Annotated in this window: 50 protein-coding genes and 1 pseudogene (2 of these 51 only partly in view); 42 read left to right on the forward strand and 9 right to left on the reverse strand. The window is 39.3% G+C overall.

Going from position 1 to position 57,671, the window contains the following annotated elements:
- The 17 genes from EGN73_RS04005 to EGN73_RS04085 form a co-directional block, all read left to right on the forward strand.
- On the forward strand, positions 1-1,425 hold the 3' portion of the coding sequence (locus EGN73_RS04005) for a TonB-dependent receptor (protein WP_219287189.1). It extends 930 nt beyond the left edge of the window; 1,425 of the gene's 2,355 nt are visible here — the last part of the coding sequence; its start codon lies beyond the left edge, outside the window; it ends in the stop codon at positions 1,423-1,425.
- A gap of 156 nt (positions 1,426-1,581) precedes the next feature.
- Complete coding sequence (locus EGN73_RS04010; protein ID WP_219287190.1) at positions 1,582-3,960, forward strand: TonB-dependent receptor; 2,379 nt, start codon at positions 1,582-1,584, stop codon at positions 3,958-3,960.
- Between the two features lie 31 nt (positions 3,961-3,991).
- Positions 3,992-5,200 (forward strand): PepSY-associated TM helix domain-containing protein, encoded by a 1,209-nt coding sequence (locus tag EGN73_RS04015; RefSeq protein ID WP_219287191.1) that lies wholly within the window; start codon positions 3,992-3,994, stop codon positions 5,198-5,200.
- Between the two features lie 121 nt (positions 5,201-5,321).
- The gene (locus EGN73_RS04020; protein WP_246611465.1) at positions 5,322-7,685 is read left to right on the forward strand and encodes a TonB-dependent receptor; all 2,364 of its coding nucleotides are present in this window, start codon (positions 5,322-5,324) and stop codon (positions 7,683-7,685) included.
- A gap of 245 nt (positions 7,686-7,930) precedes the next feature.
- A complete protein-coding gene (locus EGN73_RS04025; RefSeq protein ID WP_219287192.1) occupies positions 7,931-8,257 on the forward strand; it encodes a DUF6686 family protein in 327 nt (108 codons plus the stop codon).
- 44 nt (positions 8,258-8,301) lie between these two features.
- The gene (locus EGN73_RS04030) at positions 8,302-8,997 is read left to right on the forward strand and encodes a DUF4198 domain-containing protein (protein WP_219287193.1); all 696 of its coding nucleotides are present in this window, start codon (positions 8,302-8,304) and stop codon (positions 8,995-8,997) included.
- An 88-nt stretch (positions 8,998-9,085) separates the two neighbouring features.
- Positions 9,086-9,415, forward strand: a complete 330-nt coding sequence (locus EGN73_RS04035) for a hypothetical protein (RefSeq protein WP_219287194.1) — start codon at positions 9,086-9,088, stop codon at positions 9,413-9,415.
- A 5-nt stretch (positions 9,416-9,420) separates the two neighbouring features.
- The gene (locus tag EGN73_RS04040) at positions 9,421-9,717 is read left to right on the forward strand and encodes a hypothetical protein (protein ID WP_219287195.1); all 297 of its coding nucleotides are present in this window, start codon (positions 9,421-9,423) and stop codon (positions 9,715-9,717) included.
- Entirely contained in the window at positions 9,714-11,339 is a 1,626-nt protein-coding gene (locus EGN73_RS04045; protein WP_219287196.1) for a PepSY-associated TM helix domain-containing protein, read from the forward strand. Before EGN73_RS04040 ends, EGN73_RS04045 begins: the two co-directional genes overlap by 4 nt.
- Before the next feature lie 64 nt (positions 11,340-11,403).
- Positions 11,404-11,820, forward strand: a complete 417-nt coding sequence (locus tag EGN73_RS04050) for a VOC family protein (RefSeq protein WP_219287197.1) — start codon at positions 11,404-11,406, stop codon at positions 11,818-11,820.
- 445 nt (positions 11,821-12,265) lie between these two features.
- The gene (locus tag EGN73_RS04055; RefSeq protein WP_219287198.1) at positions 12,266-12,892 is read left to right on the forward strand and encodes a Crp/Fnr family transcriptional regulator; all 627 of its coding nucleotides are present in this window, start codon (positions 12,266-12,268) and stop codon (positions 12,890-12,892) included.
- Positions 12,893-12,944: 52 nt separating this feature from the next.
- Complete coding sequence (locus EGN73_RS04060; protein ID WP_219287199.1) at positions 12,945-13,667, forward strand: ferredoxin reductase domain-containing protein; 723 nt, start codon at positions 12,945-12,947, stop codon at positions 13,665-13,667.
- 364 nt (positions 13,668-14,031) lie between these two features.
- Positions 14,032-14,760, forward strand: a complete 729-nt coding sequence (locus EGN73_RS04065) for a hypothetical protein (protein WP_219287200.1) — start codon at positions 14,032-14,034, stop codon at positions 14,758-14,760.
- A 453-nt stretch (positions 14,761-15,213) separates the two neighbouring features.
- The gene (locus tag EGN73_RS04070) at positions 15,214-16,035 is read left to right on the forward strand and encodes an oxidoreductase (RefSeq protein WP_219287201.1); all 822 of its coding nucleotides are present in this window, start codon (positions 15,214-15,216) and stop codon (positions 16,033-16,035) included.
- Positions 16,036-16,141: 106 nt separating this feature from the next.
- The gene (locus EGN73_RS04075; protein ID WP_219287202.1) at positions 16,142-16,711 is read left to right on the forward strand and encodes a Crp/Fnr family transcriptional regulator; all 570 of its coding nucleotides are present in this window, start codon (positions 16,142-16,144) and stop codon (positions 16,709-16,711) included.
- A 518-nt stretch (positions 16,712-17,229) separates the two neighbouring features.
- Positions 17,230-17,853 carry a chloramphenicol acetyltransferase gene (locus EGN73_RS04080; RefSeq protein WP_219287203.1) on the forward strand — a complete coding sequence of 208 codons (624 nt, stop codon included), beginning with the start codon at positions 17,230-17,232 and terminating at the stop codon, positions 17,851-17,853.
- A gap of 366 nt (positions 17,854-18,219) precedes the next feature.
- Positions 18,220-18,789: a pentapeptide repeat-containing protein gene (locus tag EGN73_RS04085; RefSeq protein WP_219287204.1), complete on the forward strand. Its 570-nt coding sequence runs from the start codon at positions 18,220-18,222 to the stop codon at positions 18,787-18,789.
- Between the two features lie 332 nt (positions 18,790-19,121).
- Here EGN73_RS04085 and ribB read toward each other — a convergent pair.
- Positions 19,122-19,715: pseudogene (gene ribB, locus EGN73_RS04090) on the reverse strand (3,4-dihydroxy-2-butanone-4-phosphate synthase); the annotation flags it as partial.
- 488 nt (positions 19,716-20,203) lie between these two features.
- Between ribB and EGN73_RS04095 the strand changes: the two are divergent.
- Genes EGN73_RS04095 through EGN73_RS04130 form a run of 8 tightly spaced genes read left to right on the forward strand, consistent with a single transcriptional unit; the run spans position 20,204 to position 29,136 of the window.
- Positions 20,204-21,628: an L-fucose/L-arabinose isomerase family protein gene (locus EGN73_RS04095; RefSeq protein WP_219287206.1), complete on the forward strand. Its 1,425-nt coding sequence runs from the start codon at positions 20,204-20,206 to the stop codon at positions 21,626-21,628.
- Between the two features lie 31 nt (positions 21,629-21,659).
- Complete coding sequence (locus tag EGN73_RS04100; protein WP_219287207.1) at positions 21,660-22,508, forward strand: transketolase; 849 nt, start codon at positions 21,660-21,662, stop codon at positions 22,506-22,508.
- The gene (locus EGN73_RS04105) at positions 22,498-23,469 is read left to right on the forward strand and encodes a transketolase family protein (RefSeq protein WP_246611466.1); all 972 of its coding nucleotides are present in this window, start codon (positions 22,498-22,500) and stop codon (positions 23,467-23,469) included. The genes EGN73_RS04100 and EGN73_RS04105 overlap by 11 nt, the downstream gene beginning before the upstream one ends.
- A 35-nt stretch (positions 23,470-23,504) precedes the next feature.
- Entirely contained in the window at positions 23,505-24,452 is a 948-nt protein-coding gene (locus EGN73_RS04110; RefSeq protein ID WP_219287622.1) for a D-ribose ABC transporter substrate-binding protein, read from the forward strand.
- A 6-nt stretch (positions 24,453-24,458) separates the two neighbouring features.
- On the forward strand, positions 24,459-25,094 hold the full coding sequence (locus EGN73_RS04115; RefSeq protein ID WP_219287208.1) for a DUF2291 domain-containing protein: 636 nt from the start codon (positions 24,459-24,461) through the stop codon (positions 25,092-25,094).
- 6 nt (positions 25,095-25,100) lie between these two features.
- Positions 25,101-26,618: a sugar ABC transporter ATP-binding protein gene (locus EGN73_RS04120; protein WP_219287209.1), complete on the forward strand. Its 1,518-nt coding sequence runs from the start codon at positions 25,101-25,103 to the stop codon at positions 26,616-26,618.
- A 38-nt stretch (positions 26,619-26,656) separates the two neighbouring features.
- Positions 26,657-27,640 carry an ABC transporter permease gene (locus tag EGN73_RS04125; protein ID WP_219287210.1) on the forward strand — a complete coding sequence of 328 codons (984 nt, stop codon included), beginning with the start codon at positions 26,657-26,659 and terminating at the stop codon, positions 27,638-27,640.
- Complete coding sequence (locus tag EGN73_RS04130) at positions 27,640-29,136, forward strand: FGGY family carbohydrate kinase (protein WP_219287211.1); 1,497 nt, start codon at positions 27,640-27,642, stop codon at positions 29,134-29,136. Before EGN73_RS04125 ends, EGN73_RS04130 begins: the two co-directional genes overlap by 1 nt.
- A 325-nt stretch (positions 29,137-29,461) precedes the next feature.
- On the opposite strand, the gene EGN73_RS04135 is transcribed toward EGN73_RS04130, so the two are convergent.
- The 8 genes from EGN73_RS04135 to EGN73_RS04170 all read right to left on the reverse strand — a co-directional run bounded on the left by EGN73_RS04135 (position 29,462) and on the right by EGN73_RS04170 (position 41,947).
- Complete coding sequence (locus EGN73_RS04135; RefSeq protein WP_219287212.1) at positions 29,462-30,661, reverse strand: esterase; 1,200 nt, start codon at positions 30,659-30,661, stop codon at positions 29,462-29,464.
- A gap of 68 nt (positions 30,662-30,729) precedes the next feature.
- Positions 30,730-32,166, reverse strand: a complete 1,437-nt coding sequence (locus EGN73_RS04140; protein ID WP_219287213.1) for a nucleoside hydrolase-like domain-containing protein — start codon at positions 32,164-32,166, stop codon at positions 30,730-30,732.
- Positions 32,167-32,185: 19 nt separating this feature from the next.
- Complete coding sequence (locus tag EGN73_RS04145) at positions 32,186-33,055, reverse strand: alpha/beta hydrolase (protein WP_219287214.1); 870 nt, start codon at positions 33,053-33,055, stop codon at positions 32,186-32,188.
- Positions 33,056-33,173: 118 nt separating this feature from the next.
- Positions 33,174-34,907, reverse strand: a complete 1,734-nt coding sequence (locus EGN73_RS04150; protein ID WP_219287215.1) for a RagB/SusD family nutrient uptake outer membrane protein — start codon at positions 34,905-34,907, stop codon at positions 33,174-33,176.
- Between the two features lie 11 nt (positions 34,908-34,918).
- A complete protein-coding gene (locus tag EGN73_RS04155) occupies positions 34,919-38,104 on the reverse strand; it encodes a SusC/RagA family TonB-linked outer membrane protein (RefSeq protein ID WP_219287216.1) in 3,186 nt (1,061 codons plus the stop codon).
- Positions 38,105-38,482: 378 nt separating this feature from the next.
- Positions 38,483-39,949, reverse strand: a complete 1,467-nt coding sequence (locus tag EGN73_RS04160; protein ID WP_219287217.1) for a hypothetical protein — start codon at positions 39,947-39,949, stop codon at positions 38,483-38,485.
- Positions 39,950-40,154: 205 nt separating this feature from the next.
- Positions 40,155-40,925 (reverse strand): DeoR/GlpR family DNA-binding transcription regulator, encoded by a 771-nt coding sequence (locus EGN73_RS04165; protein ID WP_219287218.1) that lies wholly within the window; start codon positions 40,923-40,925, stop codon positions 40,155-40,157.
- 776 nt (positions 40,926-41,701) lie between these two features.
- Entirely contained in the window at positions 41,702-41,947 is a 246-nt protein-coding gene (locus EGN73_RS04170; RefSeq protein ID WP_219287219.1) for a hypothetical protein, read from the reverse strand.
- Positions 41,948-42,368: 421 nt separating this feature from the next.
- On the opposite strand from EGN73_RS04170, the gene EGN73_RS04175 reads away from it, so the two are divergent.
- From EGN73_RS04175 to EGN73_RS04255, 17 genes are all read left to right on the forward strand, one after another.
- Positions 42,369-43,850: a serine hydrolase domain-containing protein gene (locus tag EGN73_RS04175; protein WP_219287220.1), complete on the forward strand. Its 1,482-nt coding sequence runs from the start codon at positions 42,369-42,371 to the stop codon at positions 43,848-43,850.
- 104 nt (positions 43,851-43,954) lie between these two features.
- Positions 43,955-44,644 (forward strand): DinB family protein, encoded by a 690-nt coding sequence (locus EGN73_RS04180; protein WP_246611468.1) that lies wholly within the window; start codon positions 43,955-43,957, stop codon positions 44,642-44,644.
- Positions 44,645-44,664: 20 nt separating this feature from the next.
- On the forward strand, positions 44,665-45,351 hold the full coding sequence (locus tag EGN73_RS04185) for a formylglycine-generating enzyme family protein (RefSeq protein ID WP_219287221.1): 687 nt from the start codon (positions 44,665-44,667) through the stop codon (positions 45,349-45,351).
- A gap of 847 nt (positions 45,352-46,198) precedes the next feature.
- Complete coding sequence (locus tag EGN73_RS04190; RefSeq protein ID WP_219287222.1) at positions 46,199-46,684, forward strand: pyridoxamine 5'-phosphate oxidase family protein; 486 nt, start codon at positions 46,199-46,201, stop codon at positions 46,682-46,684.
- Positions 46,685-47,133: 449 nt separating this feature from the next.
- Complete coding sequence (locus EGN73_RS04195; RefSeq protein WP_219287223.1) at positions 47,134-47,520, forward strand: VOC family protein; 387 nt, start codon at positions 47,134-47,136, stop codon at positions 47,518-47,520.
- Positions 47,521-47,947: 427 nt separating this feature from the next.
- Positions 47,948-48,925: an NAD(P)-dependent alcohol dehydrogenase gene (locus EGN73_RS04200; RefSeq protein ID WP_219287224.1), complete on the forward strand. Its 978-nt coding sequence runs from the start codon at positions 47,948-47,950 to the stop codon at positions 48,923-48,925.
- Between the two features lie 723 nt (positions 48,926-49,648).
- Positions 49,649-50,143, forward strand: a complete 495-nt coding sequence (locus EGN73_RS04205; protein WP_219287225.1) for an RNA polymerase sigma factor — start codon at positions 49,649-49,651, stop codon at positions 50,141-50,143.
- Positions 50,130-50,318: a hypothetical protein gene (locus EGN73_RS04210; protein ID WP_219287226.1), complete on the forward strand. Its 189-nt coding sequence runs from the start codon at positions 50,130-50,132 to the stop codon at positions 50,316-50,318. Before EGN73_RS04205 ends, EGN73_RS04210 begins: the two co-directional genes overlap by 14 nt.
- On the forward strand, positions 50,315-51,139 hold the full coding sequence (gene lgt, locus EGN73_RS04215) for a prolipoprotein diacylglyceryl transferase (protein ID WP_219287227.1): 825 nt from the start codon (positions 50,315-50,317) through the stop codon (positions 51,137-51,139). The genes EGN73_RS04210 and lgt overlap by 4 nt, the downstream gene beginning before the upstream one ends.
- A gap of 129 nt (positions 51,140-51,268) precedes the next feature.
- Positions 51,269-51,526 carry a hypothetical protein gene (locus EGN73_RS04220; protein ID WP_219287228.1) on the forward strand — a complete coding sequence of 86 codons (258 nt, stop codon included), beginning with the start codon at positions 51,269-51,271 and terminating at the stop codon, positions 51,524-51,526.
- 517 nt (positions 51,527-52,043) lie between these two features.
- A complete protein-coding gene (locus EGN73_RS04225) occupies positions 52,044-53,147 on the forward strand; it encodes a serine hydrolase domain-containing protein (RefSeq protein ID WP_219287229.1) in 1,104 nt (367 codons plus the stop codon).
- A gap of 127 nt (positions 53,148-53,274) precedes the next feature.
- Entirely contained in the window at positions 53,275-53,976 is a 702-nt protein-coding gene (locus EGN73_RS04230) for a DUF4386 domain-containing protein (protein ID WP_219287230.1), read from the forward strand.
- 70 nt (positions 53,977-54,046) lie between these two features.
- Positions 54,047-54,460, forward strand: a complete 414-nt coding sequence (locus tag EGN73_RS04235) for a VOC family protein (protein WP_219287231.1) — start codon at positions 54,047-54,049, stop codon at positions 54,458-54,460.
- 80 nt (positions 54,461-54,540) lie between these two features.
- Positions 54,541-55,155, forward strand: coding sequence for a Crp/Fnr family transcriptional regulator (locus EGN73_RS04240; RefSeq protein WP_246611469.1), 615 nt, complete (start codon positions 54,541-54,543; stop codon positions 55,153-55,155).
- A 56-nt stretch (positions 55,156-55,211) separates the two neighbouring features.
- Complete coding sequence (locus tag EGN73_RS04245; protein WP_219287232.1) at positions 55,212-55,550, forward strand: hypothetical protein; 339 nt, start codon at positions 55,212-55,214, stop codon at positions 55,548-55,550.
- A gap of 5 nt (positions 55,551-55,555) precedes the next feature.
- Positions 55,556-56,134 carry an NAD(P)H-dependent oxidoreductase gene (locus EGN73_RS04250; RefSeq protein ID WP_219287233.1) on the forward strand — a complete coding sequence of 193 codons (579 nt, stop codon included), beginning with the start codon at positions 55,556-55,558 and terminating at the stop codon, positions 56,132-56,134.
- 273 nt (positions 56,135-56,407) lie between these two features.
- On the forward strand, positions 56,408-57,671 hold the 5' portion of the coding sequence (locus EGN73_RS04255; RefSeq protein ID WP_219287234.1) for a hypothetical protein. 140 nt of this gene lie beyond the right edge of the window; only the first 1,264 of its 1,404 coding nucleotides appear in the window; its start codon is at positions 56,408-56,410; its stop codon lies beyond the right edge, outside the window.

Raw genomic sequence — 57,671 nt, forward strand, 5'->3', positions numbered from 1 at the left:
GGAAAAAGACTTGCCGTAGCACCAAGTCTCTCATATCAGGTCAACGACCGGCTTTCTATTCTCTTTGATTTGGAGTATATGAGAAGCCTGTCCACCCGTCTTCCAATGACCCTTTTGGGAGCTGGTGCTGACTTCGGCAGTTTCAGGGATATTCCTATGGAATTTGAAAAGTCCTTTTTTCTAAATGACCTGCAAAGTGACTCGGAAGCGGTAAAATACTTTACGAGAATTCAGTATGATCTCGGGAGCAACTGGACTTCCACCACAGATATTTCCCATATCAACGAATATAATGAAAATGGTTACCAACCCTATCACCAATGGATAAACAAAACAACTGTGCTCCCTTATGTAGTGAACTTCGGGCCTAGAGAAAGAACCTCAGCCAATATTCAACAAAATTTTAATGGTTCCTTTCAAACTGGGTCTGTTCACCACAACCTGCTTTTGGGAATTAGCTATGAATACCTTCATGAATCCAGCATCAGCAGAAGGAGTTTTGAGTTTGACACACTATTCTTACCGCAATCTTACCGGTATATAGGGAAAACAACTGTTGATCAATTGCTGGCCGACCCTACCACGGTAGCGGTAGGCGAAATAGGGCAAAATTCCTTTGGTGCTTATGTTTCAGATGTCATCCAATGGACTGACCGCCTTTCAACTATGCTAAGTGTTCGATGGGATCGCTTCGAAAGGACACAGGGAAGCCCCTTTACCCAAACGGCCTTCTCTCCCAAACTTGGAATAATCTACCAGCCTTTAAAAGATCGCGTTTCCCTGTTTGCCAACTATATGAATGGCTTCCAAAATCAAGCTCCCAGAGATCAACCCGATGGTAATGTGTTCACTCCCGACCCTGTATTTGCCAATCAAATGGAAGGAGGGGTCAAGACAGAACTGTTGAACAACAAGCTGAACGCCACCCTCAGCTATTACCACATAAGCATAGACAATGCCATCCGGATGGGGGATGACCAATTTACTTTCCAAGACGGACAGCAGGTCAGCAAGGGTGTTGAACTGGAATTGATTGCCAACCCCATTTCTGGCTTGAACATCGTAACGGGATACGGCTTCAACGAAAACAAAATTGTCCGGGCGGAAAGCTTTGAAGGCAACCTGGTACAAGGGGCACCCCAGCACATGGTCAACTATTGGATAAGCTATCGGCTGCCTATAGCCAATATCAAAGGGCTTGGGCTGGGATTCGGAGGGAATTATGTGGGTGAAAGCTACTACAATGCCAGCAATACCATGGTAATTCCTTCCTACCACCTGCTCAACGCCACGGCATTTTACGATACAGGCCAATGGAGAGCAGGACTCAAGTTCAACAACATCACGGATGAGCGGTATTGGGACATCTCCGGAAACCAGCAGTTTACGAGGAATTTTGTGGCCAACTTTTCATTCAGGTTTTAACACCGGCCTTCTTATTCACAATACCTGAAATTCAATACACATGCAATCGAACATGTCACAGAAGTTACACATGGAGATGATTGTCCACATGCAAGATTCCGCCCCGGCCTTCGGTACAGGACAAATTATGACCTTTGAAAAACAAATTATAAACAGATGAAAATACTGAAGCATACTATTCTAACTTACATACTGGTATTCCTTATCTCCCCAAGTTTTGCACAGTCCAATGGAAAAATTTCGGGAAACATTAAATACAATGACGGTTCACCGGTTCCTTTTGCCAACATATTCTTGGAAGGAACAAACATGGGCACTGTCAGTAAGGAAGACGGGAGTTATGAGATTTCCGGCATACCTTCCGGTCAGTACCAGCTCACGGTCTCCTCTTTAGACATAGTAGGGCAAACTGTCAGCATAGCAATTGCCGGAGGACAAAATATGCAGGTGGATTTCACGGTTGAGGAGAATACGGCAAGTCTAGATGAGGTGGTAGTTTCCGGCCAAAAACGTAAAGTAGCCTCTATCACTAAAAGTGCCACGGAGCTGATCGATCTGCCGCTATCAGTACAGTTAGTCGACCAGGAACTACTCCAACAGCAGCAAATCATAGACGTCAGGGATGCTGTCAAAAACGTCAGTGGTGTAAATGCCACCGGTACCTATGGAGGAGGATATGCCACATATAATGCCAGGGGGTTCAACATGTCCAATGTAAGCAGTTACCGCAGAAACGGCATGTTCATTATCAATATGGGACACCACTTCAATGACAACATGGAAAGGGTAGAAATCCTCAAAGGCCCTGCATCCATACAATATGGTGATATAGCCCCCGGAGCGGTCATGAATTTTGTCACCAAAAAACCTCTGGAACACGACTACAAGAGACTTGAAATGAAAGTAGGTCAATATGGCCTCTTTCGCCCCACATTAGATGTCAGTGGTTCCCTAAATGAGGACAACAGCCTCCTTTACCGCCTCAACACCACGTTTGAATCTTCCCAAAGTTTTATCGACCATGTCCAACACAAAAGCATGATGATAGCCCCCTCCATCACCTGGAAGGTTTCCCCTTCGCTTGTTTGGAATGTTGAGATGACGGTAAAAGATGATGATAGGGTTTTTAACCCCGGGCTGGTTTCTCCAGACGGTTCATTGGAACGGCTTTCCGAATTGCCGATCAGCCGGTTTCTGGGCGAGCCTTCCAACAACTACCGCTTCCAGGACCTGGGATTGTATTCGGAACTCCATTTCAACATCAGTCCCAACTGGCAATTACGCAATACCTCCTACTATACCAACACTTCCAGAGACAATCAGAACCTCTATTTTCCCAACAGGCAAACCGATGAACAAGGCAACCTAAGAAGGATGACCTGGATCGGTCAATCCTATTGGAGGGGTTGGGGCAACACCCTGGATCTGGTCGGTCAGCTGACTACCGGAAGTATTAGGCATAATATCGTCATAGGTGGGGATTATATGATCAACAATAGCTATGGTACCCCTCCTATCAATGTCGAAGCTGACCCAATCAATATATTCAACCCTGTGTATGGTACTGTAACGCTTCCAAAAGCAATGGGATATGATGGTATGAAAGAGAATGGCAGTTTTATCCAGCGAGGGGGATTATATATACAAGATCAACTCTTTCTGTGGGATGAACGCGTGATAGCCCTTTTAGGACTGCGGTTTAACCATACCCAGCAAGGAGGGATTTATACCACAGACAACCCCAGCCCCGAAGGTTATCAGGATGATACCAAAACCCCTCTATCCCCACGGATTGGGATTTTGGTAAAGCCTTCCCAAAACCTTTCCCTATATGCTTCATACACCAATTCCTTTGAGCAGAATGGGTGGGATCGGGTTCACCAAATTGTACTACCGGAGACTGATGCCGACCAGGTGGAATTTGGTATAAAATCCAATTTGCTTGACGAACGGATCGGGGTAGGTCTTGCTTTCTTCCAGATTGACAAAAAGAATGTGGTAGGTAGGGTTTTCAATCTCACTTCCGAGCCCACTTTCCCTTACTTGATTTACCACCCTGTACATCAGTCTGCCATTTATCAAGATGCCCATCACCGAAGCAAGGGAATAGAACTGGACATCAATGGCAAAATCACCCCCCAACTCAACGTCAACCTGACAGCTTCCTACATCGATGCAGTAATCGTTGAAGACCCCGCTTTTGAAAGTGGAAACCAACTTTTGGGGAATGCCAGGGAGAACTTCAGCCTATGGGCAAACTATAAAATGGACCGTACAAAACTGAAAGGATTGGAATTCGGCTACGGTTTTTTCTATAACGGCAAATTCTATACAGCCAATGACAACCTTCCCCATCAAGAAACAAAGGCATACTGGTCTATGGATGCTTCATTGGGATATAATTACAAAAACTTCTTTACAAGGCTCAATGTCACCAACCTCACTGATAACATAGGCTATTTGGGCAGTAACGGTCTTTACGAACCTCTATGGACCAGAAGGGCTGTCCTGAGTGTAGGTGTCCTACTGAAATAAAAAGTAAAATATACTTTATAAATCTTATTCCATGAACCTGCTTAAACCTCTTATCAAAAAACTCCACCTCTGGCTCGGATTGGCATCCGGGCTGGTGGTGGTTATTCTCGGCATTACAGGCTGCATCTATGTGTTTGAGGAAGAGTTGAAGCAACTGGTTTACCAACAGCGCTATACTGCCGGCCACTCCGGGCAAGCCCCCCTGCCACTTGAAGACTTGCTTCCCATTGCACAGGAGGCACTTGGAAAAGATAAGCTTATTTCATCGGTTAAGATCCCGGCCAAACCTGGCAAAAGCTATCACTTTTCTACCTACAAAACTAATCCAACAGGTTGGAATTACTTCAACACCTCTGAATATTACCTTACTGCTTATGTAAACCCCTACAGTGGGGAAATACTGATGGTAGAAAATACTCGTCTTGAATTCTTCCGAATAGTACTTTGGATCCATTACAACTTGCTATTAGGCAATATCGGAAAGCAAATAGTAGGTTGGAGTACAGTGGTTTTCATCTTGTTGCTCATCTCTGGATTGGTATTGTGGTGGCCGAAAAATAAAGCTGCAGCCAAGCAACGGTACTGGTTTCGCTGGAAATCCAGTACAAAATTCAAGCGGAAAAACTACGACCTCCACAACATACTTGGCTTCTATATCCTGTCCTTAGGTTTGATCATCGCTCTGACAGGATTGGTATGGGCCTTTACTTGGTTTAGTACAGGCGTGGACTGGCTGGCCAATGGAGGGAAAAATTCTCCAAAGAGGGTTTCAGAATATGCTGATTTTGCTGAGAGCCAATATGAGGCTGGGATTCATGACCTTATCCTGTCTGACCTGAAACAAAAAAATCCAGAAGCCGATCGGTACGAAATCCGAAAACTGGAAGGTGCTTTTCCATTTCAGGGATTGACACTTTATAAAAACAGCTTCCAGAGACACCGATTTGACATATACCAATATCATCCCGAAACGGCTAAGGTTTTAGAACAATTGACTTACACGGATAAAACCAAAGGAGAAAAATACAGAAGCATGAATTACCCTATTCATGTAGGTAGTATCCTCGGCTTACCTGGGAAAATCCTCGCCTTTTTTGCCAGCCTGATAGCCTCAAGCCTTCCTGTCACTGGATTCATGATCTGGTATAACCGTGTTTACGGAAAAATGAAGAGCAAAAACCACCGAATGCAGTGGCAAGACAATCCTAATACAAAACCTTCAAAAGAACATGTCAATTAGAAATAACTGAAAATAATCTTGCTGTTTTTAAAAACACTTTCAACTACTGGCTTTATGGTAGAGAAATGTGAATTAAACCCCTTTACACCTATCAATCATACTTTAAAACCATTTACAAAATATGAAAACAAAGAAATCACTCAACATCAAGCATAGCTTCCTTGGCAGCCTAATCTGCTTGATGATTATTTCAAGCTTGCTACAAACTGTCCAGGCCCAGCAAAATCCAGCTACTATCCAGGGAAAGGTAATTACTGAGACAGGCCTGCCCCTCCCTTTTACCAATGTCTATCTCAAAGACAAAAACAAAGGTGCACTTACCGATGAAGAAGGTCTTTTTACTATTGATCAGGTATCAGCAGGAAAATACATTTTGGTTATCTCCCATTTGGGTTATGCAACAAAAGAAATCCAACTCAAACTGGAAAATGGACAGACACTGAAGGTCCCAGCTGTAAGTCTTCTGGAAAACGGCAGTGACCTGTTGGAATTTACCTTGACTGACTCCAAGATAAATCCATTGGCCAACAAAAAGACAGACTATGTTGCCCGTATGCCATTGGAGAATTTGGAAAACCCGCAAGTTTACAATGTGGTGAGCAAAGAACTGATAAAGGAGCAGGTAATCACAGACATCGGGGAGACTGTCAGAAATGCACCTGGCGTAGTTCCCATCACCTATGCATCCGGTGGATTTGGGACAACATTCAGGGGATTCAGTACAGGTATCAATGCCAGAAATGGCATGGAATCGGCCACGGGCCGATCCAGTCTTGACATTGCAAATGTTGAGCGGATTGAAATATTGAAAGGCCCATCAGCAACATTATTTGGTGCTAATGTATCTTCTTTTGGAGGGGTAGTCAACTTGGTAACAAAAGCCCCTATGGAAGAAAGGCAAACCGAAATTGCTTATACAACTGGAAGCTTTAACCTGCACCGCATTGCTGCAGATGTAAATACACCACTTAATGAAGCTAATACGGTGTTACTGCGGGTTAATACTGCCCTGAACCGTGAAAAAAGTTTTATGGATTATGGTTTCAACAATACCTTCATCATTGCTCCGAGTTTGTTGTACAAGGCTTCCGAGCGACTAACTATAAGCTTGGATATGGAGTACTTCAATGCAAACAGTAACAGACCCCAATATTCCAGGTATGCATCAGGTTCTGGAATCACCAGCCCCAGACAACTTCAAATTGATTATAGAACAGCTCTATACCATGAGGACGCAGACTCACAGACTGCCGCAACAAAGTTATTCGCCCAAGCCAAATACCAACTGGGTAAAAACTGGACTTCCACTACCTTATTTTCCTTCCTCAATGAGGATGTCAACCATAGTTACCAAGCCCAGCCCACTTGGATCTCGCCTACTGAAGTCGCCAGATCGGTTGGCATGTGGGGACCTATCTATGCAAACTACACCAACTTCCAGCAAAACTTCAATGGTGAATTCCAAACTGGAAGTGTTGGCCACAAAGTTCTTATAGGTGCTAATCTGAGGGCATTCGATTCCAGAAGTGAATACTCCACAACAGATGGTTTTATTGATACTGTCAATGTAACCAATGATTTCAGACCTCTTAGAAGATTTGAAATGGATTCACGACTGATACCGAGATTTTTCCCGGGTTGGCATAGCCACAATGATCTTACATACAGTGCATACATCGCAGATGTCATTCAATTAACTGACCGCCTTTCGACAATGTTAAGTTTGAGGTTGGATCATTTCAAAAGACCGGATGACGGCGATGTTGCCGGCTTTGAGCAGACAGCCTTGGCACCTAAAGTAGGGCTTGTTTACCAAGTGCTAAAAGACAGGGTTTCTGTGTTCGGCAACTACATGAGCGGATTCCAAAATCAGGCACCTAGGATGCAGCCAAACGGCCAACAATTATCCATAGACCCGGTTTTTGCCACCCAATCCGAAGGAGGTATCAAAGCAGAAGTATTTGAAAAAAGACTAAGTACAACCATCAGCTATTACCATATCGCCATAGACAATGCAGTCCGGGTAAATGCTGACGGTTTTGCAGTACAAGATGGCCAACAGGTAAGTAAAGGGCTGGATATAGAAGTCATTGCCAACCCAATTTCAGGTTTGAACCTAATCGCTGGCTATGCCTACAATGACAACAGGATAATCAGGGCAAGTGATGAATCCATTGAAGGCAATAAGGCCAATGATGCACCTGAACATGTAGCAAATTTCTGGGCTTCCTACAGCTTCCAGCATAGATTGAAAGGCTTTGGTGTAGGTATTGGAGGTAATCATGTTGGGAGTACATACATGTTTACAGACAATGTGTTTTCCATTCCATCCTATACCCTATTGAATGCAACTGCATTTTATGACCAGGGAAATTGGAGAATTGGGCTAAAGTTAAACAACATCACCAATGAGCAATATTGGTCATTTTTGGGCGTAGCTCAGGCACCTACTAACTATATGGCGAACCTGACCCTCAGGTTTTGAGGCAGCTGCATTAATAACATTTAGCCTTCAGGTACATTGCCCCTCCTGCTTAGCATAAGCAATCAATATTGCAGGATTTGGCCCGAAATAAAGTGCATCTATTAACTATCAAACTTCATAGAAAAATGTTATTTAAAATTATTCTAAATAACTCCAATACCACAGAGAGAATCTTTATATTTGCTTTTATTAATACTTAATCTAATTAAAATTAACATACCTCAACAGTTCTAAATCAAAGCGGGATGAGCAATTGCAATACAGAAGTAATATTGATGAAAGATGGGTTTATCCTTACCCATTGTGAGGATTGTGACACATTCTGCCTGATGTACCAGCAATTTATGATCCGGCTAAATTCTTACGATTTCAGTTCATTTATCCGGTATGTTGATCATTTGGAATTTGACTCCCACAGTTTCCCTTTTTATGACGGAATCGACAGGATGGTATTGGAAACCTACCATGCAGAAATCCAATTCACCCTGAAGGAGGAAGAGTTTTACATGTTCAAGGCATACCTAAACGAAGTCAAAATTCATTTTCAGATTGCAGAACTCATGAAGCAATAGGCTTCAATTAAATTAAACCTTAAAACTATTAGAAAATCAAAATCATGGAAACAAAGAAAATCTTCTTAATGATAGCAATGCTTTTCACTATCACATCTGCTTGGTCCCATGCCTTATGGATTGTAACCTCTCCGAAGGGGGAAAAAGGTAAAAAGCATGAAATCAAAATCCATTATGGGGAATATGCAGAAGGCCATATTGAAGCATTGGACGATTGGTATTCCGACACTAGGGAATTTGAATTGTGGCTGGTGTCTCCCTCTGGAGAAAAACAAAAACTTGGAACCACTCCTCACTCCAAATATTTCGATGCTTCATTTACACCAGAGCAGGATGGAGAATATTTCCTCTACATCAGCCATGCAGCCAAAGACTTGGGAGGGAAAACCATTTACCAGTTCAACACATCAGCTTCTGTAAAAGTGGGGCATTCCAACGGTAAAAGCCTGGCTGAATCCATCCCGAGCGACTTGAAAATCATACCACAAAACGAAAATTCCTACTTGGTACTCTACAAAAACCAAGTTTCTCCCGGCACTTCTGTCGAACTTGCAGGGCCTACAGGCTGGTCAAAGGTATTCACCACCGACGACCTGGGAATGGTCACCATCGAAACTCCTTGGGAAGGGTCATATCTTCTGGAAGCAATTACGAGCGTCAAGGAATCCGGTCAGCACCATGGAAACCCATATGAGGCCATATGGAGATGCGCAACGTATAGGTTCGACATAATTTTTTAACTGCACAAAACAATTTTTCAACATTCCGCCAGTCTGCACAGCTGGCGGGATGTTCATTACCATACTACCAAAAACAAAAGACCTAAACATGTATACAATTGTAATCGGGTTCACGACTGTTGGTTTTATCTTAAACTACCTCAGCTCGAGGCGGGTAATCCTTTCTTCACATACCGTGTTAAGAACCTGGGCTTATGCCAATGCTTCTACAAGCAAGGTCTTGGGTTTGGCATCCTTAACTTTGGGGCTGATCCTCCACATCATGCAATTGGGCTTTGGTTCCGGAATTTTTTCCTTCTTGGTCATTCTGATGACGGCAGGAAGCCTTGTTGTCCTCCTCTATCCACTTAATATATTCAATTTCAGAGTTCTATTGCTGCTTTTCGCAATAAGTCTGATTCTCGAACTGTTCATCTAAGTCCTATGCCAGCCAACAAAAAACACCTTTCTACCTGGAGCCAAAGACTGACTAAGATTTCAGCCGGATTTATCGGGGGCTATATGGTCTCAGTTTCATTTTTCATTGCCCTTGCATTTTGGACTGACCATATCAACATGGTGATGACCTTAAGGTATGCCGGATTTATTCTCTGGGCTTTCTTGATGGTTTTTGCATTCCTGGCCAAAAACGGTTGGAAAGTATGGGGAATCTACCTGCTGGTAACATCAGTTTTTGCAATTGCCATTTATTTTGGACAAATCTATAGACCTCTACCATGAATATCAGAAATTACAACATCCTCTTCCATACCCATACCATCAGTGGAATCATCATCAGTGCAGCCCTTTATGTCATTTTTTTCGCTGGATCCTATTCATTTTTCAGGGATGATATAGAGGCATGGGAGAGAAATGAAGCGGTCACTGAGCAGGTTTTTTTAGAAACAGATTTTAACCGGTTGATAGACACATTGGCCTCCCGTCATGAATTGGGCAACAGGGATATCACCATCCGCCAATATAAGCTCAGCCAAAGGGCCAACGTAAGCATTTCGGCCACCAAAGACACTACACAAAGTGCTGCTGGCACACCTGGTAGTTTCTTTTACACCAACCTCAAAGACTTTAGCTCAACAGATTATAGAAGCTCATATACCTTGGGTGAGTTTCTGTACAGGCTCCATTTTTTCGCACAATTGAACCTGTATGGGAGGTCAGGCTATATGCTTGCGGGTTTTGTCACTTTCTTTTTTCTTTTTGCACTGATCACAGGGGTCTGGATCCATTGGGACAAGATCATTTCTAACTTTTACCTTTTCCGTCCACAGGCAAAGCTTAAAAACCTTTGGACTGATGCGCATACCGCATTGGGAATTTTGGGTCTTCCCTACCAGTTTATTTTTGCCGTAACCGGCGTCTTTCTCATTATAGGAACTACTGTGATGGCACCTCCGGTGCTGTCTCTGATTTATAAAGGCGACCAGGAAAAACTCTACGAAGACATGGGGTTTAACCCACCTGTGTATGAATTAAATTACCAAAAGCTCGAAAAAATCCCTGATATAAATCTGATGCTCAAAAAAGCGGGGGATAAATGGGGAGATTTTGAATTAAAATCAATCTCATTGTATTCTTATGGAGATCAAAATATGCATATCTCCATTCAGGGTGCACCTTATCCTAAGTCCAGATTTTCAGGCAAAGGAGAGGCAATCTTCAATGCCCATGACGAAGAACCCGTTTACCATCAAGACCTAAATAGCAACCCGAACTATCTTCATGCATCGGCTGATGTATTGAGAAAACTTCATTTTGGCGATTTTGGGGGTTTGGGGCTTAGGATTGTCTATTTTATTCTAGGATTGGTATCCTGTTTTGTAATCCTATCAGGTGTCATGGTATGGCTGGTAGCACGGGACAAAAAAAGCACTCCGGACATCAAGCGGAAATTCAATGCCTGGCTGGTTTGGATCTACCTGGCCCTTTGCCTGGGCATGTATCCTACTACAGCTATTGCATTCTTTGCTGTCAAAGTATTTTTGACAGAACTTAACCCTGATCCCATGAGATTTATATTTCAGGTGTTCTTCTACAGTTGGCTGGGTATCACAGTGCTGCTGACCGCACTCAGGAACAACCGTTCCATAACGAAATATAGTCTTTTGTCTGGTGCGGTCATCGGACTCACTATCCCTATTGCCAACGGTATGGTCACAGGAAACTGGTTCTGGAGCACTTTCAACAGTGATCAGGTCCAACTTTTTACCGTGGATATGCTTTGGTTGACCACTTCTCTGATTTCCTTGTGGACTTTTTACAAAATGAACCGGACGGAGAGCCCGGAACCAGCATCAGAATCTATTGCAAAGCCTATCAAAAAACATTCCCTTCAAAACACCTAAAAATGTAAAAGACTAGTTGAAAAAGGAATCACAACAAGAAGAAAACCCAAAACAATTATATACCATGAAAACGTTAATTGCATATTTTACAATCAAAGGAAGAGCTGAGGAAGCTTTGAAATTCTACCAACACTGTTTTGGCGGTGAGATTCTATTTATCCAAAGGTTTTCAGAAACTTCCTACGAGGTTTCCGAGTCCTACAAAACCAAGATTTCCCATGCTGAATTCAAAGCGGAAAACATCCATTTTTATATTTCAGATGGATTCGAAAAAGAAGCAGTCAATTTCGGAAATGGGATAGGAATGACCATTAATTTTGATATTGAAGAAGAACATCAAGCCGTTTTTGAAAAGTTAAAAGTAGAAGGAGAAGTCACTTTTGAGCTATTTCAGACTACGATTGATTCCAGTTTAGTCTGTGTCATCGATAAGTTTGGAATTCACTGGTACCTAAACTACAAGAAAAACCAAACATCTTAAATGCTTATTTAAACTGCTGACTCCTTAGGATAGAAGCGATTCAGTAATCCGAATAAATGATATTTTTATAATTCACCGAATCCGGTTTAACAGGATAAGGGGACGATCCTTACTTGGACACCCAAGGATCTCCTGAAAAACTCAAGTGACCAGATGAGTTAAATCCAGATCTGATTCAAGTTTGGTCAGTCTTTTTATTTGTTTGTGTAAAAATACTCTGTAAAGGGTATTTTCGGTTGTGAGGATTTGGTAGGTTTACATTTACTAACTCTTGACTAAGTCCGCCAAAACCTAAGTTAGTGAAATAAAAATGAAGAGAACGCAAAAAGCTATGGAAGGAAAGGGTTTTCACTTTATCACATTCAATTGGTAAAGTAGACTCAGAAAAAAACCCAGGTGGAAAGGCAATATCTGATTAACCAATTTAGAGGATAAACTAACAAAAATGACCGATGAAAGCTTTAATGATCCTAATCGAGGAATGAATATTCTCATTTCAATTGTTTCTCAAATCATTAAATTAAACAAAGATGAAGAAACATTGATTAGAGCTTTATTCAAAGTAAAAAAATTCAATCAAGGAGATTATTTTCTTGAAGAGGGAAAAGTCTGCAAAGAGATTGGCTTTATAACAAAAGGGCTTGTAGCATATTTTATAGACTCGGTGGAACTACATGTTTATGATTTTTGCCAGGAAAATGAATTCGTCAGTAATTACGAAAGCTTTTTAAACCAATCTGAATCTTCGAAATCAATTTCGTGCTTAGAGGACACTGAAATGTTATGTATAACTTTTAATGACTTACAGGTTTTATACAAAAAGATTTCTGAAGGACAAAAGCTAGGCCGTATAATTAGCGAAAACCTGTTTTTAGATGCTATTGAAAAACTAACTTCTTTTTATACTGAAAGTCCTGAAGCCAAATATGAGCGGTTTTTAAAAAAATATCCTGATTTGATCCAGAGAATACCTCAATATTATGTTGCTTCATTTGTAAATGTCAAACCTCAATCTTTAAGTAGGATCAGAAAACGCATGTTAAATAAATCAAAAGTTAACCCAGGTGAATGACTTCAATGTGTTCGTAAGATAATTTTGTCAAAATCAAAATAAGATAAAATTTATGAACATTGAAGAACGGATTTTCACGAAATTATTTTTGAATGAAGCTTTTGTAATTGACAAAAAAAAGCTGACAGAAGAGGTTTTTCATTTCAAATTGAAAGGAGACATACGTTTTTCAAACTACAAACCCGGTCAACATCTCCGGCTATTATTGTACCCGAAACAAGCAGGAAAGCTTCGTGACCGGGTCAGAACCTATTCAGTCTGGAACTACAACAAAAGCAAAGAAGGATCAGTAGTAGACCTTGCTATTTGCACCAGTTCAGAAGGACCTGGAAGCCGATGGGCTTTAGAATCGGAAATTGGAACTCCTCTTTTCATTTCTGACCCACTTGGTAAATTCACATTGGAGGAGTCCAAAAAGAGTATTTTATTCATTGGAGATGTTTCGGCGCTTGCCCATTTTTATTCTTTCAGAAAATACCGCAAAGAAAACCAAAGCATCAAGGGAATATTTTATGGGACGGATGAGACAGGCTTATTTCAGGATTTTGATGGATCACGGCCATTTTCATTTCATCCTATCAATAAGGGAAATGATCTTCAATTTTTAAATTATTGTCGCGAACTAAAATTTGACCATGACACCATGATTTATATTGGTGGTGAAGGTAATATGACTGTAAAACTGCACAACTTATTTTTAAGGGATTTGGGAGTTTCAAGAAGGCAGCTTAAGGCAAAACCATTCTGGATGTCAGGCAAAACAGGTTTGGAATAAAGAATAATTCGATATTTCAATTAAGGTGATCAGTTGGACAAAAATGATTTTTGGATAGGAAAGAGAAATTTGACTTTGAGAGAAATACACATAGGCCAAGTAAAGAAAATTGGGACGGCAATAGGTTAAGACATTGCATTAATGGATTTAGATGCGAAGTAGACCTATCTATGAAAAGTGGGAAAAATGAACTACAATGATGAAGCAATAGACTATTTATATGGGAGGTACTCAAATACACCGCCCGAAGGTCACACCCTTAATTCTGTCATTGAGGATATTTTGGAACTACCTCCAAGATCTTTTAAAGATTGCATAGCTGAAAACATTAAATCATTTCGACAACATAAACAAAAAAAAAAAAATGATGAGTACAAAATTTTCTAAGTATACTATAACATTAGCATTGCTTTTTGTAGGTTTTAATGCAAATGCTCAAAATAAAAATCAATGGAAATTTAATGGATCATTTGGCTTTGGATATTCCACAATTACAAATATGCCTGAGGATATTTACAATCAAGGTCGCGAAAATATTCAGTTGGGGCTTTTGATTGAAAGGAGGATTAACGACAAGTTTTCAATAGTATCACTGGCTGAATTGGATATTCTTAATTATAACTTTGATGGTTATATAAGAACCGACCCATCGGAGTCAAGAATAATTCTTGCGCAAGCACCTCCCGGCATTAAATACACTGGTCTAAGTCAAACTGCCATAGGATGGAGTGTACTGGGAAGATACCATTTTAAAACACGAACTTTTCAAGACACTGAATGTGTAGAAGGTGGTTGCAGAAAAGAAGGTGCTCTATTTTTACAAGGAGGCCTTAGATTTTCGAGTCCACTAAATAGTAGTTACTACTTTAGAGAAAATACTGAACAATCTAATATACGTCTCAATAGTTATGTAAACAGAGCCTTGTTTCAAGCAGAACTTTCTATAGGTGTAAAAGGTAGGCTAAATAACTTTTTTAGCATACTCAATTCTTCTTCAGTGGGGGTGATATACCAATTCACTCCGATATTCAAAACCGGAAAAAATACAATCGCCCTAAACCCTATTCATCTTTCTTGGAGGTTTTTGTTATAAACTTGCCCCATTACATGACAAATTTGATGATTTGTTGAAGGGCAATTTCCGGAAAATAAACCCTAAGAAATTCAGCTTCTGAATCCAATTGTTTAATTTGATATGTATATCCGAAATCATTCAGGCATCCAATTTAAAGTGGGTCTTAAATCACCCTGATCCCGAGTCCTCTAGATCCGATCCACCAAGGCGGACAAGTTACTTGTAGGTATTGATCAAATGCAAACATTAAATTTTATTATTTGATATTACTGGCAAAGTAGGATAAAATCACATTAATATATTTAAGTTTTTGAAACATAAAAACAATAAAGTCAAACGCACAGGAAAATTTTAAAAGACAAGAGAACCAGGCCTGCCCGCCACCCAAAACTCACTTTTTGCCAAATGACAAATGATTCCATTTTTTATTGAGCCAGCTTTGTACCATTAATAACTTAAAAAAATAAAAAAATGGTAAAGACAGTTTTAGTAACAGGTGCATCGGCAGGAATCGGAAAAGCAACAGCAATATATTTGGCACAAAACGGCTACAATGTATACGGAGCTGCACGCCGAACAGAGAAAATGCAAGACTTAAAAAAACACGGCATAAAACCAATTTCTTTGGATGTTACCAAAGAAGAAAGCCTTGTTGCTTGTATTAAACAAATTTTGGAAGAAACAGGTAGCATTGACGTTTTAATCAACAATGCAGGATCAGGCTATTATGGTGCCTTGGAAGATATGCCAATGTCTGATGCAAAATATCAGTTGGAAGTAAATGTTTTTGGAGTGGCACGTTTAATACAATTGGTATTGCCCGCTATGCGAAAAAACAATTACGGTAAAATTGTAAACATTTCATCGGTTGGTGGTAAAGTAACCTTGCCCATGGGCGCATGGTATCACGCAAGTAAATTTGCTATTGAAGGATTGAGTGATGCGCTTCGAAAAGAAGTAAAGTCGTTCGGAATTGACGTAATAGTCATTGAGCCTGGAGGCACTAAATCCGAAATGACAGGACTTGGAACTGAATATATGTCAAGAGTTTCGGGCAATACCGGATACAGCACTTTGGCAAAAGGCGTAATCAATATGTATGCAGCATTAGAAAAAAATGCAGCCGATCCGATTGTCATTGCAAAGCTTATCAAACAAGGCATTGAATCAAATAGTCCGAAAACCAGGTATGTTGGTGCTTCGGGAGCAAAAATGATGTTATTTTTAAGAAAAATGCTGTCCGATAAAATGTTTGACAAACTGATCATGAGCCAAATGAAATCGGGCATATAACCTGCTCCAGACCTAGAAACGATAATCTGTGGTGCGACCTGCCTGCAGCAGTCAGGAATTCCTTGTGACCGTTGAGAATCAAACACCATACACTTGAAATAAAACTATGGAAGCACTAATCAATTATTTATTACAATTCGGAAATTTGAACAAACAGCAAATTGATTTCATTACAAGCAAGTCAAGGGAATTAGCACTTCGAAAAGAAGACTATTTTTCAGAGGCCGGCAAAATTGCAAAACAGGTTGGTTTCATTTTGGACGGTATACTCCGGGTTTGCTATTATAGCAATAAAGGTGAAGATATTACCAAATATTTTATAGACGAAAACAATTTTGTTGTGGACCTGGACAGTTTTGAAAACAAAATTCCTTCTTCAAGATATGTCCAAGCCGTTACGGACTGCAAATTAATTGTGTTTCCCGAATATAATTGGGAAGAAATCTCCTATACCATAGTTGGATGGGAAAGTATTGTAAATAAGATCATCAAAAAATCATTGATTCAAAAGTTAGACAGAAGAAGCCCTTTGGTTTCGGAAGATGCCACAACCCGATACTTGGGGTTTATAGAAAAATACCCACAACTTATCAATCGCATTCCACTTTCTTATTTAGCTTCCTACCTCGGCGTGACACAATCTTCCTTGAGCAGAATTAGAAAAAATATCCGCTGATATTCCTGAAATTATTTTTCCCGCAGAAACAGGCTGAAATAGGTCAGCTGATAACCATATCTCCTAACATTCAGTCCACCGGATAAAATCCTTGTTTCTACCAGTTCTATCCGCAATCCTTAGAGGATAAATGTATCAATGGGAGTAGCCGCCAAGAATAGTGATCTTTGTGGCAACTTGCCCCTTTGAGTTGGTTTTACTCCTATCCGCAGGATCATTTCCAACTTATACTTTTCTTTTTTTAAAATTCCCTTCAAGTACCAAAAGATCCGGAATCCGGAGTTTGATTTTTATTGGTGAAATTTCCCTGGACAGTGTAATTTAGGTGGTGAGGATTTGACAGGTTTGAAGGATAAAAATAATCGATAACAATTAGAAAGGTCATGATGAAAATGCTTCTTAATAAGTTTACAGAAAGTCTATCATGTCACACGGATAGCAAATAACAAAAACATAAACCAAAACTCAAAAATTTTTGAAAAAAAAAGTATTGACAGCATTTTGAATTATTTATGGATATGAAAACATTGATTGACATAGAAAAGTGGAGCAGAAAAGAACATTATTTATTCTTTTCCCAGTTTGAGGAACCTTTTTTTGGCGTTACGGTAAATATAGATTGCACATCAGCCTATAAGACCGCAAAAGAAAGTGGCAATTCATTTTTTTTGTATTATTTATTCAGAGCTTTGAAAACAGCCAATGAAATAGAAAATTTCCGGTACAGGATCATCGATAAGCAGGTATATATCTTTGACAGCATAAACGCTTCTCCTACTATCAATCGGCCAAACGGTACTTTTGGTTTTGCATATTTGGAGTATTCCCAGGGCGAGAGCGATTTTTATGCAAAGGCTATAAAGGAGATAAAACGTGTACAGCAATCGAATGATTTAATGCCTGCGGTTTCCGGAGAAAACGTCATTCATTTTTCGGCTATACCCTGGATAGACTTTACCGCCCTTTCCCATGCCCGAAGTTTTTCTTACCCAGACAGTTCACCAAAAATATCTTTTGGAAAAGTAACCGAGCAAAGAGGCGTAAAAACAATGCCTGTTTCAATTCACGGACATCACGGTCTAATTGACGGCTATCATGTTGGGCTTTTTGTTGATAGGTTTCAAGAGCTAATGAAGAATTAATAAGACAAGAATTCTAGAAACAATTGTTTTTTACATTGAAAAATCAAAAGACAAGCTAGTTGCTACCGATCTAAATGGAACGTCAATAAGAGCCAAATTAGTAGAAAGTACAACGGAAGCTGTTCTTGGAGGCGATATAGGACACGTTTCACTTCAATTTGAACTATCAGAATCAATCCACTCTGAACAAAAAATAATAGAAATTGAAGAAAATATTAAAATCAATTTCGACAGAAACACTTTCACTTTAATACTTTTAAGTGCTCATTACAAAGATGGCCAATATTTATCAAACCTGTCTACTTCAGACTGAATCGCTTAATTGGCAAGGCTTAAATGAAACGGGCCCAAAATAAATAACAGCAAATGACAGACATATACATTACGGACAAAACCTTTCATCAAAACGACTCACTTACAAAAGGAGAATACGAAAACTGCACATTCCAAGCCTGTAACTTAGCTGACTTCAATCTGTCCGGTTTTAAGTTTACTGACTGCACTTTTATTGCCTGCAATCTGAGTTTGGCAAAGCTCACTAAGACAGTGTTTCGTGATGTACAGTTCAAAGACTGCAAAATGTTGGGTCTCCGGTTTGACCACTGCAATGAGTTTGGCCTTTCATTTTCCTTTGACGGTTGCCAGCTAAACCACTCTTCATTTTACAGGACAAAAATCAAGAAGACTGTTTTCAAAAAATCCCAATTGCAGGAAGCAGACTTTTCAGAAGCGGACCTGACGGCTGCATTGTTTGAAAACTGTAACCTGGAAGGTGCAACTTTTTACCAATCAATAATTGAAAAGGTAGACTTCCGAACTTCTTACAATTACACTATTGACCTGGATGAAAACCGGGTTAAGAAAGCAAAGTTTTCATTTTCGGGCATTGAAGGCCTGTTGGCGAAGTATGATATTGAAATTGAGCACTCAAATTAGAACACAAGTTGCTAAAAATTGAAACTGTAACAGATAAAAACCTATTGGCAACGGACATACTATAAGTTTTGCTAAAGGATTTCTAGCAGTGCATTTATATCCATAAACCCTAAAGGGATTTTGGCTATTGCTTATCGTTAAAATTGTACTCCTTTCCAAAATGCACTCTTCCAAAAGACAGGTTTGAAAACAGTCTGATCGGGCTCCCGGAATTACCCCTATTTCTCCCATCATTTATGCCCAGCCTAGCTACCTCAAAGTCAGGGATACTGGGACTTTTGGGTGGGGGGAGGAATCTTAGGACAATGGATTTAGAATCAAAATCAAGACATATAAGATATCAATTGTTCAATACTGATCAACTTTAAACCGTGTTTGACAGCAACTTTTTTTAAGTCATCAAGGCGTGCCATTGAGCCGTCTTCATTCAAAACTTCAATCAGGACTCCGGAAGGCTTTAAACCCGAGAGCTTGGCCAGATCAATCGCTGCTTCTGTATGACCCGGTCTTACCTTTACACCCCCACTTTTGCCAATTAAGGGGAAAATATGACCAGGAATACCAAAGTCTGAAGGTATTTTATTTGGATCAACCAAAGCATTTATGGTTTTTGCTCTATCAAATGCCGATATCCCTGTAGTACAACCAAATCCAACTAGATCAACTGAGACTGTAAAAGCTGTTGAATAATTTGAAGAATTATTATTGACCATTAATTTAAGGCCCAGTTCATTACATCTTTCCTCGGTCAAAGACACGCACATTAACCCTTTGGCCTCTTTAGCCATAAAATTCACCAATTCAGGAGTAATGAGTTCGGAAGCGCATATCATATCACCTTCATTTTCCCTATCTTCATCATCAACAACAATTACGATTTTTCCATTTTTAAAATCTTCTATTGCTTCTTCTATTGTGTCAAACATCTGTAAATATTAGAAATACTCCTTAGTTAATAAAGTTGCACAAAGAAAACTACTTCCTTCCAAAAAAAAGCAAAATTCTATTAAATTAATCAAAAGTATTGAGATTTTGGAGCTACTACTTCAGTCAAAATAGTTGCTTTTATGTCCATTAATAGAACAAAAATGCTTAAATCATTTAAAATGGCATCATTCTGTTCAAAAGGCAAAGTAATCCAATAATTTTTAACACAAGAAAATTGCTACTAGATAACACTTAAAATGAGCTGATTACAGGGAAAACTCAATTAAAAACTCAAGGATCCACTTACGAATTACCCCTATTTGTTTTTATTAATTTTTTATTTCTTATGTTTTTTTTCGTTTATTTGTTATTAAATCCACGCATTTAAGAAGCTTTCTTAAAGAAACCTTCATATATTAAAAGGTTGATTATCTGTATAAATGGAAAAATCTATCTAAAAGGATTCATAATTTAAATAAGATGTAAAATGATTTTCAAAGGGAAAGAGCAAAAAAAAGTAAGCTTAGGTGTCATCATAGGAAACAGAAATTTTTTCCCTGACAGCTTGGTTTCGAAAGCCAGAAAGGAGCTTATTGAATTACTTAATTCTATCAATATAAACGGTATTTTACTCAGTGATCAGGACACTAAACTAGGCGGTGTCGAGACTTTTCAGGATGCTGTTAAATGTGCAAAGCTATTCTCAGAACATAAAAATGATATAGTAGGCATCTTGGTCATTCTACCGAATTTCGGGGATGAAAGAGGCGTTGCCGAAACCCTGAAACTGGCAGATTTGAATGTCCCTGTATTGATCCAGGGTTACCCTGATGACCTTAACAAGCTTGATGTAGCCAGAAGAAGGGATGCATGGTGCGGTAAAATCTCTGTTTGCAACAACCTCTATCAGTATGGAATAAAGTATTCATTGACCACAGACCATGTTTGCTCCCCTTCGGATCCTAAGTATTTAAAAGATTTACAGGATTTTGTGTCCGTATGCCGTGTTGTCAGAGGTATGAAATCAGCCCGAATTGGTGCTATTGGTGCAAGGCCAGGCGGGTTCAACACGGTTAGGTACAGTGAAAAGCTTTTGCAGCACTCCGGGATATCAGTAGTTACAGTGGACTTGTCTGAAATATTGGGCAAAGCAAATAAAATAGACAATGAGTCAGCAGAAGTCAAAAAACGATTAGAATTAATCAATTCATATGCTAATGTGGGAAGAACTCCTGCGCAAGCTTTGTTCCAGATAGCAAAGATGGATATAGCGCTCAATGATTTTATCCAGGAAAATGCTCTTGATGCAACAGCGATACAGTGTTGGACTTCTGTACAGGAGAACTATGGTTGCAATGTTTGTACAAGTATGAGTATGATGAGTGAGAATATGCAGCCCAGTGCCTGCGAAGTCGATGTCACCGGAACTTTGACGATGTATGCCATGCAATTAGCTTCAGGTTCCCCATCGGCTTTGGTGGACTGGAACAACAATTACGCGGAAGATCCGGAAAAATGTGTTTTGTTTCATTGTGGAAACTGGGCCAAATCCTTCCTTCCCGATATTGAAATAAGCACAGCACCTATACTGGGCACTACTGTTGGTGAAGAAAACACTTATGGTGCTCTTTCAGGAAGAACACCTGCATCGAACCTTACTTTTGGAAGAATCTCAACAGATGATGTAAAGGGTAAAATTAAAGCTTACATAGGAGAAGGAGAACTTACAAATGATGAACTCAAAACCTTTGGAAACAAGGCTGTTGCAAAAATTCCTAATCTTCAGGATCTGATGAAATATGTTTGTAAAAACGGCTTTGAGCACCACGTGGTAATGAACGCTTCCCATTCTGCCCACATTTTGGAGGAAGCATTGGAAAACTATATGGGTTGGGAAGTTTACAGACACTGAAACCGTTTTGATACAATGTAAATTAATGTACATGACTGAAATTGAACTTAAACTAAAATCTCTTGAGTACAGAAAAAAGATCCTCAGGTATATTAAAATGGCTTCGGCTGGACATACTGGAGGGAGTCTCTCCTGTACTGACATCCTAAATGTTCTTTATAACAGAATAATGAATGTCAATCCACAAAACTTCAAGAACAATGAAAGAGACCGTTATATACAAAGCAAAGGACATTCCGTGGAGGCACTTTATGTTGTTCTTGCTGACCAGGGTTTCTTTCCCGAAGCTGAACTGGAAACCTTATGTAAATACAAATCCCATTTCATTGGCCATCCTACGAGGAAAGTACCGGGAGTAGAACAGAACACCGGAGCTTTGGGGCACGGCCTGGCACTCAGTGTAGGAACTGCCCTGGCAGCAAAGCTGGATAACTTACATTTTAAAGTTTTTACGCTTTTGGGGGATGGGGAATTGGCTGAAGGATCCAATTGGGAAGCTCTTTTAGCGGCATCCCATTACAAACTTGACAACCTTGTTGTCATCCTTGATTACAACAAGCTTCAGATAACCGGTCCAAATGCTGAAGTAATGAATTTAGAACCGGTAATTCCAAAGTTTGAATCCTTCGGCTGTTCGGTCAGGCAAGTGGATGGCAATGATCTAAAGGAGCTTGAGAACAACCTGTTAGATGTCCCTTTCGAAAAAGGGAAACCAAATGTAATTATTGCACAGACAGTAAAAGGGAAAGGAGTAAGTTATATGGAGAATACACTAAAATGGCATCATGGTGTACCAAATGACCAGGACTATAAACTTGCCATCGAAGAACTAAATAATCAAATTTCACAACTTCAAAAACCTCAACTGCATGAGAAGTGAGTCGATCATTAAACCTTCATCCCTTAAAATGGGAATACCAAACCTGGAGGCTTTTTCCAACACCCTTCAAAATCTGGCAGAGTCAGACAATGACATTATTGTGGTAACAAGTGATTCCAGAGGTTCTGGCAAACTTGTACCCTTTGGGGAAAAATATCCTGAGCAAATTGTGGAAGTGGGCATAGCTGAACAAAATCTGGTTGGAATATCAGCGGGGCTGGCTTCAGCGGGCAAGAAAGTCTTTGCTGTTTCTCCGGCTTGTTTCCTGACAGCAAGGTCTTTTGAACAAGTGAAAAATGATGTGGCTTATTCAGACAACCCTGTAAACTTAATAGGAATTTCATCTGGGGTAAGTTACGGAGCTTTAGGGACAACCCACCATAGCCTCCATGATTTTGCTGCCCTTAGAGCAGTCAACAATATTACCATCATTTGTCCGGCAGATAATTATGAAACTGAGCAAGCCATAATGTTTGCTGCGGCGTCCGATTTCCCTGTATATATCAGGTTCGGCAAAAAGCCAATGCCATTTGTTTCTGAAAGCAAGGATTTTGAAGTTGGAAAAGGCAGATTAGTAAGGGAAGGGAAAGATGCTGTGGTCATTGCGACGGGAGAAACGGTATTTCCCGCTCTTGAAGCAGCACAGTATCTGGAAGACAATCACAATATACAAATTGGAGTAGTGAGCATGCATACCGTTAAGCCGCTGGATGGCGGATTGTTAAAAGAACTGGCAAAATCTTACCCTGTTATGCTAACCGTAGAAGAACACATGGTGAATGGAGGTTTGGGGGAAGCATGTGCCGCATTTCTTATACAGTCTGGTTTCTCACCCAAATTCAAAATCATGGGAATCCCTGATGAATATACCATAACAGGATCACAAGTTGAAATATTTGAACATTACGGAATTTCAGGAAGAGGTATTTCAAAAGAAATTCTGGAATTGATAAGCCTTTGAGTATTTCCCTGCACGCTATAAAAACTACTTTAATGATGATTTCGAATGTTAAGAACTTTGGATTGTTTTTGATTTTTATCAGCACATTTATTCTCTTTCATGCTTGTAAGCAAAAACCCCGGCAGCGAGACACAAAAAAAATTGCTGTAGTAATTTCCACTTTAAACAATCCCTGGTTTATGGTGCTTGCGGAATCAGCAGTAAAAGAAGCTGAATCTTTGGGTCATGAAGCAAAAATTTTTGATTCCCAAAACAGCACAGCCCTAGAGGCTGACCATTTTGAAAATGCAATTGTTTCAGGTTATGACGCCATCCTTTTCAATCCCACTGACTCTGATGGATCAATTTCCAATATTCAACAGGCTAAAATTGCCGGCATACCGGTTTTCTGCATGGATAGGGAAGTTAATGCCAAAGGCGTAGCCACTTCGCAGATCCTTTCGGACAGCTACTCAGGCTGCGTTGCCATCGGGAAGCACTTTGTCAAAAGTCTTGACAAAAAGGGCAGGTATGTGGAAATTATCGGTATGGTGGGTGATAACAACACCTGGAACAGGTCTTCAGGATTTCATTCTGTGGTGGACAATTATCCGGATTTGATTATGGTTGCCCAGCAAAGTGGGGAGTTTGACAGAAATAAATCCATGGAGGTCATGGAATCAATATTACAGGCACAACCTGATATAGATGCGGTTTTTTGTGGCAATGACCCCATGGCAATGGGTGCCTATCAGGCCTTGGTTGCAGCAGGTCTTGAAGACAAAGTAAAGGTTTTCGGTTTTGATGGAGCAAGTGAAGTCATCACATCCATTCAAGATGGTAAGATACAGGCAACCGGTATGCAATTCCCTGAATTAATGGCCAAAACAGCCGCAGCATTTGCTGATCAGTACTTCAGGGGGGAGAGGGAATTCCCGGAAAAAACGCCAGTCTCAGTTGAATTGGTCACCGAAGAGAATGTCAGATTTTATATTGAAAATTAAGGACGCATGACTGAAAAACTATACAAAGCAGCAATCAGTGTGGGAGTCCTTGTTCTTCTGGTCTATTTGTCTGTTGAAATCCACCCTTTAAGTGAGTACAAATTAGCCAAGGCAGGTAGGACTTTCGACGCAGCGGCTTTTTCTCAGGAATACTGGGATGAAATTGTGCTTCCCGGACTTGGGCAAGCGGTTCCACTGGATTCCCTTATCCAATGGCTTGAAACTGATAAAGAAAAAACATTTGATCAATATGGATCAGCATTAAGTATTGGAAATATCAGGTATTTCCTTGTCAAAGGTACCGGTTTGGTGGAAGAACTTAATCAGGACTACCTGAAACTCAAACCGGACAACAGGAAACTGACAATTGCTTTTGAGTTTATCTATGGAAATGCTGCAAGAGATGCTTTTGATGTCATTGACCTCAATGATTTTGACAGTACTTCAGAACTCAACAGTGTTTCTGAACACCTCAATTCAATCATCAAAAACAACATTATCTCTTCATTTTCAAAATCAGTAAAGCTAGGGGATCATGTAGGATACATCGGTGTAATTGAACTCAACAGGCAACATCTGATGCTTCAGGATCTTGAAATCATTCCGCTTCAATTATCTCTCAGACCTGATTTTCAACAATAAGGACAAATGCTAATAGCCAAAGACATATCCAAAAATTTCTCCGGCGTCCGTGCATTGGAGAGCGTAAATATGGAAATTCATTTAGGTCAGGTTACAGCCTTGATCGGTGAAAACGGAGCGGGAAAATCTACCTTGATGAAAATTTTATCCGGAGTATATCCAGATTATGATGGAGAAATTATTTTCAATGGAAAGAGACTTGGTTTTTCCAATCCCAGTGAAGCACAGCATGAGGGAATAGCAATCATTCATCAGGAATTAAGTTTAATCCCTCAACTGAGCATTGCCGAGAATATTTTCTTGGGGAGGGAAATCACCTACAGGTTTGGAACCCTCAACAAAAAGCTAATGTGGAGGCGTGCAAAAGAACTTTTGGACCGGCTCAAGTTAGACCTTGATCCTAATACACCTGTTTACACACTTAAAGTAGGTCAGCAACAAATTGTGGAGATTGCAAAAGCATTACTTACAGATGCTGAAATAATTATCATGGATGAACCGACTTCCGCTATCAGTGACCAAGAAGTAGACATCCTCTTTGAGATCGTTAAAAATTTAAGAAATCAAAACAAGGGAGTTGTGTATATCTCCCATAAGCTGGATGAGCTAATCAGGATTGCCGATAGGTTTGTGGTTCTCCGGGATGGAAAAACCATTGAATCGGGATTGATAAAGGGAATGAATAAAGATAATATCATTCAGAAAATGGTGGGCAGGAATATCCAGCTTCTGACACCGCCGGAAGTATCTGGTCAGGAAGAAAAAATTCTGGAGGTAAAAAACCTTAGCTATACCCCTAAAGGAGGTACCAAAAGCGGCATGCTGAAGCATATTTCATTCAATCTATATAAAGGCGAGATCCTTGGGATTTTCGGTCTTATGGGAACAGGAAGAACAGAGCTTTTGGAGTCCTTGTTTGGGCTTCACCCTGGAACCAGCGAGGGAGAAATCCATATTAATGGGACAGCTGCTGCTTTCCAGCATCCTTCAGATGCTATTCAGGCAGGACTGGCATTGGTACCTGAAGACAGGAAGAAGGACGGCCTTGTCCTTGGCTTGGATGTAAGGACAAATATTAGTCTAACCGTGTTGGACAAATTGGAGAACTTCGGAACAATCAATCATAAAAAAGAAACCAGGCTGGCAGGCAAGTACATAGGCGAACTCGGTATAAAAACCTCTTCTCAGAAGCAACTGGTTATGAACCTGAGTGGTGGAAACCAGCAGAAAATAGTCATTTCAAAATGGCTGGCCACCCATCCAAAAATCCTTTTGCTGGATGAGCCAACAAGGGGCATAGACGTGAATGCGAAAAATGAGATTTACAAACTTATCACCCAATTGGCAAAGGAAGGGTTGGGAATCATCATGGTCTCCTCCGAACTACCTGAAATACTTGCTGTCTCCAACAGGGTTCTTGTCATGGCGGAAGGAGAACTCACAGCAGAAATACCAATATCTGAGGCCAATGAAGAAGTGATCATGCAGGCGGCCATTCCCAAATCAAAACAAGCCTCCAATTAACTTAAAGGACAATATATAACCGCATCAAAGATTCGATTATGGAAAAAAGCACATCAATCCGGAATTACAGGGACATATTGATTAAATTTCAATCCTTACTGGCATTGGTTATTTTATGTTTTGTACTGGCAATGATGACCGATATATTTTTCACCTCTTCGAATATGCTCAATGTCATGAGGCAGATAAGTGTCAACATCTGCATTTCTGTTGGAATGACTTTAGTGATCCTGACCGGGGGAATTGATTTGTCTGTCGGCTCTATTCTGGCCCTTTCCGGTGCTTTGACAGCAGGCTTTTTGAAATTCGGGCTTGAACTCCCTTTCTTCGATACCTTTATCGGCTTTACTATTTTTGGTGCTGTCCTGATCGGAATTCTTAGTGGAACTGCCCTGGGCACTTTCAATGGATTGGCCATAACTGTTTTCAGGGTTCCTCCTTTTGTGGCTACTTTAGCCATGTTAACTATTGCCAGAGGCTTTACCATGCTTTATACCAAAGGCTTCCCGATTTCCGGTCTGGGCCAGAACTATGCCTTCATAGGTACAGGGTGGCTTCTGGGCATACCGGTTCCTGTATGGATTGCCTTAACAGTTGTGGCCATTGCATTTTTTGTGACCAATAAAACCCGTCTTGGAAGGTATATTTATGCCATTGGGGGGAATGAGAGTGCCGCCCAGCTATCCGGAATAAACATCAGAAAAATCAAAACCATAGTCTATGCCATAGCGGGTGGTTTGGCAGCTTTGGGAGGAATCATTGTCACTTCCAGGCTTGACTCCGCCCAACCCAATGCAGGAGCCAGTTATGAACTTGATGCGATTGCCGCTGTGGTAATCGGAGGAACTTCATTGTCAGGTGGAAAAGGTACAATAGGAGGAACTGTATTGGGTGCAATAATCATAGGTGTCCTGAACAATGGGCTCGTCTTGTTGAACGTTTCTCCTTTCTGGCAGCAGGTAATCAAGGGTTTTGTGATTCTTTTGGCTATAATTATTGACAAATCAAATACCAGGAAATAATGACCCCCAACACAAAGCACATACTTTCTATTGACCAGGGATCAAGCGGAACAAAGGCCATCATTTTTGATAGTCAAGCTAATTTGGTCTGTAAGTTTTCTACTCCATTGTCTACACTTTATCTCAAAGAGGGTTTTGTTGAACAGGATCCGGAATTGATCTTTTCCAACGTCCTTGAAGCAGTGGAAGGATGTCTTGAAAATTTCAGGTCCAAAGGGAATGACCCGGCATCCATCTCTTGTATTGGTATTTCAAATCAGAGAGAAACATTTGTGCTTTGGGATGAAAATGGAAAACCTCTTTACAATGCCATATCATGGCAATGTAAAAGGTCTATTCAGATCTGTGAAAAGTTAAACCAAAATGAAGTATTCGCAGAAACCGTCCAAAGGAATACCGGACTCATCATAGATCCTTATTTCTCAGGCACTAAATTGAAATGGCTTAGGGAAAATGTTCAGGATATCAAAAAAGCAATAGAAGCTAAAAAAGTATATTTTGGCACCATAGATACTTGGCTTTTGTTCCGGCTTACCAAAGGAGAGTCCTATCTTACAGACTATACAAATGCTTCCAGAACTCTACTTTTCAACTTACATGATTTAAGCTGGGACAAATCAATTTTGGAAAGTTTGGGTCTTTCTGATATAATCTTACCACAAGCAGTTCCTTCATCGCATTATTTTGGAAGTTCCGATTGCAATGGTTTATTCAAGAAGGAAATCCCTATTACAGGCATGATAGGCGATTCACATGCGGCCGCATTTGGGGAAGGGTGCTTTTCAGCAGGAACTGCCAAGGCAACAATGGGCACCGGTTGTTCGATCATGATGAATATTGGTCCTGCCTTTAAACCTTCAAAAAACGGAATGGTAACTACAATCTGCTGGAGTACGGAGAACAGAGTGGATTTTGCGATGGAGGGCATCATTGTTTCCTGCGGTGCTACTATTGAATGGTTGAAGAATGAACTGAATCTATTTGAAAACAGTGTCACTACCAATGATATGGCCCGAAATGTAGAAGACAATGCCGGAGTTTATTTAATCCCTGCATTCAGTGGCCTGGGTGCCCCCCATTGGCAGATGAACCGAAAAGCTTCAATTTCAGGGTTAACATTTGGGGTGAATAAAAACCATATTGTCCGTGCAGCTTTAGAGTCGATCCCTTACCAGATCAAAGACATTGTACAGGCAATAAAAGAAGATACTGGCATTGATCTTGAAAACATCATGGTAGATGGCGCCATCAGTAGCAATACCTTTGTGATGGAGTTCTTGGCTTCTCTGTTAAAAAAGTCCTTAAAAACCTTGGCTATGTTTGATGTCTCTGCACTTGGGGCAGCGATGATAGCTGGGCTTAAAAGCGGGCTATATAAAGATTTGGATGAATTGAAAAAGCTGAACAAGATCAAGCAGGAAATAAAACCATCACTTCCCAATGAATTAATGGACAGGTATTACGGCGAATGGAAAATCGCCTTATCCAAAATCTAAGCATTAAAAATCTCAAAACTATTACATCAAATTGCCCGGAGTACCTAATGGCAACAGTTGTATTGACATCTACCTAATGATCACAAGTAGGGCTTGCTGAAAAATAAAATACTTGTCAAACGGGGTATTCATCAAAATTTAAAGCATTTATTCTCCAGTTGGCGTTTTTCAGCAGACCCTAGGTACTATTTTCAGCACAGTGGTCCATGAAATCCAAAAGTTCAGGAATTGTTATGGTATTTGGACCAGAGAACAAATGAGAATACATTTAAACGGTGAATTTAATTTATTCAACCAACGATTCAGGAAGATGCTTACTGTTCCTTTATTTAAAGAACAGCGTGGATAATTCGATTAAATACTGTCTCCACTCCAACCAGGTATGTAAACCCTCAGTTTCTCTGTAAACGTATTCCAATCCCAGCTCATCATAAAGCTTCCTCAGTTCTGTAACGGTTTCGAATAGAAAGTCATCTTTTCCGATTCCGATCCAATACAACTTGGGCTGGCTTGCTATCAATCCCTTCAATTCATTTATATGTTGTTCCTCGTCATAGGATACCGGAGAATCGCTGAAGGAACTGAACAGTCCCATACTCATGACACCTATGTAGCTGAACATTCCGGGGTTTGAATTGGTGATGTTTTGAGTTTGATAACCTCCCATAGAAAAGCCCGTTATGGCCCTGTGATCAGGATCTGCAATAACCCGAAAGTTAGATTCTATGAATGGAATCACATCATGTAGGAAGCTTTCTTCAAACTTTTTGGAAGCCATAGCACCTATACCGGCATTGAGCTTAGGGCTTTGGCCGAGTGGGGAATCCAAAGGTGCCGCCACTGCATCTGGATTGCCATTGGTAATGACTACAATCATGGGTTCCGCCTTTCCGGAAGCGATAAGGTTATCCAAAATGTAATTCGCCCGACCTCGATTGACCCATCCTTCTTCATCTCCCCCACCCCCATGCAACAAATACATAACAGGATAACTTTTTCCATCTGTTCCATAGTCCGGTGGAGTATATACATGCATCCTTCTTTGGGTGCCCAGTATGGCAGACTGGTACCAAACAGCTGTTACACTTCCATGGGGAACGTTTTTGGTGGCCATAATATCCCCCAATTTCCCCGGCACCAAAAGCCTGTTTTCGATCCAAACTCCATCCCTTGTTACTGCCGGGTTGGAGGGATCAAGTGTAAAGGTACTGTCAACAATAAATCGGTATTCGTACATATTTGAAGCAAGCGGGCCGACCTTGAGTTCAAAAATACCTTCTCCGTTTTTAGTCATGGGTATAGGGGTAATCTCTGGTGTGAAGGTACCGACAACGCTCACTTGTCTTGCATTAGAAGCTTTAATTCTAAACACCACTGAATTATCCGGAAGCACTTCTGGGGAACGCAAAGTACTTTCCTGTTGGGCTGGGGAATTAAAAATCACAGCAAAAACCGAAATACAAATTGAAAAAATTTCAAAGAAATATTTGAATTTACTTTTTGGGCTTGAAAGATCTGCTTTCATATTGGTGCATTTTGAAGCTGGAAAGAATTGCTAATCTTGAAAACAACAGAAATATTTTCATTTTTGAGTTAAGGGACTATTGTTACGATTACCCTTTTATACCTGGACAAGGCCGGAGTTCCTTTGTCTGTTACCCGGAGTATAAAATGAACCGTTTCAGGCTTCTGCACCACCGGAGCTTCAATTGTATGGACATTGTATAGATTTTCGGAATAGGGCCTGAAATCAATGTCTTTTTGATATGACCCAACTTCCTTATACTGAAACCACCAATAACTCAAATTGTCTCCATCTGGATCATATGTCCCACTGGCATCCAAACTAAAAACCTCACCTGACTTCACCGTAAATTTATCAGGGTGTCCCAAAGCGGGTACAGGTGGATGGTTTGCATTTTCAAAATTTTTAACTGTCCAATCCATCCTTGCAGCAAAATCATTCTGAAAATCATCTCTCCAACGCCATAGCGTCACAAAATTATCTGAAAAAGCAACAGTATCCTTTCTTATCGCTCTACCATATTGATTAAAAACCCTTGGACTAAAAGTATCCTCAGCATTCGTCCAAATGGGTCTGGTTTCCGGTTCCATAGGTACTCCTCCGGTAAACCTTGAATCGCTGTTCCCTTGAAATTCGGGAGTGTATAATTCATATCTTCCGCCCCATCCTCCCCAATCTGGGTGTTCGGGATTGTTCAGACCATTTGGGATTACATTTAACCACGAGGGGGTATCCCCTTCCAATCCGTATGCCACATCTGGGTAAAGAGACCCTAGGGGCCCATGCCCTTGCTGAATATTGGTAGCGAGCCATTCGTTGCTGATAGTGGTATTATCGATACCCTCCACTACTTGATTGATGGCTCTCCAGGTAGCATTGGCATAGGATCCAGGACTAACTATATAGGCCAATCCGGGAAATTCCTTCCTCATCCATGATCCAGAGTCGTCCTGATCCGATATTGTATACACCATCATTTTATTGATGAGTTTTTCTGCTTCCTTTTTTGTTCGTGTTTCCCTGATTTTCCAAAGTGCCTGAGCCAGAGTATTTGGTCCCCCCCAAACAGAAACATGAACAGGTCTATCATCATTTTTTTCGAGAATTTTAATGATGAGTTCGGAACCCTCAGAGTCCTTCCCATCACCTACTCCTTCCATGCCATAAACCGGCAATCCTTTTGAGACCAGAGATTTCAAGTGAGCTGCTTCAGGAAAGTCTTTGTGGTGCAGGAGCAGGTTTGGCTGTACCCTTCCATAGGCATCCAAGATTTCATGTATAGTTTCCGGGGCAACTCTGGATTTCTGGTGGACAGAAGTAGTAGCGATAATTGCTTCTATATCAATTTCATTTGAATATAGTAATAACCTGATCAAAGTTTGCGCATCGTCCGGATCAGCTTCAATATCTGTCAGCACCACCAGCCTATGTTTTGGGGTGGATTGCCCAAACAAATGCAGGTTTACAGAAACTAAGACAATTGTCAGTATAAATATCTTTCTCATGTAAAAAAAATGTATGTCATCATTCTCTGTAAATATAACCTTTGGACACAAATTCCAATACATCAGGGAGAGCTTCCTGCCAGTATTTCCAGGTATGGTCGCCGTCTCTGACTCTGAACTGATGAGGTATTTCATTCTTCTTCATAGCTATATGCAGCAAACTATTCCCTTCATAAAGGAAATCATCATCACCACAGTCCAGATACCACCTTACAGCACTTCTATTTTTTTCAGGTAAGTCTTCAACCATAGACAATGCATTATGCTTTCTATAATAGGTTCTCATTTGGCCATCTGATACACCTGCATTTTGAGAAGAATAACCTGCTTTTGCATCTTCAAAAGTAAGAGGACCGATATAAGAACTCAAAGGGCAAGCCGTCTGAAAAAGGTCCGGGTGTCTTAATGCATACATGAGCGTTCCTCCTCCTCCCATGGACAAACCAGCTATGGCCCTGAATCTTTTACCTTTCTTTACCCGGAATTTTTCTTCAACGTGAGGGATAAATTCATCAAAGAAAAAATCTTCATACCTCCAGGTATTGTCAATACTATTGAAATATCCCCCCTTGTCCGTTTCAGCATGAGGCATTACAATTATCATTGGACTTACAGTACCATTTGATATTCCTTCATTAGCTGTATGTTCCAGCTTCCCATATTGGATCCAACCGGTATGGTCATCATTGGCCCCATGAAGCAGGTATAAAATGGGATAATCTCTTTCTGATGTGTTGTATCCGGGGGGCAAGTATACGGAATACTTTTTTGATTTATTAAGAATCTCGCTTTCAATGGTCTGGTTATCATACACAATTCCTGTTTGGCTATAAGAATTAATAGCAATAAAAACCAGAAACAGCATGAGGGGGATTTTCAACTTTAACATAGGATTTGGTTTAAAAGGAAAAGACAAATGATCTGATCATAACCCACAGAAGGGGACTAAGAAGAAAGGTGAAGAATTCCCTCACCTTTCTTGAATTAAACAGGTTGGTGGAAATGAGTTAATAACCTGGATTCTGTTGTAATGTACCTCTACTGATATCTATCTGAAATAGCGGTATTGGGTATACATTATTTGTACCTGGATTAAATGCTGCTCCTTGATAAGCCTGTGTTCTGATCTGACTTTCATAATTAATAAAGTCATTCAGGTATTCGTTAGCCACACCCCATCTTACCAAATCGAAAAACCGGTGTCCTTCAAGACCCAATTCAAGCTTTCTTTCAAAATAGAGTGCTTTTCTTGCCTCAATTTGGCTTGAAAATGCGATATGACCCGGAGGATAAACATCTACCTGGTAATTGGCAGCTGCCGAACCATCCTCATAAGTAACATATTCACTGTTTTTTGCTCTTTCCCTGATCATATTGATATAATCACGTGCAAGGTCAAGGTTACCCAGTTCTATTTCTATTTCGGCCGCCCATAAGATGACTTCAGCAAAACGGATATAATTATAGTTATTTGCAGTTAACCCGGTCGTCCATTGACCAACCTCTGTGAAAAGTCCTTCCTGCGATTTTTTATAAAGTTGTTTTTTGGGAGTGTAAGGCCCTCCATAATTTTGATCTCTGATCCAGTCTCTACCTGGATGTAAACCCCAATCAAAAAACGGTATACCTCTTCTACCTACAGTCCAGTCAAGCCTTGGATCAAGTGGACCGTTATCCAAATCAAAAGGATCAGTTGAAGCAAGGCCATCATCACTTTTTACAGCATTTTCAGGACTGTTATAACTTCCATCCAACATTGGAAGACCATTGCTGTCAACCCTAAAGGAATTAACAAATTCCTGGGAAGGCTGAAAGAACCCACAGCAAGAACCAGGACCTCCATACGGGAAATTCAGGATTTCGCCATACCCTGCATTCCATCCACCTGAACCATCATTGGCCGAATATTGCCAAGCAAAAACAGACTCCGCAGAATTATTATGCTCAATATCGAAGTTATCACTAAAATTATCAATTAAAGCATATTTGACACCCATAGGGTTCACGCCATTGTTGATGATTGCTTCCACTATGGGTTTAGCTTCCTGAAATTTCTGTTGATAAATAAGCGCTTTAGCCAACATTGCACCAGCGACCCATTTATTGACCCTTCCGACTTCCCCCATACTTTCCGGCAAATTTTCATAACCAAATCTTAAATCAGCCTCTATTAAGGGCCAAATATCCTGATCGTTGGGCACATAGTAACCTTCTGTATCTTCATTTAGGTAGGGGACATTCCCCCAAAGCCTTTTGGCTTCAAAGTGATAATGTCCTCTTAGGGTAACGGCCTGACTTCTAATTCTCAAAATAGTTGCTTCATCCTCCCCTTCGATAGTATTCAAGAGGTTGATCAGTGTATTTGTTCTTGCAATACCATCATAAACTATTCTCCACTTTCCATTAAAGATATCGTTTGCCGCATCCATGGAAAATGTCTGAACCTGGGCAACAAGAGCATTATCACCTGCATCGGAACCCTTATTTGCTTCACCTCCGGCGATGCTTCCATAAATCCAGTTGGATGAAGCTGAATTCCAACTTGTCACATTTTGTGAAGTACCATCCAGATTTGAATATACTCCGATCAACAATTTTTCAGCTCCGGCAACATTCCTTAGGACATTTTCATCCAGGGTACCAATAGGGTTCACACGAAGGAAGTCATCACTGCAGGAATAAGATAATATCAGTGCTCCTGCTATAAATAAGGTAAATATTTTTTTATGTAAATTTTTCATAATTAGAAAGTTTAAAATCCAACATTAAGCCCAACAAGAAATTGTCTGACATTTGGATAATTCCCATAATCGATCCCAAATGCTGTATCACCACCGATCAGTTCAGGATCAAGACCTGAGTAGCCTGTTATTGTAAATAGGTTTGTTCCCTGAACGTAAAGCCTGAGTCTACTTAACTTCAGTCTTTCTAAGGCATGGCCGGGAAAGGTATACCCCACCTGCATTTGTCTTACTCTCAGGAAGGATCCGTCTTCAACATAATAGGAGCTAGACTGGGCATTTGTACTGAAATTACTTACATTTTCAGCCATTGGCGTTGTAGCACCAGGATTTTCCGGTGTCCAACTATTCTGCAAGAGGTCAATACTTTTTGCTCCTTGAAAAGAGGGCCAGAAGTCAGTGTACCATTTGGTAAAATTATATATATCATTGCCCACGGAAGCGAATAGGAATGTACTGAAATCCCAATTTTGATATCCTAGACTAAGGTTTATTCCAGCTGTAAAGTCCGGAATAGGGCTTCCCAAAACAACCCTGTCGTCCGGTCCTATTACACCATCACCGTTTACATCCGCAAAGCGAAATCTTCCCGGAGCGGCAAAAGCCTGAGTCGGAGCACTGTTTACTTCCTCTTGGCTTTGGAATATCCCTTCTACCTGATATCCGAAGAATGCCGACATAGGGTTACCCACTCTATTAATGGATATATTCCCTATTCTGGAATCACCTGCGAAAAATTCATTTACACCATCTGCTAAATTCAAAATCTCATTTCTGAAAGTGGTAAGGGTTATATTGGTTTCAAACCTAAGCCCGTTTCGGAAATTGTTTCTGTAAGTCAGTTCAGCATCAATTCCTGTATTGAGCATTCTTCCTACATTTAAAAAAGGAACATCAGCTCCTCCGGCCAAGCCTGGTAAAGGGGGGTTATACAATAGATCCAGATTCTCTCTTCTATACCAATCCAGAACAAGAATTAATCTGTCCTCAAAAAATGAGGCATCTATCCCGACATTTGCATTTACTGCTCTTTCCCATCTGGCATCAGGATTTCCAATTCTAAAGGGCCTAAAACCTTGAACAGAGCTTGTATTTGACCCTGAGATATCATAAAATGAAGTATTTGGACTTCCTCCGAACAAGAAGAACTGATTGATCGGACTTAATGATTGTTGATTCCCCATAACTCCATAACCGCCTCGGACCTTTAGATCTGATAAGAATCCTGAATTTAGAAGAAAGCCTTCTTCAGACAATCTCCAGGCACCAGTCACGGAGGGGAATGTGCCAAATTGGTCTCTGAAGCGTGAAGAACCATCCCTTCTCACCGTAAAGCTCAATAAATACTTATCGTTATAGGCATAATCACTTCTTAGGAAATATGAAATCCCTGTGGTTGGAGTCAATGCATTAGACGATGCATTGATAATTTGCGCACCATTATCCAAAGTTCTGAAATCAGGGTCCTCTGAAAAATAATCTCCTCTATTACCAGAAACAGTTCTTCCAATATCAAATTTCAACGACTCATACCCTGCTACGGCAGTAATTCTATGCTTATCGAAGGTTTTGGAATAAGTTAAGGTATTGGTGAAGGTCCAGTCAGACATAAACATTGCTCCTTCGGTAAAACTGTTAGCTTCGACATTTTGGCCGTTTTCATATGTTCGGTTTGTGAAATTGTAGAAATATCCATTGGTATAAGTACCACCTGCACTACTTCTAAAAGAAAGGTTATCGGTCAGGTCTGCTTCAACATATATATTACCCAAAATCCTTGTATTTAAATCTTGGTTAAACCTACTCCTCCCCTGTCTGGCGACGGGATTGGACCCATTTCCTGTACTTGGAGCACGAGTTCCGGCAAAATTACCCATGATATCTCTAACTGGGACAATTGGCTGCATCCGGAAACCTTGCGCAATGGCATTGCCCTCTGCTTGGTTCCCTGCCACCAGTCCCCTATTTTCGCGGTAGGATACTTGTAAATTCTGACCAATTCTAACTCTATTACTGATCTCAAATTCTGAGTTTAACCTTGCAGAATACCTTCTATTAAAACTTTCAATTACAATTCCATCTTGATTGAAATAATTTAGTCCTACCAAGAATCTGGATTTTTCACCTCCTCCTGCTAGAGATATATCATGGTTTTGTATCGGTGCATTCCTTGTTACTTCACGAAACCAATTCGTTCCAACCTGGTTTGCTCTTACGATTTGATTGATATTTGAATAGTTGTCAGGATCAAAATTATATAGACTTGGATCGGTTCCGGGATCACCTTCCATAGCTCCAGCTGGCAAAATATAATCCGGTATTCTAGGGCCTGAGCCGCCTCTGTTCCAAGTTCCATAAAGCGGATGATTTTCAGTATTGGAAGTACCATTTTCAAATACCAGCCATTGAAGGTCTGCCATTCCTTGGGTATCAAGAAGATTATTAAATCCTTGGCCAGGATTCTGAACACCATAAAATGCATTATAGCTGATTTGAAGCTCACCCTTTCTACCTTTTTTGGTTGTTACAAGAATAACTCCATTTGAAGCTCTTGACCCATAAATTGAGGCCGCTCCTGCATCCTTTAAAACTGAAATAGACTCAACATCATTTGGGTTAAGAGAAGATATATCTGTTGTTTGAACTCCATCAACAACATATAAAGGTTCATTGGCCTGAAAAGAGCTAAAACCTCTTATTCTTACAGTTGAGGGAGCTCCGGGCTGACCAGAGGAAGTCACATTAACACCTGAAAGCCTTCCTTGAAGCTGATTCTCAACAGTGGCGACAGGCATTTCCATTAGTTGTTCTGACTTAATCTGAGACACCGAACCGGTAATATCTCTTTTTTCCTGGACAGCATAACCTGTTACCACCATTTCTGTAAGATTAGTTATATCTTCCAATAACACTACATCAATCACAGATTGATTATCTACTGCTCTTTCCTGGGAATTATATCCAATAAATGAAAACACTAAAACATTGCTTCCATCAGGAATTGAAATTGAATATCTGCCATCAATATCTGAGGCAGACCCAATGCTGGTATTTTTTATCAAAACCGTTACTCCGGGAATACCTTCCCCCTGTTCATCGGTAATGGTACCTGTAACAGTTTTTTGGGCAAATGCTATTGTTACAGAAAGCATTCCTCCCAGCACCAACAACAAACATTTTTTGTACTTATTTTCCATAATTAAGGTTAGTGGGTTATGTAATTGAAAATTAAACTCAGTCATCCATTTGTCATTTATGACTGGTACTTATAATAAATTTTGATTTCAAAAGATTTAACAACCAATAACTAAATCAAATGTGCAAAACACCGAAGGTTTTTATTATCAGTTGTAAATCAACCATTCATTAACAAATAAACATAAATTAAAATAAAAATAAAAAATAATTCGTAAATATTTGAAAGATTTAAATCAGCATTCGAAAGTAATCAATAATAAATATGAAGTATATCAAAACAAGCTCCAGGGATTTAATAAAAAAATTGTTTTAAAAAAACAAACAAAGTAAAAAGGCTTGGGAATGTCCCAAGCCTTTTTAAAACAACTTAAACCCTATCAATTATTTACTTCTATTATTGCAACTGTGGGCCTGTGGCTTTCAATAGGATTTCCCCCATGCCTTGAGACCAAAAGCCCTTTTTCATAACCGTACTGATGGTCCAGTTCAGATTCTGTCCAATCCAAAGAAACCGACTTTTCATCACTCCACTCTCCAGTTTCAATATCCAAAAATTTAATAGTGAAGCTTTCATTCATTGTCCAGGGGTCCAGCCGAAGTGCATTTTGCCCTGGCGGTAAATACACTGCATATTTTTCACCCATAATTGCCAATGCATAGCCTTCAGAAGCCCCGATCAATTCAATTTCCTCATAGGGATGTGAAGAAAACACATCGAACTCCTTTAAAAACAAATCCAAAGCTTTCAGATTTTTTTGAGCCCTTTCATTTAAACCTAAACCCCAGTTCCCTTCGTTTCTATGAAATCTCATAGAAGCGGCTCCTCCAAAAACATTTTTCCAAAACCTGTCCTCAGCATCTTTTGAAGTTCCAGCAATAGAACCAACCATACCCATACCATCTGCCGCACCGTAAATCTTCTCATTGTTCATGGGGAATGGACCTTGCGGATCCATCTGTATTAATTTCCTCCATTGCAACAGGTTTCGGTAGTGATTCTCACCTCTCGCCCCTCTTGAGTCCTGATTGTTTTGGGAAATTTCGGCAAACGAGAACAAATCTTTGTGCATCATAACCTGCCTCACACCTGTTGAAGGGACAAGGTTCATACTGGTAATAAAGACTGGTTTAGAGATTTCCTCCGCTTTGCTCTTAATATATTGGGCCCAGAAAAATTCCCAATCCATTCCCAGACTACTTTCATTACTGATATTATAAAGGATATTGTCGTATCCGAAAGTCATTGACAGGATCTTGTCAACATATTTCTTTTGAAGGTCCAAAACTTTTGTGTTGGCTGTTCGGATCGAACCTCCATAGTAATCATCTCTACCTGTAAGTTCAGCTGCATCAAGGGTCACATTATTTTTTGGATTAAGAGGATGCACTTCAAATTGATTGAACATAAGATCAAACCAATCCCAAAAAGTAATTTGCACGATGATATCACGTTTATTTGCTTCTTCAAGGAAAAAAGCAAATCTGTCCCAATACTTTTCATTCCATTGGTCTAGATCATATTTACCACTCTCCAATTTTTTGAAAGCAAATTCATTGCCCTCATCTCTATCGGACATGGTATTCCTTAGGTAATTTCCCCCTACCGAAACAAGGAGATCAAGATGATCGGTCAACTCTTTACCGGTCCATTGCCATATATTATCATCATTTGTCCCTCCTCTCAGTAAAATGGGTTTCGATTTATATTCCCAGTACCAGGTATTCTCCCTATAAGGTCTAATACCATCATATTCGTCATTAAACAAAGGTTCCGCATTTCCTGTACTCGCCCAAGAGATTGTAAGGACTACAAAAAAGAAAAATAAATTATTGACTCTCTTCATATCTCATTTGTGTTTTATTACTGTATATTTTTCATTTTCAAATTTTACGAAAATAAAAATAAATAATAATAAACAAAAGAAATAAATAGCAAAAATATAATTACGTTTATTGGTAAGAAAAAAAGCATAATTGAACAGAAACTTTCAATGCTAAAAAAAAAGGGATACGAAGTATCCCTTAAAATCCATAATGGAAACACTGATGTTATTCGGCAAGTATTAACTCTATCTCATTATCTTCAAATACTTTCTTATACTTTTTGTCCAGTTCAGCATCTGTAATAATGTGATCTATCAAAGACAATGCTCCCAAACTGGCGAAGGAACTTTTTCCGAATTTAGTAGAATCCGCAACAAGGAACGTCTGATCTGCAGCATCAATCATTGCCTTTTTCACCACAAGATCACTTATACTAGGATAAGTCAAGCCGGCTTTCAACGAAATCCCAGCTGTAGCCAAAAACAGTTTTTGCACGTAGAGACCCTCAAAAAATTCAGCCGCCTTCTGTCCTGTTAGAGATAATGTGGGGGGCTTGAATTCTCCGCCAGTCATCACCACATCAATATGAGGCTCAGCTCCAAGTAAAATAGCTATATTCAAAGCATTTGTAATGACAGTGAGATTTTTGAAACCCCTAAGTTTTTTTGCAATCTCGGTTGTTGTAGAACCTGAATCCAAAATAATAGTATCTCCGGTTTCTATATATTCAAGACATTTAGTAGCAATCAATTCTTTTTTATCTAAATTTTCCTGATTTGCCAGTGAAAAGTTTTTCACTTGATCTTCAATGTTTTTTAAAAATACTCCCCCATGTTCTCTTTTTACTAAACCATTTTTTTCCAACTTCTCGAGATCTTGTCTAATTGTCACATCAGTCACTTTAAAAAGTTTAGCCAGGTTACTTACTTTCGCAGAACCGTCTTCTTTAAGCATTTCGACAATTTTTTCTCTCCTTTGATTGGGTAGTAAATCCATTTCTTCAGCAATAAATTAATTACAAATAAAATTAGTCAATCTTCAAAAATAAAAAATAAACATTAAATTTTAAAAGTATAATTTAAATAAACGAAACAAAATTAAAAAAGAAGGCCTTTCAGTTTTTAAACAAATTCATCATTTCTGTTGGACTTTTTATTGGGATAAACCGTCAGAACTTCAGGTTTAATGTACTCCTATTGGGGGAGAGGGTAAAATAAAGAACTATTCATTTCAAATACCTTCCCTCTCCTAATAGTAAAGTGCTACTATTTACTATTGAGTGAACTACTCCCCATTATCAGACCACTTGTCCGCTATTCTTAACTGAATTTTCTTTTTGTTTTTCATCTCTTAAATGCCTACCAACAAGCCGGATGGATTCTGTCAAGGGCGGTCTGTGATGCGCCTGCGGCAGACCGTTCATTTTACCCTTGACAGGTTCCAGACGGCTGTTACCTTTGCATTTGAGATGATAAAACAACTAGGCTGCTTTTTTCAAGCCTAACTTATACACATCGGCAGTTTTTCTTCTGCTTATACCCTGATGGCTTCGTTCTAAATTAGGGCGTGCTGAAAAACTCCAACAGGAGAATAAATTCTTTAAATTTTGATGAATACCCCGTTTGTCTAGTATTTTATTTTTAAGCAGGTGCACGCTTATTCAATGATATAACTTGATTTCCGTGCTCCTTAAAATTTCAAAATTCGAAATTTTAAGGCTAGTCTCAGGTATACCATCCCTGCCTGGCTACTTGACAGGTTCTTCATTGGGCTCACTCGAAGTATAAGCATACATCTTCATTCGCCCGCTTTGAATCTGGCATACCTGAGACTTTTTCAGCAAGCCCTAAATTAAATCTTCTAAAGAACCTATCAAGACCTTTTTCCAAACCCAACCATTTTCGGAGGGAAAGAGATTCACATACTCCCTTTCGACTGTACGCCAGAGCTTTTCTATATAAGCATTGAGTAGCACGGCCCTTTCCATCCATGCTTACCTGAATACCTTGGTTCTTCATCTTTTCAAGCCATGACTCACAGGTAGACTGACTGCCCAGGTCAAAATTGATGTTCTCCAGCTTTCTTAATTTAAGGTAAAACTTTCCCTTATGTCGAATTCTGGAATTCTACTACTCCTTTATATGCCGGTAGTCCAATAGCATTTGAAAGTAAAGAAGAAAAAACATCAGTTAAGGCCCAGTACTATGTAAATACTACTATTAGGTGTAAAGGTGTAGCCAATGGAGAACCATTTACCTTTAGAAATTTTAGTTCAACGATAGATTTGATTTTGGATTAGAAAGAACATGGACTAACCAGTTTGAAAAGCTGCTTTCCTTAGCTAGGAATTGGAAGCAATATGAAATAATAATAGCCTGATTGTGAAATTTCATTTTTTATTTAACTAAATTGATAATAATTAAAATCAGATAATAAGAAATGAGAACAATCTTTACGGCTATTTCATTGGCTATCTTTTTACTTACATCTTGCAAGAATGAATCCAGTAGTCTGCATGATGCCGAAATAAAAGAAATCGAAAGTAGTCTGATCACATCTATTCAGGTGGATGGAGATCCTTCTGTAAAATATACAATTGAAGAACGGATGGATCATTATAAGGTACCTGGATTAAGCATAGCTGTGATCAAGGCAGGTAAACTACGCTGGGCCAAAGGATATGGCATAGCCAATAATTTGGACCATAAAAAGGTAGCGGTTACCCCTAATACTTTATTTCAAGCAGGTTCTATCAGCAAGCCTGTAGCTGCTTTGTCTGTCCTAAAACTGGTTGAAGAGGGAGAATTGGACCTTAATGAGAATGTAAATACCTATCTGAAGAACTGGGAAATTCCTGAAAGTAAATATACCAAAGAACAAAAAGTAACCTTGAGGAAAATACTTTCCCATACTGCTGGCTTAACAGTACATGGCTTTCCTGGGTATACTAATGATGAATCATTGCCTAGCATAATCCAGGTTCTGAATGGTGAAGGGAATACGCCCAAAGTAATTTTGGACACAATTCCAGGTAGTATCTGGAGGTATTCAGGAGGTGGCTACACGCTAATGGAAAAAGTAGTGGAGGATGTGAGCGGAATAAATTTCGAAAAGTTCATGGCTACTAAAATCCTTCAGCCCTTAAAAATGACCAACAGTACTTATGAACAACCTCTGCCTTCGGGTTTGGAAACTTCGGCCAGCATTGCCTATAATAGAAGAGGTGCGGCCATTGTTGGAAAGTGGCATAATTATTCTGAAAAAGCTGCTGCTGGCCTTTGGACCACACCAACAGATTTGGCTAAATATTGCATTGAAGTACAGGAGATCTTAGGGGGAAAGGAAAATGGGCTTTTATCCAAAGAAACCATTGAACTGATGTTGACAAGGGAAATGGAGAGATGGGGTTTGGGACCTGCATTACAATGGGGCGGGGATTCGTTGATATTCAGTCATGGTGGCAAAAATGAAGGCTTTACCAATGAATTGCTCTCCTTTGCCTATAAAGGAGACGGTGTAATCATAATGACGAATGCCGACAATGGACGTCCTTTGATCAATGAAATTTTGCATTCTATTTCTACATACTATGACTGGGGGATTAAGAAAACTACCAAAATTGATCCCTATCTAACTGATGCTGACCAATTGAAAAAGCTTATTGGAACCTATAAATATAATGGGGCATTAGGACCTGTTCCCGATGTAGAAGGGGATTTCTTGGTTGAGGTATATTTGAATAATGGTAAATTGAGAATGGTGGACAGGCATGGCTATTTCAATTGGACCTTGGTACAAACCAAAGAATTTGAATTTATAGAGATGGATGAAGGGATAGAAATCATGTTTAAATATGATAGCGAAAATATTGTAAACTCTCTGGAAACTTATTATGGTTTCCTGTTCGATAAAATTGAATAGCCCAAGGATTGTATTGAGAAATCGGGAAAATATGAAGTAAAGCAAACGAAACGGTATCCAAAATTCCCAGCCCAAATTGAAAGTCTATAAACTAAATCTGACTAATGAAAATCCAGGCTTCGAAATCTGCTGAAATTATGTGGCTTTGCACATATAAGTTGATTTTGGTTGGAGACAGATCACAATACATGAACTTTAAAAGAAAAACACCTAGGGCACATGACACAAATAGTAAAGAGAGACAAAAGCGCAACTGTTTAATAGATATGACTGAAATTGATGTTTTAACAAAGCAGACCGAGGATGTTTACAACTGGACACACAAACTCATAAAAACCATCCCCCTTGAAAAATGGGACATGCTTCCAGGCGTGATCGAGTCAACAATAAGTTGGCAGGTTGGTCATTTAATAATGAGCCATTATTACCACTCCATAATGGTTATAGTGGGGCATCAAATGGACATAATTCAAAAAATTCCTTTAAAAGAGCACGATGAATTATTCACTAATGCATTGCCCAGAAAATCAGTTGGTAAGATTAACCCAAGCGATCTGATTAATCAATTGACTATGGTACAACATAAATCAATCGACATTATAAAAACTCTTTCTTTGACAGGGCTTCAAAAAAAGCTGGAACCAATGCCTACTCCACACCCAATTGCAAAGACAAAATTTGAGGCTTTAAATTGGAATATAAATCATACAATGTATCACTGTGGACAAATCGGTATCATTAAGCGGCTCATTGACCAACGCCACGACTTTGGATTAAGAAGAAGAGAGGATTAAGCGCTAAATTACACAAAGACATGCCTATAGAGAAGTACACTTCAACTGTTCTCGACCAAATGGTTGAAATTCCGAAAGGAAGGGTTGAATTACGTGATGACAGAACTAAAGAGAAATGGTCCGTTGAAATTGAACCATTTTTACTTTCCAGGTTTCCGGTAACCCAAGACTTATATTTTAAAATAACCAATGAAAACCCAAGTACTTATAAAGGAGATTTACTTCCAGTTGAAACTGTGAGTTTTAAAGATGCAGTAATTTTTTGCAATAAACTTTCGGCCCAAACTGACTTGAACCCCTGCTATTTAATCCAAGAAGAAAACGAAGAGATAATCTTTGAAAAATCAGCGGATGGTTTTCGTTTACCGACAGAGGCCGAATGGGAATATGCTTGTAAAGCAGGCACTTCTGGAAAAAGATATGGGTTCCTAAATGACATTGCTTGGTATAAAAGCAACTCAGATAATAGAACTCAAAAAGTTGGACAAAAGACACCTAATGCTTGGGGACTTTATGATATGTTGGGCAACGTATGGGAATGGTGTTCTGATTTATATGACAAAGAAGTTTATGGTTCTTACCGTATTTTCCGTGGTGGTGGATTTTGCGATGTAGAAAGGAGTGTTATGGCAACGACACGAAGAAGAAGTCACCCATTAAAATTTAAAATTGACGACCTTGGATTTAGAGTTGCGAAAAATAAATAGAATAGGACAACAAACCTTTAATCGAGGTACAGTCTTAAACACTTTGTAATTTTCAAGGTTTTATTGAATTTAAAATAGCGAAAAGAGGGATTCAGGGGGTTTGTTGCAGGGAAGTTTACCTATCAAAGGTGACTATTTTCACTGCTTACTGTTTGAAGTATCCCCTGGATCCAAAACGGGAAAAAGTAGGCAAAACCAATTGTTCAATCTTGGTAACTGAAAAATATGTAAGTTATTATTTGCAAAAGAAGTCTAAAACCTGCCCTTTTTGAAATTCAAAACTTCCTCCAGCTGTGTAAGGTGACATGATCCATTCTACCATATACGGTTTAAATTGTACAAATTAATCCCTCTAAGGGAAATTTATTTAGGATCTCAGGCTTAAATTTATAGCATCAATTTAATTAAAGCTCAACCCCATCTCCCCTACCTCAAAGCTACAACTAAGCTACATCAAAGCCAGGGATACTGGGACCCTAGGATGGGGAGTTAACATTGGGAAAAAATTATCCGAAATTCTATATCAGAGCTGATATTATTTTGAATACTTCCGCATTTTTTAAGGTTAAATTGCTTCGTAAGCGAAATGTGTTTCTCAGGTTTACTTATAGAAATTATGGTAACCTTAAACCAAAAAATCTTGCCTTTTTTGCTGTTGCTCCTCCTCGGCCAACTACTAAAAGCTCTGGAACCAAGTACATTTTTGATCTTTAAAAATCGCATTTACTCTTTAAAGGATTATTTTTGCTTGAAGTGGATCGGGTAAATTTGGTTTTTGTGAAAATGTGATAAGCTCCGATGACCAAGGAAAGGCAGTAAAGAAAAACTTAACTCAAATAAAAAAAACATGAACCTTCAGAAAGACTGGATACAAATCAGAAAACATTTCAACAGAAGCTTCAGAACGAATTTCCATGTTTCCATTGCTTCTGTTGACAAAGAAGGTAACCCTACAGTAACACCAATTGGCTCCTTATTCTTAAACAACAACCAGACAGGATTTTACTTTGAAAAATTCACTTCAAAGCTTCCGGATAACTATAAACACAATAAAAATATCTGCATTTTAGGAGTAAACAGCGGTATGTTTTTTTGGCTGTCTTCCCTGTTCAAAGGGAATTTCAAATCATATCCGGCAATAAAACTCTATGGTCAACTTGGCCAAAAAAGAAAAGCTACTGATATTGATATCAAAAGACTTAATTCCAGAATGAGTAGCACAAGATGGCTTAAGGGTAATCATTACTTATGGGGCAAGATGGATTTTGTAAGGGAAATAACTTTTACAAAAGCAGAAAAAGTTAATTTAGGTAAAATGACAGGGAAGCTGTAATTCAGTTCACATAGACGATCATTAGATTCAGAAGCCATATGATCAAAAAGGAGCTTCCAGCCTGCTCGCATTAAAGGTGAATAATAGGGTTCTTCTTATAAAATAGAGAATTCAATACGCTTACTGATACCAAATCCGCTGAAGGGTGTTTGGTTTTGATTGAAAACATTATTGACCAAAGGGGGTAAGTGCTACCTAGGTATTTCGGACCTATTTTAAACAGCTGGAAGATGGAGGCAGAACAAAAAACCGAAGGGTGGAAATTGTGTTGAGGTAACTTATGTAAAAACTGAAAAACCTCAGAAATGGATTCCAAACAAACAAATTAAAGGATTAAAAGAACTTTGAATTTATTGAGGATCAATGATGAAAAATAAAGAGATTTTTTAAGTCTCATGGTGTAGATTCGTTTTTTAAATAAGTTGGCCCTCAATCTGAAAAAACAAAAAATGAAAATTGAACATATTGCGATTTGGACTTTTGATTTAGAAAAAATGAAAGATTTTTATGTGAAATATTTCAACTTGAAATCAAGTGAAAAATATTACAATCCAAACAAAAAATTCAGCTCCTATTTTTTAGCATTTGAGAATGGTGCCCGTATTGAAATAATGCATAGGCCTGACATTTCTCAATTTATTGAGCAATCTGATTTAAAATTAGGGTTAGCTCATTTTGCCATTTCAGTTGGATCAAAAAAGAAAGTTGACTCGCTTACAGAATCGTTGCGAAAAAATGGATTTAATGTAATCGGGGAACCTCGAACAACAGGCGACGGATACTATGAAAGCGTAATCTCTGACCCGGAAGGGAATTTGATTGAAATCACTGAATAAAAGCTGTTCACATCAAAGTTGTCAGGGACAATAAAAACCAAGATGAAAACCTCAATTTCAAAATTTTGAAGAAAAGGGCGAAGTAGAAAATTGCCACTGCCAACCCATCGATAGACCTACATGGAGTTTATAAGGAGATTATTGAGCAGGGGGAGAATTTCAAAAAATAAAAAGGTGTAATCATTCAGTATGATGGGCCTAAGCCTTAATTATCAATTCGGAGGTGATGAAATAAAGGATATTGGAAAAGACATCCGAGCGATACCATGTTTTTTTTTCATTGCCGTACACTGAGGGATTTATTGATTCACTTTGCCCAGAAGTCTATTGTTTGCTGTTTTATAGAATTCTTGCCGTAAATTTTGAAAGAAAAAGTCGCGTCAGCAAAAAGTAAAAAACAAACACCAAACAACCGAATACCCAAAAAATGAAAGCAATAGTATATTCTAATTATGGACCTCCACATGTTGCCAAGTTGACGGAAGTTCCAAAGCCAAAACCTAAAGACAATGAAATTTTGGTAAAGGTTTACGCTTCTACAGTTAACCGGACTGACTCAGGCTTCCGCAGCGCCGAGTATTTTGTTTCAAGATTTTTTTCTGGATTGTTTCGCCCTAAATATCAAATATTAGGCTCTGAGTTTTCAGGTATTGTTGAAGAGACTGGTAAGGAGGTGACTACTTTAAAAAAGGGGGATCAGGTTTTTGGATTTAATGACAAGACCTTTGGTGGTCACGGAGAGTATTTAACGATTGCCGAAACTGAGGCCGTGACCAATATGCCAGAGAAAATAGACTTTGACGAAGCAGCTGCTCTTACAGAAGGAGGCCATTATGCACTGGTGAATATCAGAGCGGCAAAAGTTGTCCCTGGACAAAATGTACTGGTATACGGAGCTACTGGAGCCATTGGATCTGCAGCTGTTCAATTGTTACATTATTTTGGAGCAAAGGTAACTGCAGTCTGCAATACTAAGAATGTCAGCTTGGTAAAATCTCTTGGAGCAGATACGGTGATTGATTATCAAACAGCGGATTTTACCCAGAACCAGGATAAGTTTGAATTTATTTTTGATGCTGTTGGTAAAAGCTCGTTTGGTCAATGCAAACCTTTAATGACCGCAAAAGGAATTTACATCTCGACTGAGTTAGGAAAGAACGGGGAGAACATATTATTGGCATTGACTACACCACTTAGGGGTGGCAAAAGACTTCTGTTTCCACTTCCATCAATTAGTAAACAAGACGTGGTTTTTCTGAAATCGCTTTATGAAGAGGGACATTACAGACCAGTTATTGACAGGCAATATGAAATGGAGCAAATTGTTGAGGCTTATGAATATGTTGAAACTGGCCAAAAGACCGGCAACGTAATATTAAAGATAGCAGATTGGAAAGTTCTTTAGAAAGCAATCATTAGGCTTGGAACAAAAAAAATGATACCTCTGGTAGAGGTGTAGACTATTCAGGGAGAATACCAACTGAATATTTAAAATAAAGAAATCAGACTTGATTTCATTGTCTAATGTGCAGAATTATACTGAGATTTTTTATATCCAAAACAATACCCTTGATTCCAAGATCATCCGTACCACTTTAAAGAGCCTCAAAGAGGAATTTGATAATAGCGAATCAAAAAAATGACATATTGAAAGCTTTAATTTTCACCTACTAATTTATCTTTCTTAGATTTAAATTCATTTTATTCAAGTATTTATAAGATTTCATCTCAATTCCATGAAACTCAGCAAGCCAATTCAGCCAAAGGGCTCAAACAGGATTCAAAATTAATGACACAATTCAATTAATTCAGACAGCTCATTGAACAAATAAACAAAAAGAAAATCCCTTCTTCAATTATTCCCTCAATTGAACAGGGAATTGTAGAACTAAACAAGTCTGAACCGAATATATAATTCCTAAAAACAACCAAATCCCAATGATAATAGGTAACACCATCTCATTTTTCACTGTTCATTCAACATTTAATAAAATGGAATTTCTGCTGAATTCTGTTATTTTTCTACAATACGATCCACCTACCAGAAACAGGCTTTACATATAAAATCAATCATTGGTGTGACAATTTTCAAAAATTCGCTACTAATAGTTTAAAGATCAGATTTTCAGTGGAAAAGAAAAAGCAATACTTCATCCGTATAATGAGTGAGCATCAGGGGATTATAAAAAGCCTCTGCAAAGCTTATTATACTGATTATGAGGATCAGAAAGATGCCTACCAAGACATCGTTTTACAACTTTGGAAATCATTGGAGAACTACAGGGGGGAGTCTGCCATCGGCACCTGGATTTACAGGGTCAGCCTCAACACTTTATTGGCCAAAGTGAGAAACGAAAAAACCAAGATCATCACCGAGCCCCTACAGATGTCAAACTTATCCACGCCTTCAATTATGGCTGATGGGGATATTGAACTTTTAAACATGGTACTTCAGTCATTAAAGGACATTGACAAAGCTATAGTCATCCTTTTCTTGGAAGGATATAAAAACAAGGAAATGTCAGCCATTTTAGGCATGAGCCCGACCAATATCAGTACCCGGCTCAATAGGGTAAAAAGCGAACTAAAAGCAAAATTTAAAAATCTCAATGAATTTAAATAATCTTAAACCTGCATGGAGACAGTTCAAACTGATCAATTCCATGGATGAAACGAATAAAGATGAAATCCTTGCTCTGATAGAAGAGGTTGAAAACGTACCTATAAACAGACTGCCAGGAATAGTAGTCAATTCACTGATGATCCTTGTTTTGATTATCTGCTGTCAGGGAGGATGATTTCTTTCATTTTATGGGATATAGACCCGTTCGTTATCGCAGATTTTGAGTTCCTTAGATGGTACGGCATCTCTTGGGTAATCGGAATGATGTTAGGGTATCAGGTTCTTGTGAGGATTTTCAAGTTTGAAAACCGCCCTATTGAAGAATTGGACAGACTGACAGTTTATGTTATTGTAGGAGCAGTAGTCGGTGCCAGGTTAGGGCATGTACTTTTCTATGATCCCGCATATTATCTCAATAATCCCATTGAAATCCTACCTATAAAAATCAATCCCGCATTCCAATTTACAGGATTATTGGGCTTGGCTAGTCACGGAGGGGTCTTGGGAGCTTTGATAGCCTTATATCTATACATTGGAAAATATAAAGAAGATTTTTTATGGTCATTGGATAGACTGACAGTAGCTGGGGCAATACTTGGAGGCTTCATAAGAATAGGGAATTTAATGAATTCAGAAATTATTGGAATTCCGACACAGGTACCATGGGCTTTTATTTTTGCACACGTCGATCCATTACCCAGGCATCCTGCCCAATTGTATGAAGCCTTATTTTATTTTGGGATTTTTATAATTCTTTACCTTGTTTGGAAATCAGGAAAAGTCCGGATGCACAAAGGATTTTTGTTCGGTCTTGGCCTGACTCTGGTTTTCACCCAGAGGTTCTTTATGGAGTTCATCAAGGAAAATCAAGTAGAATTTGAAGAAAACCTATTCCTGAATATGGGGCAGATTCTCAGCATTCCTTTAATCATTTTAGGGCTTTTGATTATGCTTTGGAGTGTAAAAATACGATTACGTGGATCTGATAAAAATTGATCCTTTATTACCCTTAGGCTGATCCTTAAAAGCCAAAAAATAACTGAGCTGTAAAAAATGGATTATGTTTAAAAAAATCAGGATGCCATCATTAGTCAAAAAATCAGGAACCTTAACATTGGGAACAGCATGCCAAGTGGTTGGAGATACTCCTTTCAGCCAACAGTGCAGCCCATAGAGCTTCTGATTGCTGCTACTGCCTTTTGTGCTGAGTGTGATGAAAACACCCAAAGAAGCCCATCTCCCAGCATCACAGCAAACATATACATCAATGACAAACTGGTATGGACCGGAACAGATAACTGCAGAGAATGTACCGCTGAGAACCTCAAAGGATTGGCAACGTCTTGGTACAAGTTTCCTGAAGAGCTGGAAACAGATGATTAGGTAATTTTCACCCTATTTGGATGAAAAGTAAAAACAAACTAACCTGCATTTGACCTTGATGAAAATATGAATCTTTCTGCCTTAGCATTCAAAATAAAAATAATCCCTTCTACTGCCCAACCCACCTTCAGCAATGCCATACCAAAGTAGCTTCAAAGCTAGATGTCTAGTGACTTTTGGGTGGGTAGTTCCTATTGTGAGAGGATTATACCAGAACTGTCGTGCCTAATCGTGAATGTATTCCGGTTTCAATCGCTACCATTGTTTAGCTAATATTTTTTAATATCGAAGATATTAGTAGGTTTGGCGAGTAAAATATAGGACTTAACCCCCTTAAAGAATTACAAAAGTCAGCAAATCCAATTCCCTGCGATTCCTAAAGCCCTACAAACCAGACATGACAACTAAGAAGTGTATTCTCGGATTTTTTGTATTAATACCTATCTTCATCTTATCGATCCTTGTTCTAATTTTATCAATCAAATATTCCCCTACCTATGTTTACCGCTTGATCACAATGAATGTAGCGGATGTTTATGATTACAGAAATTTTGACAATCACATAATTCAGGGTGCCAAAAAAACCAATCAATTCATTTCACATCCTAAAGAAGCATATGTAGAGTCAAAGTTTGATCAACTGATCACCAATACTGGATTTGACAGCTTTGAGGAATGGGCCATAGCCTCCCAAACCACAGCGCTTATTGTGATCCAAAGGGATACTGTGATTTATGAAAAGTACTTTAATGGTTTTGAGAGGGATGCTTACTTTCATTCCCAATCCATGGCTAAGTCCTTTATTTCATTTTTGATCGGAGCAGCCCTCGATGACGGTCTGATCAATAGTATTGATGACCCAATGACTGATTACATCCCTGAGCTTTTGGAACGTGATCCCCGTTTTCAAAAAATTTCCCTAAAAGATCTTCTTGAAATGCGTTCAGGTCTCAAATACAATACAGACCTTATACCTTTTACTAATATTCATGCTCCCTGGCATGATGAAGCAGTAGGCTACTACCATCCCAATGTTCGTAAACTGCTACTTGAAAAAGTTAACATTTCATCCGGGCCGGGTGAAGATTTTCAATATTCCAATTATAACACGAGCTACTTGGGTTTGATTATTGAAAGGTCTACCAATCTAAGCGTATCCCAATATCTCGAGCAAAAACTATGGTCAAAAATAATGGAGTATGATGCGCTTTTTTCCATAGACAGCAAATCATCGAGCTTTGAATATATGCCAAGCCGTTTGGTGGCACGGGCGATTGACTATGCGCGATTCGGTCAGCTGATGCTCAAAGAAGGAGATTGGTTTGGCGATCAGATTATTTCGCAAAGTTGGGTTATTGAATCTACCCGGGAAAACAGATCAATTCCTAGAGACATATACCCAAGGTGGTTTGGAAGAAGTGATAAAAGAATTTATTATACCTATCAATGGTGGGGCCATGTAAATGAAGATGGGACCTATCATTTTTACGCCAACGGAAATCTCGGGCAGAACATCTACATTATACCTCACAAAGAGACTGTAATTGTACATTGCGGCAACTCACTTCAGTATTATAGCAGTGATTTTGACTTATGGGATGTGGCTTTAAAGCTGGATTAGGAAATTGCCATATTAAGATTTAATATTCAAATAAACTTAATGTTGTATTTTTAAACACTAATTTTCATTTTGTTAAAATTTGATTTTCAGACCCTTATATTATTCACCCAATCCAAAAGCCAAATTCATGCATACAATCCCTCAAAACCTGGTGAAAACAGCAAGAGTAACCGGCATCTGGTATTTGGCTTTGGCAATATCAGGAGTAATAGGCTTTTTGCTCATTCATCCTCAAGTATTCATAGCCGATGACCCTACAAAAACCCTGGAGAATATTACGCAAAACACCCAGCTTGCCAGGGTCAGGCTTCTGCTAGAATTTGCCATCATCATTTCACAAGCACTGACAGCCGTTTGGTTTTACAGACTTTTCAAGTCTATCAATGAATGGGGGGCTTGGACATTAGCTATATGGGGAACTGTAAACTCTGTAGTCATCATGGTAAGTGCAATTTCAATGGCAACTGCAATAGGGATCGCCGAATCTCTTACCTTAGGCCTAGAACAGAAAATAAGTTTAATAGAACTTTTAAATCATGTAAGTTCCAATGCTTGGGGAGTAGGAAGTCTATTCTTTGGGTTATGGCTTATTCCCATGGGTTTCATCATTCTCAGTTCAGGGAGAATGCCTGTCTGGCTCGGCAGGATCATCATTATCGGAGGCATAGGTTATCTTCTCAGCACATTTCTGGGATACTTGGACCTTGAATTTGCATTCATTGATTTCCTGACAATTCCTGCTACAATCGGAGAATTCTGGATGATAGGTTACCTGCTGTGGTTTGGAATACGTCCGGCAAATGAGACAGGTGAAAAGGATGGTGATTAGGCTGTTTAGGTTTGAAAATCAATCAGAAAATCAGGTGGCATGGATCATATAAAAGTTAAAAGACTTAAAGATGAAAAAAGTAACGGGCATCGGGGGCATATTCTTTAAATCTAAAGATCCCCAAAAGACGAAAGAGTGGTACAAAAAACACCTCGGGCTGGAAACTGATCAGTGGGGAACAAATTTTGAATGGAGACAAGGCAGTGATCCTTCAAAGAAAGGGTTTACCCAATGGAGTCCATCAGCAGAAGAATCCAAGTTTTTTGCTTACACCGATAAAGATTTTATCCTCAATTACAGAGTAGAAAACCTTGAAGCATTGCTGAAAGAATTAAAAAAAGAAGGAGTAAGAATTTTGGATGAAATTGAGTATCATGACTATGGAAAATTCGTTCACATTCTAGATCATGAGAAAAATGTCATTGAATTATGGGAGCCCAATGACATCGAATATGACAAAATAGTTGATGGCAGGACAAAGTAACCTTGTGTTCTTATAAAAATTGACCCTTTTCAAAATACTATTCCAACGACCTACTATAAACTTCAACTCTTATTTTGACCATGCTCAGCACATCTATAACAGAATCCCAAAAAATCAACATTGAAAAAGTCTTAATTGAAACCAGTGCGGCTTATTCCCCATTGTCAGCTGAGTGTAGACAGGATTTTATTGACAATTTGAGCATACGGAAATTCCAAAGAGGAGACATGGTTGTCCGGGAAGGACAATTTGCCAAAAAAGCTTATTTGATAGTATCAGGTTGTTCGAGAGCATTTTACCTGAAAGAGGGTAAGGACATTACGGATTGGTTCACTTTTGAGAACCAGTTCATGGCCTCAATTGTAAGCTTTTTCAGCGACAGGCCGAGCCCACATTATCTAGAGTTTTTGGAAGATTCAACTGTATTGGAATTTTCCAAAGAAATTATGGACAGTCTTTCTGATAAGCACCATGATTTCGAAAGGTTTATCAGCAGGGTGGTCACCGAAACGATGCTGGGATTATGTGAAAGGCTTTACACCATTCAGTTTAACAAAGCTTCTGATAGGTACCGCTACCTTTTAAATATTTATCCCAAGATTACCGAAAGGGTTCCTCTGACTCATATAGCCTCCTATTTGGGTGTGACTTTGGAAACCCTTAGCAGAATCCGGAATCCCAAAAACCGAATTTGATCTAAATCAAATGATGACGCTTCCGTTTGTTGGACTTTTGTCAAAAAGGATCATAAATGGAAGAATTACAAAATCAACCCCAATCAATCTTCGGCAAGTGGTGGTTGCCGATCAGAATATGGTTTTACCCAGCTTGGCTTCTTTATGAGCTCTCCATCCGTTTTTATGGATATGCTTTGGACATTTACCATTATATTTTTAAAAATCTGGAATTTATATTCCCTGACATAAACCTAACTCTTACCCTTATCACTGCAGGAATCTGTGCTTTCATTGCTTTTGCCATTTGTTTTGTCTATTTGACCGTTCCTGCTTGCTACATACTTTTTTTATTCTTCAAAAGAGGAAGCCTGACGAAATCTAAGTTCGAACTGAAACTGAAAAAAAACCTGTAAGCTATATGAAAAAGATTTTAATCATCAATGGCCACCCGGATAAGGAGAGCTTCAGTTTTGCCCTTTCAGATGCCTATAAAAAAGGTGCCGAAAAAGCCTGTTCCGAAATCAAAGAAATAAACATTAGGGACTTGAACTTTGACCCTAACCTGAAATTTGGATACCGCAAGAGGACAGATCTGGAGCCGGACCTTTTGGACGCTCAGGATAAAATTAAATGGGCTGACCACATGGTGTGGATCTACCCGGTTTGGTGGAGTTCTTTCCCTGCCATCATGAAAGGGTTTCTTGATAGGGTTTTACTTCCCGGTTTTGCATTTCAAAAAAGACAGAATTCCTTATTCAGCGACAAATTGTTAGTTGGCAAAACAGCAAGGATCATCTGCACCCTAGACCAGCCTGCCTGGTATTACAGGTGGGTATATGGAAATCCGAGCCATAATGCCCTCAAAAAAGGCACATTGAATTTTATAGGAGTAAAAAAGGTCAAGATCACAACTATCGGCCCTGTGAGGCTTTCCAAAGAAGAATATAGGATGAAATGGCTGGAAAAAGTTGGAAGATTAGGTTTATTGAATAAGTAATTGTTATCAGGATATTTAAAAGCATTTGAAAAATACCGATGAAGATGAACTACCTACTTATAGTCCTAATCTTTCCATTCAGGCATAGCAATGACTTCTTTGCAAATGGAGGAACTGGAAAAAGAGAGTTTTGGAAATGGTATTCAGAAAAAGTAGTAATTTGCCCTGAACAATGGGATAGATATTTATTCAGCATTGGTCATTTATTAATAAAAGTGCATTCCTTTAAAAGCATTCCTAAACTTAAATTCCTGACTTTTTCATACCATCATTATGTTTAATCAATTCTACCAACAAGCCTCCGATCAGCTTAAGCTTTCTTTTCTCCAAAAAATCATTGAGCAAAACGATCACATCAAGGAGCAGTTTATAAACTTCTACCTTGAGCCTAAGGACAAACAACTGGCATTAACGGTCACAGATCCAGACGATTTCATCTATGCCAGTAAAGATTTGATCAAAGAAGATCTGGAGTCCATCAAATTTAAAGACTTGGACTGGAATAGTTACGCTCCAAGGAATTCGGGATATGTCTCCCATGATGATGCTTTTGAATATTTGGCCGAGGAAGAAATCGGGCGCATCATTGGTTTCCACGCCTTTGAAGTGGAAAGATACTGTTCCTTAAAGCACTTCGATCTGGCTTTCTTATACATGATCAGCATTTACAGGGCGTGTTTGGAAGCAAAATTAGATGAAGACTATGCCGTTTTGGAATTTCCGCTGGAAATGATGTTACAAAATTTTGACGATCATTTACAAAGCTGTCTTCCCATTTTCAAGGCAATTCAAATTCCGGAAGATCAGCTGTTCACTATTGCTGTTGTACTTTTTGATCAACACAATGAGATAAATTCTGATGATTCCAGTTTCCTGACATTTTTTGAAACCTACCTATTAAGCCTTCTTCATTCTGGTGTAGAAGCTGGAATCCTACTTGATGTAATGGAGGAGAAAGATAAAGCAGCATGTTTGCCTTGGCTATTTACAGAACTCCATAGAAAAACGGGAGGGACAGAATGCTTTGAAATGGCTGCGCTGAAACACTATAAATCGAGCATCCATGTAGCTAAGGACCTTTTGGAATTATACCGTTCTTCTGATAACCTCAAATTCCGCAATATCGCCAAACAATTGTGGAATAACGGTCTCTTTCATCATGAATGCGCTGAATTGTATTTTGATGTTCTCGATCCTAAACAGGAGCCTGCGCTCTATTTAGAAATTACCTTGTTTCTGAACAAAAAAACCTTTACCAAGAAATATTACGAAATTATACAAGTGTTGATGCCGGAGGATGAACGGCTGGGATACCTCAGGACACTCCAAAACAAGCCCCCTGCATATGTACTAGCGATGTGTATGGAAGGGAAAATCACTGAAGCACTTGATCATGCCCGTACCCATACAGACAGGTGGAACATCATCGACACGATGACTCCTTGCCTGAAATATGCCCCACAACAAGCATTAATCATACTATCACAAAAAGTTGAAGACCAACTTTTCAATGAGCGTGGCAGAAATTTCTATGCGA

The organism is Arthrospiribacter ruber, assembly GCF_019343195.1.
In the GTDB taxonomy this organism is placed as follows: domain Bacteria; phylum Bacteroidota; class Bacteroidia; order Cytophagales; family Cyclobacteriaceae; genus Arthrospiribacter; species Arthrospiribacter ruber.

What these genes read in the sequence shown, in the direction of transcription:
- EGN73_RS04010 (WP_219287190.1), top strand. Translation starts at nt 1,582, where the DNA reads ATGAAAATACTGAAGCATACTATTCTAACTTACATACTGGTATTCCTT.
- EGN73_RS04015 (WP_219287191.1), top strand. Translation starts at nt 3,992, where the DNA reads ATGAACCTGCTTAAACCTCTTATCAAAAAACTCCACCTCTGGCTCGGA.
- EGN73_RS04020 (WP_246611465.1), top strand. Translation starts at nt 5,322, where the DNA reads ATGAAAACAAAGAAATCACTCAACATCAAGCATAGCTTCCTTGGCAGC.
- EGN73_RS04025 (WP_219287192.1), top strand. Translation starts at nt 7,931, where the DNA reads ATGAGCAATTGCAATACAGAAGTAATATTGATGAAAGATGGGTTTATC.
- EGN73_RS04030 (WP_219287193.1), top strand. Translation starts at nt 8,302, where the DNA reads ATGGAAACAAAGAAAATCTTCTTAATGATAGCAATGCTTTTCACTATC.
- EGN73_RS04035 (WP_219287194.1), top strand. Translation starts at nt 9,086, where the DNA reads ATGTATACAATTGTAATCGGGTTCACGACTGTTGGTTTTATCTTAAAC.
- EGN73_RS04040 (WP_219287195.1), top strand. Translation starts at nt 9,421, where the DNA reads ATGCCAGCCAACAAAAAACACCTTTCTACCTGGAGCCAAAGACTGACT.
- EGN73_RS04045 (WP_219287196.1), top strand. Translation starts at nt 9,714, where the DNA reads ATGAATATCAGAAATTACAACATCCTCTTCCATACCCATACCATCAGT.
- EGN73_RS04050 (WP_219287197.1), top strand. Translation starts at nt 11,404, where the DNA reads ATGAAAACGTTAATTGCATATTTTACAATCAAAGGAAGAGCTGAGGAA.
- EGN73_RS04055 (WP_219287198.1), top strand. Translation starts at nt 12,266, where the DNA reads ATGACCGATGAAAGCTTTAATGATCCTAATCGAGGAATGAATATTCTC.
- EGN73_RS04060 (WP_219287199.1), top strand. Translation starts at nt 12,945, where the DNA reads ATGAACATTGAAGAACGGATTTTCACGAAATTATTTTTGAATGAAGCT.
- EGN73_RS04065 (WP_219287200.1), top strand. Translation starts at nt 14,032, where the DNA reads ATGATGAGTACAAAATTTTCTAAGTATACTATAACATTAGCATTGCTT.
- EGN73_RS04070 (WP_219287201.1), top strand. Translation starts at nt 15,214, where the DNA reads ATGGTAAAGACAGTTTTAGTAACAGGTGCATCGGCAGGAATCGGAAAA.
- EGN73_RS04075 (WP_219287202.1), top strand. Translation starts at nt 16,142, where the DNA reads ATGGAAGCACTAATCAATTATTTATTACAATTCGGAAATTTGAACAAA.
- EGN73_RS04080 (WP_219287203.1), top strand. Translation starts at nt 17,230, where the DNA reads ATGAAAACATTGATTGACATAGAAAAGTGGAGCAGAAAAGAACATTAT.
- EGN73_RS04085 (WP_219287204.1), top strand. Translation starts at nt 18,220, where the DNA reads ATGACAGACATATACATTACGGACAAAACCTTTCATCAAAACGACTCA.
- EGN73_RS04095 (WP_219287206.1), top strand. Translation starts at nt 20,204, where the DNA reads ATGATTTTCAAAGGGAAAGAGCAAAAAAAAGTAAGCTTAGGTGTCATC.
- EGN73_RS04100 (WP_219287207.1), top strand. Translation starts at nt 21,660, where the DNA reads ATGACTGAAATTGAACTTAAACTAAAATCTCTTGAGTACAGAAAAAAG.
- EGN73_RS04105 (WP_246611466.1), top strand. Translation starts at nt 22,498, where the DNA reads ATGAGAAGTGAGTCGATCATTAAACCTTCATCCCTTAAAATGGGAATA.
- EGN73_RS04110 (WP_219287622.1), top strand. Translation starts at nt 23,505, where the DNA reads ATGATTTCGAATGTTAAGAACTTTGGATTGTTTTTGATTTTTATCAGC.
- EGN73_RS04115 (WP_219287208.1), top strand. Translation starts at nt 24,459, where the DNA reads ATGACTGAAAAACTATACAAAGCAGCAATCAGTGTGGGAGTCCTTGTT.
- EGN73_RS04120 (WP_219287209.1), top strand. Translation starts at nt 25,101, where the DNA reads ATGCTAATAGCCAAAGACATATCCAAAAATTTCTCCGGCGTCCGTGCA.
- EGN73_RS04125 (WP_219287210.1), top strand. Translation starts at nt 26,657, where the DNA reads ATGGAAAAAAGCACATCAATCCGGAATTACAGGGACATATTGATTAAA.
- EGN73_RS04130 (WP_219287211.1), top strand. Translation starts at nt 27,640, where the DNA reads ATGACCCCCAACACAAAGCACATACTTTCTATTGACCAGGGATCAAGC.
- EGN73_RS04135 (WP_219287212.1), bottom strand. Translation starts at nt 30,661, where the DNA reads ATGAAAGCAGATCTTTCAAGCCCAAAAAGTAAATTCAAATATTTCTTT.
- EGN73_RS04140 (WP_219287213.1), bottom strand. Translation starts at nt 32,166, where the DNA reads ATGAGAAAGATATTTATACTGACAATTGTCTTAGTTTCTGTAAACCTG.
- EGN73_RS04145 (WP_219287214.1), bottom strand. Translation starts at nt 33,055, where the DNA reads ATGTTAAAGTTGAAAATCCCCCTCATGCTGTTTCTGGTTTTTATTGCT.
- EGN73_RS04150 (WP_219287215.1), bottom strand. Translation starts at nt 34,907, where the DNA reads ATGAAAAATTTACATAAAAAAATATTTACCTTATTTATAGCAGGAGCA.
- EGN73_RS04155 (WP_219287216.1), bottom strand. Translation starts at nt 38,104, where the DNA reads ATGGAAAATAAGTACAAAAAATGTTTGTTGTTGGTGCTGGGAGGAATG.
- EGN73_RS04160 (WP_219287217.1), bottom strand. Translation starts at nt 39,949, where the DNA reads ATGAAGAGAGTCAATAATTTATTTTTCTTTTTTGTAGTCCTTACAATC.
- EGN73_RS04165 (WP_219287218.1), bottom strand. Translation starts at nt 40,925, where the DNA reads ATGGATTTACTACCCAATCAAAGGAGAGAAAAAATTGTCGAAATGCTT.
- EGN73_RS04170 (WP_219287219.1), bottom strand. Translation starts at nt 41,947, where the DNA reads ATGAAGAACCAAGGTATTCAGGTAAGCATGGATGGAAAGGGCCGTGCT.
- EGN73_RS04175 (WP_219287220.1), top strand. Translation starts at nt 42,369, where the DNA reads ATGAGAACAATCTTTACGGCTATTTCATTGGCTATCTTTTTACTTACA.
- EGN73_RS04180 (WP_246611468.1), top strand. Translation starts at nt 43,955, where the DNA reads ATGAAAATCCAGGCTTCGAAATCTGCTGAAATTATGTGGCTTTGCACA.
- EGN73_RS04185 (WP_219287221.1), top strand. Translation starts at nt 44,665, where the DNA reads ATGCCTATAGAGAAGTACACTTCAACTGTTCTCGACCAAATGGTTGAA.
- EGN73_RS04190 (WP_219287222.1), top strand. Translation starts at nt 46,199, where the DNA reads ATGAACCTTCAGAAAGACTGGATACAAATCAGAAAACATTTCAACAGA.
- EGN73_RS04195 (WP_219287223.1), top strand. Translation starts at nt 47,134, where the DNA reads ATGAAAATTGAACATATTGCGATTTGGACTTTTGATTTAGAAAAAATG.
- EGN73_RS04200 (WP_219287224.1), top strand. Translation starts at nt 47,948, where the DNA reads ATGAAAGCAATAGTATATTCTAATTATGGACCTCCACATGTTGCCAAG.
- EGN73_RS04210 (WP_219287226.1), top strand. Translation starts at nt 50,130, where the DNA reads ATGAATTTAAATAATCTTAAACCTGCATGGAGACAGTTCAAACTGATC.
- lgt (WP_219287227.1), top strand. Translation starts at nt 50,315, where the DNA reads ATGATTTCTTTCATTTTATGGGATATAGACCCGTTCGTTATCGCAGAT.
- EGN73_RS04220 (WP_219287228.1), top strand. Translation starts at nt 51,269, where the DNA reads ATGCCAAGTGGTTGGAGATACTCCTTTCAGCCAACAGTGCAGCCCATA.
- EGN73_RS04225 (WP_219287229.1), top strand. Translation starts at nt 52,044, where the DNA reads ATGAATGTAGCGGATGTTTATGATTACAGAAATTTTGACAATCACATA.
- EGN73_RS04230 (WP_219287230.1), top strand. Translation starts at nt 53,275, where the DNA reads ATGCATACAATCCCTCAAAACCTGGTGAAAACAGCAAGAGTAACCGGC.
- EGN73_RS04235 (WP_219287231.1), top strand. Translation starts at nt 54,047, where the DNA reads ATGAAAAAAGTAACGGGCATCGGGGGCATATTCTTTAAATCTAAAGAT.
- EGN73_RS04240 (WP_246611469.1), top strand. Translation starts at nt 54,541, where the DNA reads ATGCTCAGCACATCTATAACAGAATCCCAAAAAATCAACATTGAAAAA.
- EGN73_RS04245 (WP_219287232.1), top strand. Translation starts at nt 55,212, where the DNA reads ATGGAAGAATTACAAAATCAACCCCAATCAATCTTCGGCAAGTGGTGG.
- EGN73_RS04250 (WP_219287233.1), top strand. Translation starts at nt 55,556, where the DNA reads ATGAAAAAGATTTTAATCATCAATGGCCACCCGGATAAGGAGAGCTTC.